The organism is Bacillus sp. NPDC094064 (assembly GCF_050279585.1).
Classification (GTDB): Bacteria; Bacillota; Bacilli; order Bacillales; family Bacillaceae_G; genus Bacillus_A.
On the sequence record NZ_JBNNUI010000002.1, the window covers coordinates 324,663 to 381,625 of the forward strand.

Here is a 56,963-nt window from a genome sequence, read left to right on the forward strand (position 1 = left end):
TGAGATAAATACATATGCGAAAAGAGGAATAACGTATGCGATATATTACAGCTGGTGAATCTCATGGTCCACAACTTACAACGATTATAGAAGGTGTTCCAGCGGGACTATCAATAGTTGCGGATGATATAAACGAAGAATTAGCTAGAAGGCAAAAGGGATATGGTCGTGGTAGACGCATGCAAATTGAAACAGATCAAGTGCAAATTGTAAGTGGTGTTAGACATGGAGAAACATTAGGTTCTCCTATTGCACTCGTTGTTGAAAATCGTGATTTTGCACATTGGACGAAAATTATGGGAGCAGAGCCTTTAACTGAGCAAGAAGAAAAAGAAATGAAAAGGAAAGTGACAAAGCCAAGGCCTGGGCATGCGGATTTAAATGGTGCGATTAAATATGGTCATAGGGATATGAGAAATGTACTTGAACGTTCGTCGGCACGTGAAACGACAGTACGTGTTGCTGCTGGTGCGGTTGCGAAAAAAGTTTTGGCGGAATTGGGTATTAAAGTGGCAGGACATGTAATTGAGATTGGCGGTGTACTGGCTAAGGAGATTACATATAGTTCAATTGAAGAATTAAAAAGTATAACAGAAGAATCACCTGTACGTTGCTTAGATGACGAAGCTGGTAAACAAATGATGAAAGCAATTGATGATGCAAAGTCAAATGGTGATTCAATCGGTGGCATTGTTGAAGTAGTTGTGGAAGGTATGCCAATTGGAGTAGGTAGCTATGTGCATTATGATCGAAAATTGGATGCGAAACTAGCAGCGGCAATTATGAGCATTAATGCCTTTAAAGGTGTGGAGATTGGAATTGGTTTTGAAGCAGCTCATAGACCGGGAAGTGAAGTTCATGATGAAATCTTGTGGGATGAAGAGCATGGATATACAAGAAGAACGAACAATGCAGGTGGATTAGAAGGGGGCATGACGACTGGTATGCCAATTGTTGTACGCGGTGTGATGAAACCGATACCTACACTATATAAACCTCTTCAAAGTGTGGATATAGATACGAAAGAACCTTTTACAGCGAGTATTGAACGTTCAGATAGCTGTGCTGTACCGGCAGCTAGTGTCGTTGCAGAAGCGGTTGTTGCTTGGGAATTAGCGACAGCTTTACTAGAACAATTTGGAGTAGATCGTATGGACCTTATTCGTGAAAATATTGAGAAACATAATGAATATGCGAGGGGATTTTAATGGGAAACATACATATTCAAACGAAATCAAAAGAATATGATGTACATGTTGGAAAAGAAGTGTTGTCACATTTGAAAACACTCATTCAAAATATGCAGCCAGCTGTATCTAATGTAATGATCATTTCAGATGCAGTTGTTGCATCTCTACATTTACAGACAGTTGTTGATGCATTGCAAGTAGAGCAACAAGTATTTTCATTTGTTGTACCGAGTGGTGAAAAAGAAAAGTCTTTTGAAAACTTCTACGGGGCTCATACTTCAGCTCTTGAAAATAAATTAGATAGAAATTCTTTAATTATTGCACTTGGAGGCGGAATGATTGGAGACCTGGCTGGGTTTGTCGCTGCGTCGTTTATGCGTGGCATTCGTTTTGTCCAAGTTCCAACAACTTTATTAGCTCATGATAGTGCAGTAGGCGGAAAAGTAGCAATTAATCATCCGTTAGGGAAAAATATGATCGGTGCATTCCATCAGCCAGAAGCGGTTGTATATCATACGCCGTTTTTACAGTCGCTTCCTGAAAAAGAGTGGCGTTCAGGTTACGCAGAAGTGATAAAGCATGCTCTTATTGGTAATGTTGAGCTGTATCATTGGTTAAAAAAAGAAGTACAAACATTAGCAGAACTTCGTGATGAGAAGTTAATTCATATATTAACGAAGGCGATTCCTGTAAAAGCCAATATTGTAGCCCAAGATGAAACAGAAAAAGGTGTACGTGCCCATTTGAACTTTGGACATACGCTAGGTCATGCTCTTGAAAAAGAGATTGGGTATGGAAATATTACTCACGGTGACGGAGTAGCTGTTGGTATGTTATTTGCTATATTCTTAAGTGAACAAGTGTACAAGATTGATCTTGCCTATGAAGAGATGAAACAGTGGTTCTTGAAGTACGGCTATCCAAAAATGCCAAGTGATTTAAATGTAGAGCGCCTTGTTCAATTGATGAAACAAGATAAGAAAGCAAATGCAGGAACAATTCATATGGTGCTTATGCAGGAATATGGGGTAGTAAATGTCGTATCTATTTCAGATGAGACTGTTCATATTGCGTTAGAGGCATTTCAAAAGGATATGGCATAAAAGGGTAGAGATATGGAATGCGTGTGTAAAAGTATTCTCGTAATCATGACAGTTATAAAAAGAGATTGCAGTAAGGAACTATAACCATATTGTAATTGAATTGAATCAAATGACTGGGGGAAGAGAAATGAGAGTGAAAGAGCAATTGTTAACTTTAAGAGCATATGTACCTGGGAAAAATATTGAAGAAGTAAAAAGGGAATATGGATTATCAAAAATTGTGAAATTAGCATCGAACGAAAATCCATTTGGTTGCTCAGCACGTGTGACAGAAGCGTTAGCTTCTTTGGCGGGCCAATATGCTCTTTATCCGGATGGACATGCCTTTGAACTTCGGACGAAAGTAGCAGAGCATGTAGGTGTAAATGCGGAACAACTGTTATTTGGTAGTGGATTAGATGAAGTCATTCAAATGATTAGCCGTGCATTACTACATGAAGGTACAAATGTTGTAATGGCGAATCCTACCTTTTCGCAATACTATCACCATGCTGTTATTGAAGGGGCAGAAGTTCGTGAAGTACCACTTAAAGATGGTATTCATGATTTAGATGCAATGTTACAGCAAGTAGATGACAAAACGAAGATTGTATGGATTTGTAATCCGAATAACCCGACAGGTACATATGTAGAGAAACAAAAGTTACTTTCATTTTTAGAATCAGTACCTAAGTCAGCGCTCGTTATTATGGATGAAGCATATTATGAATATGCGGGAGCGGAAGATTATCCGCAAACATTGCCTCTTCTTGAAAAGTATGAAAACCTTATGGTTTTACGCACGTTTTCAAAAGCATATGGCCTAGCTGCTTTTCGTATTGGATACGCGGTTGGTAATGTGAAGTTAATTGGGCAGCTAGAAGTAGCAAGGTTACCATTCAATACATCGACTGTAGCGCAATCTGTAGCAATAGCTGCATTAGAAGATCAAAAGTTTCTAGAAGAATGTGTGCAGAAGAATGCTGAAGGACTAAATCAATACTATGCATTTTGTAAGGAATATAACGTATTCTATTATCCATCTCAAACAAATTTCATATTCTTAAAACTTGGTATTCCTGGTAATGAAGCTTTCGAACGATTAATGAAAAACGGATATATTGTTCGTTCTGGTGCTGCATTTGGCATACATGACGGTATTCGTATTACAGTCGGTTTAAAAGAAGAGAATGATGAAATTATAGAATTACTGAAAGAGCTTGTAAATGAGAAGGTAAAGAAAGAGGAAACATATTCTTAAGAAATTGTGAAGGCTCCTATTATAGGTGCCTTTTTTATGTAAGGTAGTAAGAATCCTATTTTTAATAGGGGTTGAAGTGTGGTAGTCAGGTTGGCTCGTAAAGATCGATTTATATAACTTAATAATCAACGAGGAAAGTTATTTGCACGGTAATGAAAGAAAACGGTACAATAGAAAGTAGGAATGCGGTATCGGTGTCATATGAGAACCTTTTGAACAACGAGCCGCGCTATAAGAGAAAGTACAAGAAGAAGTATGCTCATTCTAAAGGTTGCGTTCTTACAGTGAGTTGCTTATGATAAGGTGAAACTTTAATCAGTGGGGATGTTTATCCCCCGCTGATTATTAGTTGAACCAATCGGGCTTTTACGGGCAGTTGATCCCAAAACTAACTTCTTTGCCTTAGCTGACTTTTGAGGTGGGGGTCTTACTGCCCGTTAATAGCAGGGTAAATGAACAGAAGAGAATATTTTTTAGAATTAAAGGAGACGTTTATGCAAAAGTTTGAACAAGCTGTTTCATATATTGAAAATGGAGAAGCGGAAAAAGGGTTACAATTATTAAAAGAACAATTACAAATTGCGAATGATGAAGAGAAGTATGATATCGCTCGCTATTACCATACACTTGGATTTATGGATGAGGCGCTAGCAATTACTGAAGACTTACGCTTACTGTATCCAGAAGAAAGTGAATTTACGGTATTTTTAGCAGAATTATATATTGATTTAGACAAAGAGGATGAAGCGATTGAAGTGCTTCATGATATTCCAGAAAATGATGATTTATATGTTCAATCGTTATTACTTGTTGCGGATTTATTCCAAATGCAAGGTTTTGATGATGTAGCAGAGCAGAAACTATTAAAGGCGAAAGAAATGATGCCTGACGAACCTGTTATTTCGTTTGGATTAGCAGAATTATATAGTAGTAAAGGGGAAGAACAAAAGGCAATTACTTATTACGAGTCGCTATTAGCAGAACATAAAGTAATGGGTGGTGTTGTGATTGCACTTCGTCTTGCAGAAACGTTAAGTGCGATTGGAAACTGGGAAGAGGCAATCTCTTACTATGAAGCAGGCTTAGAAGAGCAAAAAGATATTCATTCATTATTTGGATATGCCTTTACATTATACCAAGGCGAAGAATATCAAAGAGCAATTGGTGCTTGGCAAGAATTAAAGGAATTAGACCCTGAGTACGCATCACTATACATGTATTTAGCGAAAAGCTATGAAAAAGAAGGAATGCTTCAAGAAAGCTATGAAACACTTCATGAAGGAATTAAAGTAGATGAGCTTTCTGTTCCGTTTTACGTAGAATTAGCGAACATTGCAGCCAAATTAGGAAAAGTAGTAGAAGCAGAAGAAGTACTTCAAAAAGCGCTTGAGTTAGATCCTGGACACCTTGGGGCAACATTGAAATATGCGTATATCTTAAAAGGACAAGAAAAGTATGAAGAGTTAATTGCAGTTGTAGAGCGTGCTATTGACAGTGGAGAACCAGATACACAACTACTTTGGGACTTGGCGTTTGCGAAAAAACAATTAGAAATGTATTCGGATGCATTAAAACACTATGAAAGTGCATATACTTCTTTTAAGAATCATCCAGACTTCTTGGAAGAGTACGGTTATTTCTTATTGGAAGAAGGTATGCGAAAAGAGGCGAAAGAAGTATTTACACAGTTAATACAACTAGACCCGACACAAATTCATATTGAAGAGTTGTTATATAATTTAGAGGATTTTTCATAAGTTGGAAGGAAACTGAATGCCGCTTCTTGAATCTAAAAAGAAAAGAGAAAGACAGAGGAGGGACTTAATTGCTATGAATACCCCTGTTTCTGTAAACGAGAAGAAGGATTTTGTAAAATGGTTTTTGAATAATTACCAACTGAAACAGCGTGAATGTGTATGGATTTTGAATTATTTAATGAGTCACGACCAATTAATGCATAAAGTCCACTTCGTAGAGCATGCAAAATATTGTCCGCGTGGCTTAGTAATGTCAGCAAATTGTGTGAAAGACACACCGTTTCACTTTTTTAAACAAAATGTTATGACAACAGATGCTGAAAAATCGTTTCATGATATTCGTTTAAATCGGGATGAAGATATTTATATTCAACTCAACTTTAAATCGTCGTTCCAAAATGCAAATTATGTAGCTGTATTAGAAGAAAACCCATATTTACCAAAGCATATTGAAGTAAATGAAAAAGACCGTTTACTGGCAGAGAGATTTTTAGAAGAGAGTGTATTTTCATTTAGAAAAGAACGTCTTTTGAAACAAATTGATGAAGCGTTGGATAAGCAAGATAAGGAAGCGTTTCATAGGTTAACGGCAGAGCTAAAGACTTTATAGAATTCATTAGGATTATTAACTTTTTACAAATTTCAGAATTTTTTCAAGAAAAACTACCTATATTAGGTAGTTTTTCTTTTTTTACCTCTTTTAGTATGGTTTAATATATATAAAGTGAAAGTTCTGTCATTTTCAAGTGGAGGAGGGAAGAGACTTGAAATGGATTGTAAAAGATGTGGAACAGTTTGAGCAAGCAAGGGAGTATGTAGATACAGGGGTTATACCACTGTTATCAGTTTCGGCAGCAAAAGAAATGAAAATGGTTGTAGAACAAGGTGAATTTATTGAATTGTTGAGTATGGAGTTAGAAAGAGAATATAAAGGAAGAGTGCTTTTACTACCAGCATTTACGTATTTAGTAGAAAGTCAAAAGAAGGAAAAAGGTCGTTTGCAAGAATGGACAGATCATTTACAAAGGCAAGGTTTTAAGCACATTGCGTACGTTACAAGTGATTTTTCATGGAAAGAAGATATGCAAGAATTGCAGGGAGATTTATTTTGGTTTCCGTCATTAGCGTTAGAACAATTTAGTGATCAAGCAAAAAGAGAGCTGATTCATGCGCATATAAAAAATATAATGGTGATGTTAGAAGAAAAATGGGGAAAATAATAATAAACAGAAAGTTCTTATTATTATGAGTAGTATGATATTGACCTGTGCATGAGCGTATTATATCATGATAGTGTCCTAGTTTTTATTTTTTATATAATTTATCACGAGGGGACAATTTCTGATAGAGGGGGGAAATTTTCGTGAGCGAGAAAGAACATCGTGTGTCAAGAAGACAATTTTTAAATTACACACTTACAGGGGTAGGAGGCTTTATGGCAGCAGGTATTTTAATGCCGATGACGCGATTTGCGCTTGATCCGGTGTTAAGAAAAGAAGCGGGAACAGATATGGTTGCTGTTGCACAAGTAAAAGATATTACAACAGAACCGAAGCGTTTCGACTTTAAGGTGAAGCAGGTTGATGGTTGGTACAAGTCTGAAGAGCCAAAATCAGCTTGGGTTCATAAAGATGAAAGCGGAGACATTGTCGCATTCTCTCCAGTATGTAAACATTTAGGATGTACAGTGAACTGGAATTCGGACAAAGCACATCCGAATCAATTCTTTTGCCCATGTCACGGGGGCCGTTATACAAAAGATGGAATGAACATTAAAGGCACGCCGCCCCTTGCTCCGCTTGATGTGTACGAGTCTAAAGTGAAAGATGGAACGCTGTATTTAGGAAAAGCGAAGCCAAGAGGGGGTGGAAAGTAGATGCTAAATAAAATTTATGATTGGGTAGATGAACGATTAGATATTACACCAATATGGCGCGATATCGCTGATCATGAAGTACCTGAACATGTAAACCCGGCACATCACTTTTCTGCATTCGTCTATTGCTTTGGGGGACTTACCTTTTTCGTTACTGTAATTCAAATTTTATCTGGAATGTTTTTGACGATGTATTATGTGCCGGATATTAAAAATGCTTGGGAATCGGTTTACTATTTACAAAATGAAGTTGCTTACGGACAAATTGTTCGTGGTATGCACCACTGGGGTGCTAGTCTCGTAATTGTAATGATGTTTTTACATACACTCAGAGTTTTCTTCCAGGGTGCGTATAAAAAGCCTCGTGAGTTAAACTGGATTGTTGGTGTTCTTATTTTCTTTGTTATGTTAGGTCTTGGTTTTACCGGATATTTATTACCGTGGGATATGAAAGCGTTATTTGCTACGAAAGTAGGGATTCAAATTGCAGAGCAAACGCCGCTCATTGGTCCTTATATAAAAACATTACTCGCTGGTCATTCCGAAATTGTTGGCGCTCAAACATTAACTCGCTTCTTTGCTATTCACGTCTTCTTCTTACCAGCAGCACTTCTAGGTTTAATGGCCTTCCACTTCATCATGATTCGCAAACAAGGTATTTCCGGTCCGCTATAAGAGATTGCTAAATTAAAGGGGAAAGAACTAAAGGAGGGAGATTATGCATCGCGGCAAAGGGATGAAGTTTGTAGGAGATTCTCGGGTACCAGTAGCTCGGAAACCGAATATTCCAAAAGATTATTCTGAATACCCAGGAAAAACAGAAGCATTTTGGCCGAACTTTTTGTTGAAAGAATGGATGGTTGGTGCAGTTTTTTTAATCGGTTATTTATGTTTAACAGTGGCGCATCCATCACCGCTTGAGAGAATGGCGGATCCGACAGATGCAGGATATATACCACTTCCAGATTGGTATTTCTTATTCTTGTATCAGTTATTAAAGTATTCTTATGCTTCTGGTTCATTTACTGTAATTGGAGCATTTATTATGCCAGGTATTGCTTTTGGAGCATTACTGTTAGCTCCATTTCTTGATCGAGGTCCAGAGAGACGTCCATTGAAGCGCCCTGTAGCAACTGGATTTATGCTTTTAGCAATTGCATCGATTATCTTTTTAACTTGGGAATCTGTAGCACACCACGATTGGGAAGCTGCAAAAAAACAAGGAGCAATTGTAAAAACGGCACCAGTTGATAAAAATGATGATGGCTACAAGTTAATGCAAAAAAATACTTGTTTAACATGTCACGGTGACAATTTACAGGGCGGGGCGGCAGCGCCTGCACTGCAAAACTTAACTTTAAAACCAGAAGAAATCGCAAAAATTGCGAAAGAAGGAAAAGGTTCAATGCCTAAAGGGGTATTTAAAGGTACAGATGAAGAACTGAAAAAGCTTTCGGAATTTATTGCAAAGTATAATAAGAAGTAAAAAAAGCTGACTACAAAAATTTTGTAGTCAGCTTTTTATTTTGATGACAGTGAGTTTGCTATATAATAGAGTAGAGTTTGATGAAAAATGAAAGGTGTTGGATGTACAGCTTGGCTTACTTATATGCAGTGTTAAGACAACGCTCGGTATTATTATTTTTATTGGTTGTTAATATATTAGGTACAATTTACGGATTTATATGGTATGGAAATCAATTAAAAGAAACTTCACCTATATTTTGGCCATTTGTACCAGATAGTCCTACGGCGAGTCTCTTTTTTGTCTTTGTTTTAATTGGTTTCTTGATAAAGAAAAACTGGGGATTAATAGAGGCGCTAGCAATTGTTACTTTAATAAAATATGGTGTATGGGCTGTTGTTGTAAATGGGGTTATGATTTATGTGGAAGGTCCTATTGGTCTTATGGGGTATATGTTAATGTTATCGCATTTTGCAATGGCAGTGCAGGGAGTGTTATACGCTCCGTTTTACCGTATAAAAAAATGGCATTTTGCGGTAGCAGCTATATGGACATTACATAATGACGCAATTGATTATTTATTTTGGCAAATGCCGAGATATGGCATTATGCATTTGTTTGTAGAGAAGATTGGTTATTTTACGTTTTGGCTAAGTATTGTTGTGCTGTGCATTACATATTATTGTTGCTTACGTGAGAACAGGAAACAGTTTTCTTTATGGTAGTGAGAACATTTAGGGGGAGAAAATGAAGAAAAATAAGAGCGGTACAAAAGTATTGGATCGATTGGTTACGATAGTTGTTTCATATAGCATAGCATTTTCCGTTTTTGCACTCGCAACAATGGCGATTGTATATGGAAAATGGCTGTATTATTTTGAAATTGATTTTTTAAATATTCCAGATTTAGCGGATATGACGAAAGATGAAATTAAGAGAAATTATGATGTGCTTATTACATATTTATCTCCGTTTTATGATGGGGCATTACAATTGCCGACATTAGATATGTCTACAAATGGGCGTATACATTTTGTAGATGTTAAAAATATTTTAGTAAAGATTCAATATGTGATGTATGCGACAATTATGATAGCAGTGATAGGCGGCGTTTATTTATTAAAAAGAAAAAACGAAAAGTTTTTACTGCACGGATCGATTTTAACGATTATATTTCCGATAGCACTGATGTTACCGATTGCTATTAATTTTGAAAAGAGTTTTGTATTATTCCATAAGCTTTTATTCAGTAATGATTATTGGATGTTTGATATTGAAACGGATCCAATTATATTAATGCTACCGGAAGAGTTCTTTATGCATGCTGCCTGTGCTATTTTATTATTCATTTTAAGTGGTAGTATACTTTGTTTCAGCTTGTATAGATATTTCGTAAAAAAGAAAAGGGGTTCCAAGAAAAAATTCTCTGCTTAAAGAGAATTTTTTTGTTTTGAAAACGATAATATATTTTTCAGCCCAGTTCTGTTCTATTCTTGTCCAATTCAACATATTTTGTACTAGTAGTTATAGGGGGGACCGGGATGAAGAGAACATTAATTGGATTGATCGCATTTCTAATTATAATGTTTCCGTTACGTATATATGCTGAAGAGTGGAGTGAACTAACAGGGTTATTAGACGACTCGTTACAGTTGGTGAAGCGTAGTGAAAATGAAAAAGCAGTGCAAGTATTACAACATTTCTCGGAGCAGTTTGTAATGAAGGGGAATGAGAAGAAGCAAGAAGTAACACCGAATCACGTTAGAGTCATTTCTTTAGCATATAATACAGCGAAACAATCTCTCTTGGAAGAAGATTTAGGTAAACAAGTTAAAATTGATAATGTGTTAGCCCTGCAACTTGCTGTTGATGCGCAAGTATCGAAATATCAACCACTTTGGATGGAGAGAGAAGGGAAAGTAATGGAGGCCTTTTCTCAAATGGAAAAAGCGATGGAAAAAGAAGATGCTGGGCAGTTTCAACAAACGTTAAATACATTTTTAAAGGAATTTAATATTATTTACCCAAGCCTAATGATTGCTTTGCCGGAAAACGAGGTGCAACGTGTAAATGCTCATTTATCTTATTTGGACGAATTTCGTAACGTTATGTTAAAAACGAAAGGCGGTCAAATGCAATTAGGAATCATTAAAGGGGATTTAAAAAAGATATTTCACACAGTAAAAAAGGATGAAATTGCTCCCTCTCTCATTTGGTTTATGACAATTACTGGAGGGCTTATTTTATTCACATTAACTTATGTTGGATGGAGAAAGTATAAAGGAGAGCGAGAGAAAAGAAAAAGTAATGTCCATTCTAAAAATAGATAATGCAGATAAATAAAGATACGGATTGTAAGGTTTATTCATTGACAATAATGGCAGAAGAAAATAGAATGAGAAGTACTATAATTAAAACTTCAATGGAGGTTCATGATGTTTTATTTAATTTACTTCGCGATCATAATGATCATACCGTTGTATGCACAGTCAAGAGTACGTAGTGCCTATAGCAAGTATTCACAAGTTTATTCAACATCAGGTATGACAGGAGCGGAAGTGGCTCGCAAAATTTTAGATGAAAATGGATTATACAACGTAGCTGTGGAAGAAACACCAGGTCACTTATCAGACCATTATGATCCAACTGCCAAAACGGTTCGATTATCAACAGATAACTATTATGGTCATTCAGTTGCTGGTACAGCAGTTGCAGCACACGAAGTAGGACATGCGATTCAAGATGCACAAGATTATAACTTTATGCGTATTCGTCATTCGTTAGTTCCTGTGGCAAATTTTGGATCGAATATATCATGGGTATTTATTATGATTGGTATATTTGCGACAATGTCAAAACTATTGTTATTAGGAATTATTTTAATGGCAGCAGGTGTTGTGTTCCAACTTGTTACATTACCAGTTGAGTTTGATGCATCAAAACGTGCAATGCAACAAATCGAAGCGCTAGGTATCGTATCAACAGATGAATATGGCCAAGCTCGTAAAGTATTAAATGCGGCAGCATTAACATATGTAGCAGCTGCAGCTGTAGCGGTATTTGAATTATTACGTCTCGTATTAATGTATACTGGTATGCAGCGTAGCGACGACTAAAGACTATCAATTATGATAGTCTTTTTTTGTTTTGTAGATTAAATCTTATAACGTGTTACAAATGGAAATAATAGAATTGATGAGGAAAGGTGGTGGGTGAAATTAAATATCCAGATCATTTAGTAAAACAAGTGAAGGAGCGTAGCGCTTCTTATCAGCTAGAAGGTTTTTTAAGTGGACGAGGTCCTGAAAATCCAAAATTTATGTTGCTAGGAGAAGCACCAGGTGAAACAGAAATTCATAATGGGATTCCGTTTAGCGGGAGAGCGGGAAAACAATTGATGGGTTTTTTAGAACGGATTGACGTTACAAGGGAAGAAGTATATATTACGAGCGCTGTTCGGAGTAGGCCTTATAAATGGAGAGAGAAAAAAGAACGAAATGGTGAAATTATACAGAAAAAGTATAATAGGACGCCAAATCAAAGAGAAATAATTGCCCATGCCCCTTTGTTAGATTATGAATTAGAGAAAATAAACCCGAAGCTTATCGTCACACTTGGTAATATTGCATTACAGCGTTTAGTTGGTAAAAATAATAAAATTACGGATGTTCATGGAGAATTGTTCAAGCAACCTGTGCAACAACTGAAAGATAGTAGTGGTACAGAATTTATATGGACAGAAAAAGAATATGCTATTTTTCCAACCTTTCATCCAGCTTCAATTTTTTATAACCGGAGTTTATTGGAGTTGATTTATGAGGATTTAGAGAAGCTGAAGCAACATATATCAATAAAAAACTAGAAAAGCTAAGTAGCTTTTCTAGTCATATTAATTATGTAACGGATTTTTATTTTCATCTAGTGTAAACCCTTCACCAACTACATCATGTACATCACTTACAGCAACAAAGGCATGAGGATCTACAGAAGTAATAATATTTTTTAATTTCACGATTTCATTTTTAGCAACAACGCAATATAATACGTTCCGTTCCACTTTTGTATACGATCCAACAGCTTTTAAAAAGGTTGCTCCGCGCTCCATGTCGGATAAAATTTTTGAAGCAATTTCATCGTTTTTATCCGAAATAATAGTCGCTCCTTTCGCCGCATAAGCTCCTTCTTGCATAAAATCAATGACTTTCGCTCCGATAAAAACAGCCACTAACGTGTACATACCCTCGCGATATGATAAATAAGTAAGGATAGAGACGATAATAACGACGGCATCAAACATAAACATCGTTTTTCCCATGCTCCAGCCAACATATTTATGAGCTAACCTTGCGATAATATCTACACCGCCAGTAGTGCCGCCGTATTTAAATATTATTCCAAGTCCAATACCGATAAATGCCCCGGCGAACAAAGCAGCGAGTGTCATATCATTTTGTAAGTTTAAATGTAAGTTGAGTATTTCGTAGCGCTGGAAAATCCATAGGAATAAAGATACGCTAAATGTACCTATTAAAGTGTACAAAAATGTCGTTCGGCCGAGTAATTTCCAACCGATGAAAAATATAGGAATATTTAAAATTAAGTTTGTATAGGAAGGGTCAAGCGAAAATAGAAAATATAATAATAGCGTAATACCGGTAAATCCACCCTCTGCAAGGTGATTTTCGATATTGATATTTACAATACCGAAAGAGAAAATAGCGGAACCGATTAAGATGAAAATGATATTTCGAATTTTCAAGTTTGCTTTCATGTAGAAATCCCCCTAATTATGTAGAATGCATTGCTCCGCTGAAACGGTAAAACATAATGATAAGTAATTTCTAGTTGCTAGTGAAAATAGTAAAAGCCGTAGGAACCCGATTGGTGTGGGCTGATCTTTTGCAAAAACCGCAAAAGAAAGTTTCACTTTACCCCGTTCCAACGGCTGGTAGGAGATAAAGCTCTGAAGAAAGGCGAACCAGCCGTAAGAACCCGATTGGTGTGGGCTGATCTTTTGCAAAAACCGCAAAAGAAAGTTTCACTTTATTATAGTCTATCCAAAAAAGGGTCGCAAATAGGTGTTTGGTGGGGAATAATATTTGTCAAATCGCGATGAATTGGCTAACATGAAAGAGGAAGGATTAGAGGTGAATTGTATGGAAGCGAAAACGATGAAGGATATGCAGAAAGAAGTAGATGCATATATTGGTCAGTTTAAAGAAGGTTATTTCAGTCCGCTTGCAATGATGGCTCGTTTAACGGAAGAAATGGGAGAGCTAGCGAGGGAAGTAAACCATTATTATGGTGAGAAACCGAAGAAAACAACTGAGAAAGAACGAAGTATTGAAGAAGAGCTTGGAGATGTATTATTTGTTATGATTTGTATGGCAAATAGTTTAAATATTGATTTAGAAACAGCGCATAACATTGTAATGGAGAAATTTAATACACGTGATAAAGATCGCTGGACACGTATTGATGAGGGAGAGAAAAAATAATGAAAGAAATTAAAGTAATTATCGCTGGACCAAGAGGACGTATGGGACATGAAGCAGTCCTTCTTATGGAAAGAACAGAACATTTCAATTTAGTAGCAGCAGTGGACTATAAGCATGGCGGAGAGAAGATTTCCGATTTACCTGGTATGCCGATGTTAGACACACCAGTTTACGCAGATTTACATACTTGTTTAGATGAAGTAGAAGCAGATGTATTATTAGATTTAACAACACCGGAAGTTGGAAAGAAGCATGTGACACTTGCAGTTGAACGTGGACTTCGATCTGTTATTGGTACAACTGGATTTACTGAAGAAGAACTAAAGCAATTAACAGAAAATGCAAAAGAAAAAGAAGTAGGAACAATTATCGCTCCAAACTTTGCAATTGGTGCAGTTCTTATGATGAAATTCTCACAAATGGCAGCGAAGTACTTCCAAGATGTTGAAGTAATTGAATTACATCATGATCAAAAATTAGATGCACCATCTGGTACAGCTGTAAAAACGGTAGAATTAATTCGTCAAAATCGTGTGCCAAAAGAGCAAGGACACCCGAATGAAACGGAACAATTAGCAGGAGCACGTGGTGCAAATGTAGACGGTATTCACATTCATAGTGTGCGTTTACCAGGACTTATTGCGCACCAAGAAGTAATGTTCGGCGGGGATGGACAAATGTTAACAGTTCGTCATGATTCATTCAATCGTGCATCATTTATGTCAGGTGTAAAACTATCAATTGAGACAGTAATGAGCCTGGATCATCTTGTGTACGGTTTAGAAAATATTATCGACTAAAGGGGAGACAACGGATGAAAATTGCCTTAATCGCACATGACAAAAAGAAAAATGATATGGTTTCGTTTGCATACGCATATAAACCGATTTTTGAAAAACATGAGTTATTTGCAACAGGAACGACAGGACTTCGCATTATGGAAGCGACTGGTTTAGTTGTAACAAGATATCAATCGGGTCCTCTTGGCGGTGATCAAGAAATTGGTGCGATGATTGCAAAAAATGATATGGATATGGTGATTTTCTTCCGTGATCCATTAACAGCACAACCGCATGAACCTGATGTGAATGCGTTGCTTCGTTTGTGCGATGTATATGCGATTCCACTTGCAACGAATATGGCAAGTGCTGAAATGTTAATGCACGCATTAGAGCGAGGAGATTTAGATTATCGCAAGTTAAGAAAATGAGGGGAACAATTATGAGTGGATTACATATATTAGCGTTTGGTGCTCATGCCGATGATGTTGAAATCGGCATGGCTGGTACCATTGCAAAATATACAAAGCAAGGGTATGAAGTAGGTATTTGTGATTTAACAGAAGCTGATCTTTCTTCAAATGGAACGGTAGAATTGAGAAAAGAAGAAGCGAAGGCCGCTGCTCGTATAATGGGAGTAAAGACGAGACTGAATTTAGCGATGCCAGACCGTGGTTTGTATATGAAAGAAGAGTATATACGTGAAATTGTAAAGGTGATCCGTACATATAAACCAAAACTAGTTTTTGCACCGTATTATGAAGATCGTCATCCAGATCATGCAAATTGTGCAAAGCTTGTGGAAGAAGCTATTTTTTCAGCAGGAATCCGAAAATATATGCCAGAATTTCCACCGCATCGTGTAGAGTCATTTTATAATTATATGATTAATGGTTTTCATAAACCGAATTTTTGTATAGATATTAGTGAGTACTTATCGCAAAAAGTGGAAGTATTAGAAGCGTATGAAAGTCAGTTTTCAACAGGGAGTGATGGTGTGAAGACGCCGTTAACAGAAGGTTACGTTGAAACTGTGGTCGCTCGTGAGAAGATGTTTGGAAAAGAAGTGGGAGTCTTGTATGCCGAAGGATTTATGAGTAAGAAACCCGTTTTATTACATGCTGATTTAATAGGGGGATGTAAATGAGATTGAAAATAGGTATTACATGTTATCCTTCTGTAGGTGGTTCTGGAGTTGTTGGAACAGAATTAGGGAAGCAATTGGCGGAGCGCGGGCATGAAATTCATTTTATTACATCGGGTTTACCATTCCGGTTAAATAAAGTGTATCCAAACATTTATTTTCATGAAGTGACGGTAAATCAATACTCTGTATTTCAATATCCACCATACGATTTAGCGTTAGCGAGTAAAATGGCAGAGGTTGCACAAAGAGAAAACTTAGATATTTTACATGTGCATTACGCAATACCACATGCAATTTGTGCGTATTTAGCAAAACAAATGATTGGAGAGCGCATTAAAATTGTTACAACCTTGCATGGAACAGATATTACTGTGTTAGGTTCCGACCCTTCGTTAAATAATTTAATTCGTTTTGGTATTGAGCAGTCGGATGTTGTTACGGCTGTCTCGCATTCATTAATTAATGAAACGCATGAGCTTGTAAAACCAAATAAAGATATTCAAACGGTATATAACTTTATAGACGAACGTGTATATTTCAAGCGTGATATGTCTCAATTAAAGAAAGAATACGGTATAAGTGAGAGTGAAAAGATACTGATTCATATTTCAAATTTCCGTAAAGTGAAACGTGTACAGGACGTTGTGCAGGCATTTGCTAAAGTTGCTAAAGAAGTAGATGCGAAGTTGCTTCTTGTTGGGGACGGACCAGAATTTTGTACGATCTTACAGTTAGTGAAGAATTTACATATTGAAGATCGCGTCTTATTCCTAGGAAAACAAGATAATGTTGCAGAGTTACTTACGATGAGTGACTTAATGTTGCTTCTATCAGAGAAGGAAAGTTTTGGCCTTGTTTTATTAGAAGCGATGGCGTGTGGTGTACCTTGTATCGGAACAAGGGTTGGAGGTATTCCAGAGGTCATTCAACATGGTGAAACAGGCTATTTATATGAAGTTGGTGATATAACAGGCGTAGCAAACCAAGCTATTCAGCTGTTAAAGGATGAGGAACTTCACCGTAATATGGGAGAACGAGCAAGAGAAAGTGTTTACGAGCAGTTCCGCTCAGAAAAAATCGTCTCACAATATGAAACGATTTACTATGACATACTAAGGGATGACAAAAATGGAAAGATTTAAAAAAGCTAGTTCTATTATTGAGACATTAAAACAACAAGGACATGAGGCTTACTTTGTTGGCGGGAGCGTACGAGATCTTATCATTGATAGGCCAATTGGAGATATTGATATTGCGACATCTGCTTTACCAGAAGAAGTGATGGGAATATTTCCAAGGCATGTTCCTGTTGGTCTTGAGCATGGAACTGTCATTGTTGTAGAAAATGGTGAACCTTATGAGGTAACCACTTTTCGAACAGAAAGCGAATATGAAGATTTTCGAAGACCTAGTAGTGTTCAATTTGTTCGTTCATTAGAAGAAGATTTAAAGCGTCGTGATTTTACAATGAATGCGATTGCCATGACAGAAGAAGGCGAAATGGTTGATTTATTTGCTGGGCAGGAAGCGATTCAAAAGAGAGAGATTGTAACAGTTGGAAATGCAGCTGATCGCTTTCAAGAAGATGCCTTACGAATGATGCGCGGTATTCGATTTGTAAGTACGTTAGGATTTTCTTTAGAAACAAAAACGAAGCAAGCGATTGAAACGTATGGACATTTGCTGGAACATATAGCAATTGAGCGTATTACAGTGGAGTTTGAGAAACTGTTAACGGGTACATATTGTACAAAGGGCCTCCAAGAGTTAGTGGAGACGAAGCTATTTTCTCATTTGCCCTATTTACAAATGTCAGAAGAGAGACTGTTAAAAGCTACGCAGTACAAATGGGATTCTTTTGAAACAGATATTGAGGCATGGGCATTTTTCTTATATTGTATCGGAGAAGAGCATCCATCTGTCTTTTTACGCCAATGGAAGTTTTCGAATAAAAAAATAAAAGATATTGTCGCAGTTTTATTAACTATCCGTACTAGAAAGGAGAAGGAGTGGGATACATTCCTTCTTTATAAAACGGGAATTCATATCGCTGAAATGGCAGAGAGAGTATATGAAGCGATGATTGAAAGCTATGACCCTACATCTGTTAAACGAGTACAAACATTGTTTCAAGCATTGCCAATAAAGAGCCGTCAAGAAATGAATGTGACGGGGAATGAACTATTAAAATGGGCAAATAAAAAGCCTGGTCCGTGGGTTGCTGAAATAATTCAAAAAATTGAAGAAGCAATCGTACAAGGAAATGTAGTTAATGAGAAAGAGAGTATAAGGGAGTGGCTGCAAGGATGCAATCTACTATAAGAAAACAGTTATTGCAAGTTTTTTCAGAATCGGATGGCGAGTTTGTATCTGGCCAAACGATTAGTGATAAACTTGGTTGTTCAAGAACCGCTGTATGGAAACATATGGAAGACCTTCGAAACGAAGGGTATGAACTTGAAGCTGTACGTCGATTAGGTTATCGCATTGCGAGTAAGCCAGACAAAGTGACTGCTAATGAAATTCAGTTAGGGCTACAAACGAAGCGAATTGGTAGAACAGTGTATTTTGAAGAAACTGTTGAATCTACGCAGCATATTGCGGCAAAACTTGCTTATGAGGGTGCAGAAGAAGGAACGATTGTTGTGGCAGAAGAACAAACAGCGGGAAGAGGTCGTTTAAGTAGAAAATGGTATTCACCAAAAGGAACAGGAATTTGGATGAGTATTATTTTACGTCCATCGATCCCGGTTCATCATGCACCGCAGCTTACTTTGTTAGCGGCTGTTAGTGTTGCGCAAGCAATCGAAAAATGTACAGGTGTAAACGTAGGAATAAAATGGCCGAATGATATTTTAATCCAAGGTAAAAAAGCTGTAGGTATATTAACAGAAATGCAAGCGGATCCTGATAAAATTAATGCTGTCATTATGGGCATTGGTATTAATGCGAATCAAAAGCAAGAACATTTTGACGAAGAAATTCAGCACATTGCTACTTCATTAGCGATTGAATCAGGTAAGCCAATTGTTCGTGCAGAGCTTATGCAACAAATCTATTTCCAACTAGAAAAATTATACGAAGAGTATTTACAAAATGGCTTCTCTGTAATTAAAATTCTTTGGGAAAGTTACGCTGTAAGCATCGGGAAAGAAATTACCGCCCGAACGATGAGAGAGACGATTACGGGGGTAGCAAAAGGTATTACAGAGGATGGTGTATTACTTCTGGAGGACCATGAAGGGAAAGTACATCATATTCATTCTGCAGATATCGAAATTAAGTAAAAAGAAGTTCCTCTTTTGGAACTTCTTTTTATTTCAATATTTTTGAGTTGAATTCGTAAATTGATAATAAATTCTTATTATCGTCTGTCTATTTGGCCTTGCATGTTATTTGACGATTACTTTGCCCTCCATTCCTTTAAGGAGATGATATCGGCATATTAATTCATATGTACCAGTATTTTTAGGTTTCACAGTAATATTTTTTTCTTTTCCTGGCTCGACTACGACGTCAATGCCGAGTTTTTTTACTGTAAAGGTGTGTTCGTTTTTACCTTTATTTTTTAATAGTAATGTTGTTGATTCTTCAATTGGAATCGTGATAACATTTGGCTTAAAGTAATCATCATTTAGCTCGACTTCAATCACTTTTGCTGGCTCAACAGGTTGTGTTACGACGTTAACTGAGGCAAATGCATGGAAGGAGCTAAAAGTTATTATCCCTATAATCATCACAAGCAAACCGATGAATCGAAATAACCATTTGTTCATAGACATTCGCAATTCTCCTTTTGTAAGTATGTTTCCTCAATTAACCTGCATCATTATTGAAAGAGTTATACTATGCATGTAAACAAACTATTTATCTTTTTATAATTTGAGTTATTTATGGGAATTTCACATACCGTAATAGGAATAAAAATTATTTTTTCAAAAAAATGTAGTAATTTCTTTTTGTAATTTGCTATAATTAGTTCGAATATGGGCAGTATCGGAGCGAACTGCACCATAATTCGAAGCAATACGAAAAAATAATAACTTGGATTCTGCCTTGATCCAATAACGGACTGGGACAGAGGGATGAATAATGCCGACTAACACACAACCCTTCTGCCCTTTTATGGCCAGAGGGGTTTTTTATATGATTTCGGCCATCTCCTCTCTCCTGTATAAAGGAGGAGTAGTTTTTGAAAACAAAAACAGACTTTTTGAAGATGAAAGAGCAAGGTGAGCCGATTACAATGCTAACGGCGTATGATTATCCTTCTGCTCAATTAGCAGAAGAAGCTGAAGTTGATATGATTTTAGTTGGAGATTCTCTTGGGATGGTTGTACTTGGATACGATTCAACAGTACCTGTAACAGTAGAGGATATGATTCATCATACGAAAGCTGTACGCCGCGGAGCAAAAGAAACTTTTATTGTAACTGATATGCCGTTTATGTCTTATCACGTATCATTACAAGAAACGATGGTGAATGCACGCCGCATCGTTCAAGAGAGTGGGGCACATGCACTGAAAGTAGAAGGTGCTGGAGAAGTTATATCAACGATTCATTATTTGACGAATGCAGGAATTCCTGTCGTAGCACATTTAGGTTTAACCCCTCAATCTGTAGGTGTATTGGGTGGATATAAAGTGCAGGGAAAAGATGCTGAAAGTGCAAAGAAATTAATAGAAGATGCAAAGAAATGTGAGGAAGCTGGTGCGATAGCGCTTGTATTAGAATGTGTGCCAATGCAGCTGGCAGAACTAATTTCGAAGCAACTAACAATTCCTACAATTGGCATTGGAGCAGGACAGAAAGTAGATGGGCAAGTTCTTGTATATCATGATCTTATATCATATGGCGTAAAGCGTGTTCCGAAGTTTGTGAAACAATATACGTCTGTTCAAGAGGAGATTGTGCGAGGGATTTCGCAATACGTTGCTGAAGTAAAGACAGGGCAATTTCCGGAAGAAAAACATTCGTTCACAATGAAAGAGGAAGAATGCTTAGCGTTATACGGGGGAAAACAATAATGAAAATTGTAACTACAGTGCAAGAGATGCAGCAAATTACAAACGAACCTCGTGCAAGTGGAAAAAGTATTGGTTTTGTCCCAACGATGGGTTATTTACATGAAGGGCATGCGACTTTATTACGTAAGGCAAGAGAAGAAAATGAAATTGTAGTTTTAAGCGTGTTTGTAAATCCGCTACAGTTTGGACCGAATGAAGATTTAGATCGATACCCTCGTGATATTGATAGAGATGAAAATGTAGCAAAAGAAAACGGTGTTGATTATTTATTTTATCCGAGTGTAGAAGAAATGTACCCGGCAGAACAAACAACTACAGTAGAAGTTGTGAAACGTACTGACGTATTATGCGGCAAACAAAGACCTGGTCATTTTGCAGGAGTTGCGACTGTACTCATGAAACTATTTAATATTGTAATGCCAAGTCGTGCTTATTTCGGTATGAAGGATGCACAGCAAGTCGCTGTAATTGAAGGATTTGTAACTGATTTTAATATTCCAGTTACGATTGTACCAGTCGATATCGTAAGAGAAGAAGACGGATTAGCGAAAAGTTCACGTAACGTGTATTTATCACAAGAAGAACGTGCAGAGGCTCCTCATTTATACCGCAGTCTATGTATAGCGAGAGAACGCATTGAGGAAGGCGTACGTAATCCAGAAATCATTACGAATCTTGTAAAAGAGCATATCGAGACGTATACGAAAGGCACTGTAGATTATGCGGATTTATATGCATATCCTTCATTGGCAATAGTAGATAAACTTGAAGGACGAATCATTTTAGCGATTGCAGTTAAGTTTGAAAATGTACGATTAATTGACAATATAACATTAACGGTTAAATAAGGGGGAGCATCTATGTTTCGCACAATGATGAGAGCAAAGTTACACCGTGCCACTGTAACGGAGGCAAATTTGAATTATGTAGGTAGTATTACAATTGATGAAGATTTAATGGATGCAGTAAATATTGTAGAAAACGAAAAAGTACAAATTGTAAATAATAATAATGGTGCTCGCTTAGAGACATACGTTATTAAAGGGGAACGCGGTAGTGGTGTTGTTTGTTTAAACGGTGCTGCAGCAAGACTTGTACAACCAGGGGACAAAGTAATTATTATTTGTTATGGACTAGTTACGGAAGAAGAGGTTCATAAACAAGAACCAAAAATTGCGGTGTTAGACGATCAGAACCAAATTATTGAAATGTTAGGCGCTGAAAAAGCGGGTACGATATTATAAGTAGGAAAGGCTATCTCTATTAAAGAGGTAGCTTTTTTGTGCATCTTTTCATTAAGATAAGATAAAACGTGGTATAGTAACATTATATAATTTTTGTGTTTGATAGGTAAGAAATTGAGGTGTTACATATATGAGTAAGCGTTATGTCGTTGTTGATTTAGAGACGACGGGGAACTCCTGGAAAGATGGGAAGGATAAAATTACCCAAATTGCAGCTGTTGTAGTAGAAGATGGAGAGATATTAGAGATTTTTTCATCTTTTATTAATCCGAAGAGAGAGATTCCGCCATTTATTACAGAGTTAACAGGGATTGATGAGAGTATGGTTAAGCAAGCCCCGTTATTTCAAGATATAGCCCCGATGGTTGTTGAGCTATTACAAGGTGCAGCTTTCGTTGCACATAACGTTCACTTTGATTGGAATTTTTTAACGGAAGAATTAAGGCAGGCTGGATATACAGAAATACATTGTCCAAAAGTTGATACAGTTGAGTTGGCGCAAATTCTTTTGCCAACGGCTGATAGTTATAAATTACGTGATTTAGCTAAACAACATGAACTCGAGCACGATCAACCGCATCGTGCGGATAGTGATGCTCTTGCAACAGCGGAATTATTTTTACAATTTTTAACTGAAATTGAAAAGTTACCACTTGTCACGTTGCAATCGCTTTATGAATTAAGTGATGTTTTCCAAAGTGATATAGCTGATGTGCTTTCTGAAAATATTTTAAAGAAAGTAATGCACGGCAAAGAAGATATAGCAGAGTATGAAGTACATCGAAATATTGCGCTACGGAAGCGGAACTATTCTTTAAGCCTTGGAGATACGTGTTCATCGAAGTTTGATGCTTTCTTGAATAAAACGATGGATAAATTGGAATTACATATGCCAAAGTTTGAAAGAAGAGAAAGTCAGCAAATGATGATGAAAGAGATATATACTGCATTAAGAGATTCTCGTTTTTCTCTTATTGAAGCAGGTACAGGGACAGGAAAGACGCTTGCTTATTTATTGCCTAGCCTTTATTTTGCAAAGAAAAAAGAAGAACCTGTCATTATAAGTACACAAACGGTACAACTCCAACAACAAATATTGGAAAAAGAAATTCCGTTGTTACAAAAAATAATGCCATTTGTATTTGAGGTAGCTCTTCTAAAAGGAAGAAAGCATTACCTTTGTTTACATAAATTTGAGTATGCTTTGCAAGAGGAAGAAAAAAATTATGATATGGCACTTACGAAGGCGAAGATTTTAGTTTGGCTACTGCAAACTGAGACGGGTGATCGTGACGAATTAAATATTCCTGAGGGTGGAAAGTTACTCTGGAATCGTATTTGTAGCGATGCATATAGCCCAGGCGGTATGCAAAGTAATTGGTTTAGTCGTTGTTTTTACCAGCGAGCAAAGAATAAAGCTTTATTTGCAGATATCGTTATTACAAATCATGCGCTATTATTCCAAGATTTTTCAAGTGAAGAACCATTATTTGCTTCATGCGAACATATTATTTTCGATGAAGCTCATCATATTGAAGAGGCAGCGAGTAGAACATTAGGTGAACAGTTCTCCTGTATGTATTTTCAATTGATTTTATCTCGTCTCGGTACACTAGAAACGGATGATGTGCTGTCTAAAGTATATAAAATGATGAAAAAATCAGAACAAGCATCTCGTTCGACTTTCCGTATGATAAGTCATAGTTTGAAGGAACTAAAATTTGATGCGGATGAACTATTCCAAATGTTACGCACTTTTATATTTAAACAAACGAAGCAAGAGCAAGGACCGAACAATATGCCGCTCATTTATCGATATAACACAGAAGTAGAGAAAGGCAAGTTGTGGGATAGTATTGTTGAATTAACAAATCGTTTTGTATATGAATTAAGAAGATTAGTGAATAATCTTGAGAAACAAGTGAATATATTGCAAAGTAAGTTAGAATGGGAGATGCATGTTGTTACAGGTGAATTTATGCATTTAATTGAGTTACTAAGAAAGATGGCAGAATCGTTACAGTTACTCGTATTAGAAAAAAATTCATATGTAACTTGGATGGAGACGGAAACAAAAGGGACGATTCATTCCACTGTTTTATATGCACAGCCTGTTCATATTGGTGAAAGATTTGCTGATGAATTTTTAACAGAAAAAAAGAGTGTTATTTTTACATCTGCAACATTAACAGTTAACGACACATTTGATTATATAAAAGAGGAGCTTGGCTTACATGATTTTGCTCCAAACACATTAAAAGTTCCATCGCCATTTCGTTATGATGAACAAATGAAGTTAATGGTTTCAACGGATGTGCCTTTTATTAAGCAAGTAAGTAATGAGGAATATATTGAATCTGTATCGGAACATATTGCAAAGATAGCGAAAGCTACAAAAGGTAGAATGCTCGTTTTATTTACTTCGTATGAAATGCTGAAAGAAGCATATACGAATTTGAAAAATAATGATGAATTAGAAGGTTATTTATTATTAACACAAAGTGTGAATAATAGAAGTCGAAGCCGCTTAATTCGAAAGTTTCAAGAGTTCGACAAATCGATTTTGTTAGGTACGAGTAGTTTTTGGGAAGGGATAGATATTCCAGGAGATGCCTTAAGTTGTCTAGTCATTGTCCGTCTTCCGTTTACACCTCCTCATCAGCCAATGATGGAAGCGAAAGGTGAGTGGTTAAAAAATCAAGGTGAGGACGTATTCGCTAAATTAGCGCTCCCGCAAGCAATATTACGTTTTAAACAAGGGTTCGGACGTTTAATTCGAACGAATACAGACACGGGAACCGTAGTAGTGTTAGATCGTCGTTTGACGAGTTCTTCCTATGGAAAACGATTTTTACAATCCATTCCGAATGTACCTCTTTATGAGGGACCGTTAGAAGAATTACTAGTGCACTTAGAAGAGCCATCAAGTTAATAAATTTTGGAAGAAAAATACGCCTGAAGTATTTAGAAACTTCAGGCGTAAAAAATGTGGGTAGGAGGAATTTTATTTTTCTTACTTCTTGTATACAAAATGTATCGGTTTTCGACTTGAAACCTTTTTTTGCTGTACATGTCCTGCTATAATAGATGGGTGATGAAGCAGGGGTTGTAAAGAATGTACTCTTATTGTAACCGCATTGCGTTCTTCTATAATTAGAAATTTTTGTGTAACGGAGGAGTTTTTTCATGGAGAAGAAAATCGAAGTACTATCAACGACGCGTATTAAATATTCGTCTGATTTGTATAAAATTGTTGATAGTTTAAATCGTACGTTAAAAGAGCAGGACCTCATGTTCGGATTAGCACTGGACGAAAAAGACAAAGAAACAGCTGTATTTACCATTTACAGAACGTAGTGATACAATGAAAAAGTGGATCTTTGCAATCATTATCGTTATCGTTGCTAGCGGAATATATGGGGCGTATGTTTATAATAAAACGATGGAAAAGAAAATTCCAAAAGAATCAAAATCTGTAGAAATTGCTAAAGAAAAAGCAAAGCTTACAAAGGTAAAATCGGTTGATTATTATAACGGAAAATCTTCATATACAGTCGTACAAGGTACGGATGAAAAAGGAGAACCAATTATTGTTTGGGTACCTGATAAAAAAGGAAATGTTCTTGTGAAGAAAAAGAGTGAAGGCATTTCTGAGAAAGAAGCTTTACAAAAACTGGCAGAGCAAGCGACTGGAAAAGGCGATGAGCCGAAGCCAAAGCCAAAACAAATTGTAAAAGTAAAATTAGGTGCTGAAAACGATATTCCGTTGTGGGAAATTACATATATTGATCAGGAAGATCGTTATACGTATTATTATCTAGAATTTCAAAATGGGGAATATGCTGCACATTACAGCATTGAAAAATAGATGTAGGGGGAACCACAAATGAAATTAGCAAAGCGAGTAGCTGCTTTAACACCGTCTTCAACTTTAGAAATTACAGCAAAGGCACAAGCATTAAAAGCTGAAGGTCATGATGTAATTGCATTAGGGGCAGGGGAACCTGACTTTAATACACCAGAGCATATTATGGAATCGGCGCATAAAGCGATGTTAGAAGGACATACGAAATATACACCAACAGGTGGTTTGCAAGCGTTAAAGCAAGAAATCGTGAAAAAATTTACTCGCGATCAAGGCATTAAGTATGACCCATCTGAAATTATTGTATGTAATGGTGCAAAACATGCTTTATATACATTATTCCAAGTGTTACTTGATGAAGGAGATGAAGTTATCATCCCAACTCCTTACTGGGTAAGCTATCCAGAACAAGTAAAGCTTGCTGGCGGTAATCCGGTTTATGTAGAAGGTCTAGAAGACAATGAGTACAAAATTACAGCAAAGCAGTTACGTGAGGCAATTACAGAAAAAACGAAAGCAGTTATTATTAATTCACCGAGCAATCCAACAGGAATGATTTATAGCAAAGAAGAATTACAACAGCTTGGAGAAGTATGTTTAGAACATAATATTTTAATCGTTTCAGATGAAATTTATGAGAAGTTAATTTATGGTGGTGCAGAATATACTTCAATTGCCCAGCTTTCTAATGCATTAAAAGAACAAACCCTAATTATTAATGGTGTATCTAAATCTCATTCTATGACAGGATGGCGTATTGGATATGCAGCAGGAAATAAGCAGCTTATTAAAGCGATGACGAACTTAGCGAGTCATAGTACGTCAAACCCTACTTCAATTGCTCAATACGGCGCAATTGCGGCATATGCAGGCTCACAACAACCTGTAGAAACAATGCGTCAAGCGTTTGAAGAACGATTAAACATTATTTATGATAAATTAATTCAAATCCCTGGCTTTACTTGTATTAAGCCACAAGGTGCATTTTACTTATTCCCTAACGTGAAAGAAGCTGTAGCTTTATCAGGATATGATACAGTTGATGAGTGGGCAAAAGCTTTATTAGAAGAGGAAAAAGTAGCTCTTGTACCAGGTACAGGATTTGGGGCTCCAAATAATGTCCGTTTATCATATGCGACATCTCTTGAACAAGTAGAGAAAGCATTAGAACGCATTCATACGTTCATGAAAAGTAAAGTGCAAGCTTAATTGTATATTTTATTCATGTAATACAAAAAACCTCCCTACATAAGGGAGGTTTTTTTGACGAATTGTGGCAAAAAGAAATAGTGAAAGGTGTGTTATACTAGAGAGCGAGGTGTTTGGTGATGAAAAAGAAAATGATGTTACAGTGGTTTGAGCAGGGAAGTATTGCAATTCCAAAATTACTTATGATGCATTATAAAAAATTAGGTTTAAATGAGACGGAATTTATGGTTGTACTTCATGTACACACATTTTTAGAATCGGGTAATTCGTTTCCGACTCCTTCAGAGATTTCAGAACGGATGACGATAACGGAAATGAAGTGTATGGAAGTAATTCAGGCATTGATTCAAAAAGGTTTTTTATCACTAGAAGGTGGACAAAGATCAGAAGCGATGATGTGCGAAAGTTATTCGTTACAACCGTTATGGGAAAAAATATTGCATTTCTTAATGGATGAATCAATAGAGGAAGAACAAAAAGAAAAAAAACAGCTGCAAGTAAATTTATATACAGTATTTGAAAAAGAATTTGGAAGACCACTTTCGCCATTTGAATGTGAAACGTTAGGAATGTGGGAAGACCAAGATCAACATCATCCGAATTTAATTCAAGCGGCCTTGAGGGAAGCGGTGATGAGTGGTAAGTTGAATTTCCGCTATATTGACCGTATTTTATTTGAGTGGAAAAAGAATGGCATTAAAACAGTAGATCAAGCTCAAAATCAAGGACGGAAATTTAGAGCGAATCAGCAGCGAACGCAACAAACAACGAAACAAGAGACGAAATTTACTGGGAAAGTGCCTTTTTATAATTGGTTGGAGCAGTAATGTAGGAGGAAGTATATGTTAAATAAAACGCAAATTCGTTATTGTTTAGACACAATGGCGGATATGTATCCAGAAGCGCATTGTGAATTAATTCATGATAATCCGTTTGAACTTGTAATCGCGGTAGCATTATCTGCACAATGTACAGATGCACTTGTAAATAAGGTGACGAAAAATTTATTTCAAAAATATAAAACGCCTGAAGATTATTTAAGTGTTTCTCTAGAAGAATTACAACAAGATATACGCTCTATTGGATTGTATAGAAATAAAGCAAAAAACATTCAAAAGTTATGCCAAATGTTATTAGATGATTATAATGGAGAAGTACCGAGAGACCGGGATGAACTTACGAATTTACCAGGTGTAGGAAGGAAGACAGCAAATGTTGTCGTATCAGTAGCATTTGGAATGCCAGCAATTGCTGTTGATACGCATGTGGAACGAGTGAGTAAACGATTAGCAATTTGCAGATGGAAAGACACTGTATTAGAAGTGGAGAAAACGTTAATGAAGAAAGTTCCGATGGATGAATGGAGCGTTACACATCACCGTATGATTTTCTTTGGGCGTTATCACTGTAAAGCGCAGCGACCACAATGTGAAGAGTGCCGGCTGCTAGAAGTATGTCGTGAAGGAAAGAAGCGAATGAAGGGGAAATAAAGGATGGAGCGAGTTATAGAAATACCGAAAGAATTTCGATACTTACCATTTTTTAAAGAAGGCGTAAATTCGATTGCGTATAATATAGAACAATCATTTGAAGAAATAATACAAAATGCTTACTTTATATTTGATATGGAAAGACGATATGAGCCATGGAATGAAATTGAAAAAAGTGTTCCTGCGATGTTGCATGTATGGAAAAGCAAGCATGAAGAAATTGCTATACTATTTCGAAACAGAAAAAAACAAGAAGCTGAAGGTCCAATGATTCTTTTTGCAGCGCACTTGCTATCGATTGTTTATTGGCTAAATGACAAGCCTGTTCATAGTTTGAATGAAATGCAAGTAAATACGAATAAATTGGAAGTACAACCTGTTAATTTTATGGAGCGATATTCATTTATTATAAAGAAACCGAGTAATTATCATTCTTATATTCAATTAGCACAGTTGTATATCGAAATAGAAAAGCTATATGTAAAGAAAATGATAACAAAAAAGAAGTCCGTTTCTCGTTAAGAGAAAGGACTTCTTTTTGTTTATTAAGACTCTGTTGTAACAACATTTCCGTCTGCGTGAGGTGTATCTTCTCCGGTATTCTGTTGTTGTTCTTCTTCAGCTTTTTTCTTAGCTTCTTCTTCAGCCTTTTTCTTAGCTTCTTCTTCAGCTTTTTTCTTAGCCTCTTCTTCAGCAGCTTTCTTTTGAGCTTCTTCTTGCTGTTTACGTTGTTGCTCTTGTTGCTGCTGTTGCTGTTCTTGCTGTTTTCGCTGTTCTTCTTCAGCTTTCTTTTGAGCTTCTTCTTGTTTTAGTTTGTCTTCATTAGCTTTTTTCTGTTCTTCTTCAGTTTTTTTCTTAGCTTCATCTTCAGCCTTTTTCTTAGCTTCGTCCTCAGCTTTCTTAGCATCTGGAACTCCTCCAGGAGCAGTGAAGGATGCGCCAACTGCAGGGCTTGTTCCTGTGCCTTTTTTCGCTACTACAGAGAAGCTGTAAGTAACACCTGGTTTAATTCCACCAAGAGTAGCTGTTGTACCATTTATTGATAGGCTACCGCTTGAACCGTCAGTAGCTTTATAGCTTGCTGCATATGCATCAACTTCTGCCGGGCCAGACCATTTTAGTGTAACAGTGCTAGCGCCGTCGAAAGTAACATTGAGGCCGCTAGGTGCATCTACTTTAATTTGTTTAATCGCATCTTTTTTCGCACCTTTTACATATAACTCTCCGTTTATTTCTTGTACAGAAGAAGGACGTTCGAAACGAGAGTTATCTGTAGCAAATTTGCTCATCATTACTTGGAACATTTGCTGTGCAATTCTGGTAGAGCGATCACCAATATAATTTTCTGGACCATCTTTTTCGTAACCAGTCCATACAGCCATCGTATATTGAGGTGAATAGCCAGCGAACCAGCTATCTCTGTTCGCATCAGCTGGGATACCATATTTTTTTATAACTGATTCATCAAAGTTTTGTGTTCCTGTTTTACCTGCTACATCAACACCTGGAACGTATGCTGTTGGACCTGTACCGCCAGAACCAGGTTTTACTACGTCACGTAGAACGTCAGTAATCATGTAAGCTGTATAGTCGTGCATTGCACGTTGTTCTTTCGGTTTAAAGTTTTTCTTTTTCCCATCTGGGAAGATAACTTCTTTTACGAAGTGAGGCTTGTTATACACACCGTCATTACCAAATGCGGCATACGCCCCTGCTAATTCTAATGGGGAACTATCGTTACTACCAATTGCTGTTGATTCATACGCTGTGCCGTCTTTAAATGTCATACCTAAGCTTTCAGCAAAAGCTTGTGACTTAGGAATACCAACCGCTTGGGCTGTTTTTAAAGCAGGGATGTTTAATGATTTTTTCAAAGCTTCACGTAGTGAAACGTCACCTTTGTAACTATTTGTTGCATTTCGTATTTTTTTACCATTGGAATACGTATACTCTGAGTCATTTAATTGATGGTATGTAGACCATTGTAAATTCTCAATTGCTGGGCCGTAGTCGAAAATTGGTTTCATTGTTGAACCGACTTGGCGTTTTAAATCAGTGGCCATATTATGACCTTTGAAAGTAGACTTACTTTCTTTACGCCCAGCACCAATTGCTCGAACTTCTCCAGATTGTGTATCCATAAATACGAATGATCCTTGGAATTGATCGTTCGGATATTTAATAAGATTGCCATCCATAATTTTATCAGCGTAATCTTGAGCATCTTGATCAAGTGTTGTATGAATCGTTAAACCATCTGAACCGATATTTACATCCGGATATTCTTTTTCAACTTCCTTTACAACAGCATCTAAAAATGCTTGATACTTCATTTCAGTTACTTCTGAAGATGGTTGAAGACCCTCAGTTACAGGGATTTTCATTGCGTTATTCATTTCATCTTTTGTTATATAACCATGTCGATTCATTAATGATAATACGACGTTACGACGTTGTGTAGCTCGTTCAACGTTGTCTGGTTTTGTTGGATCATAAATATTTGGACCTTGGGGCAAACCAGCAAGCATTGCAGCTTCATGTAACTGTAAGTCTTTTAAATCTTTGTTATAATATTTTTTGGCTGCTGTTGCAATACCGTACGAACGGTTACCTAAGTTAATCTTGTTTAAGTACATTTCTAAAATCTCATGTTTAGAGTATTGTTGCTCTAATTTGTAAGATAAGTACCATTCTTGTACTTTTCTCTTGGCAGTTTTGTCCATTGTTAGAAAATAATTTTTAACTACTTGTTGCGTAATCGTACTACCACCTTGGGAACCGAAACCACCAGTGATATTTTCCATAACTGCTTTAGTAGTTCGTCTAAAATCAATTCCATTGTGATCATAGAAGCGTGAATCCTCAGTCGCAAGGAATGCATTTTCAACTACTTTCGGAATTTGGTCGTAAGTAACATGGGTTCGTTTTTCAGCACCGTATTCATAGAAGAAATTTCCGTTTTTATCAAGAAACTTTGTAGATAAAGGATTAACAAGTTTTGATTTGTCTAATTTTGGAGCGTCCTTTACCATTACAAAGAAAGCGGAAACGCTAGCTATGAGACCAACGATACCAAGAAGTAGACAACCTATAAGGAATTTCTTGAAAAAGGAGCCTTTTTTCTTTGGTTTTTCTTCTTTATTTGTTTCTTTCTTTTGATTTTTCACATGATTTCGTTCTGTACGAGAACGATAATTATCTGACATTATACTTTCTCCTACCTTTCATTCTCTCCCCAAAAGTCGAAAAAAGAGCCTTAGTGATGACTCTATCACGAAAAATAAACCGTGTCTAGTACACGGATATAATCAATCCGAGGGTGATAACCGCATGACAATAAAGAGCCATGCTCTTCTATTTCTGCTTTCGTAATTGATTTACGTCCACCAGTATTTTGACGATTCCAAAATGCAATAATATGTTTCGCATCGAGTAAATAAAGTTCATCAAAAAGTGTAAATTTAATAATAACAAATGCAATTCCATTATGAGCAATCACTTGCTTCATATGTTCAATTTGATGAAGGTGGAAGTTTTGAAGTGGGAAACTAGTTTTATTTTTTGTTTCTTTCGCTTCAAAATCGATGTATTTCCCTTTGTATACACCGTTGTAATCTGTTGTAGAAGGTTGTTTAAAATACGCTTCTTTTACCACTGCAGCACTTCGAGCGGGGTAATCTACTTTTACAATTTGAAGAGGTGTCGGTTTTTTATGTACACATGCAATATTATGGGTTAAGTAATATTCATTTGTTTCATTCAGTTCCTCTTCAAGGGACATACCTCTATTACTATAAGTATGTTTTTTAATTGGTGTTTTATGAGGTTGTGAAGCTTGATTGTACCGTTTTCCATTTGGGTAACGAATGGTCATAGTGTGTCCACTCCCAACTTGCTAAGAATTACTTACAAAGGTGATTATATCAAAAAATGAAAAAAGATGTGACCTTTTTGAAGAAAGGTAGGGTGACTTATGTATGTTTACATGGAATGATTATGAAAAAATTAAACAATATCGTAAAAATATGGTCTGTACAGAAGAAGAAAAAACAATGGTTTACAGCATTAAGAGGGCAATAGAAATAGCTAATATGGATAACATTTCTCGAACGCAGTTTTATCAAGAATATTATGTAAGAAATAGTGAAATTAGGTGGGCTTTTTTAGCGAGTATGGTCTCGAGAAATGCGGGATGGAATATGACTGATTTAAAAGGGAGGTATTATGCGACTGTTTTACCTCAAATAGTAAAAAAACATTTTTTTCAGATTTATGAAAAAGCTAATTGGATTATTTTTTTAGATGCATTTCCTCAGCTATTGTTATACGAAGAAAGTAAGAGGAGGCAGGCGCCGCTATTTTACTTGTTACAATATTTCAACGTATCAATTTTTATGGAAAAAGAATGGATATATTTTTTGGAGAAAAAAGATATAAATAGGCTTATGACAGCGCTTATTATAAATGAACAAAATAAAATTCAAAAACCAGTTATTGAGAATACATATTTTAAAAAACAGGTATTCCATACAGCACTTTTTAAATTGCAAGAAATGCTTCATGTTAGTGCCGTTATTTTTCCAACTGTTGAAGGGAATATGTATGGTTTTTCAGTTTATCAATTTGAAACGTTACAGAAGCGTATAGAACTAGGGAAGAAATTAGCAGAGTTACTATTTCATCCGAAGTATAAAAGGTTATTCCATAGGTTTGCATTGCAAACGATACACACAGGATCAAGAACAGATTATGAATATTATGTAAGAGATGCTAGAAAATCTTGTACGCCAACCCTTAGAGAGGTTTATCCTGCTGTTGCACATAAGGAAATAAGTATGAGAGATTGGTTTTGTAGAGATACGGAAATAAATGAGCTATTTTCACTGAAAGAGTATAAGGGGGAAGTTGATATAACAGAATGGTATAAAAGAAAGAGGGAGCAAATCTATGCTGTTTCTATCGTAAATCGTTTTGTTAAAAGGATAGATGAGTTCATGATATAATAAAAAAGAAGTCCCGTCTTCAAAACTGAAGGCGGGACTTCTTAATGTGAAGTAATTTTACCATGTGTGCTAAGGACTTAATCTCAAAACTTAAAGAAAGTAAGAGATTAAAGATAGTTTGGAAATTAGCTACTCTATTCGTTAAAGCTTCACTTTATGTAGCAGGAAAGTTTGGACCGTCTAGCTTTGGATTGCCAGTTTCGGGTTTATTTTGTTTCTTGTTTTGTTTCTTCTTTTTTTCGTTTCTGTTCTTTGCCATCTTAATACACCTCCCTTTTGTATTGTTACCATTTCCATAAATGACATACAGAATGATTTCTTTGACGAATAACAACTAGTTTTGTCATGTGAGCAGGAGTGATAAATCATTCGGCGAAATTACATGACAAAGGAAAAGCAAAGAAGGAGGCGTTTTATATATGGCGATGGTTCAGAAGGAAGATGTAATGAAAAAAATGGATCAAATGTTAAGTTCTCTCGATTTGCTGGAAATGAATATAGGGATTAGAATGAATCATGCATTAAAGGATAAAGGTGAAAATATATGCAATAAGATAGAAATAACAGAAATGCATATTGAGCATATGGAAAATAAATTAGTGCATCACGAAGAAAAAGGGAATTGGGTGAAAACATTTCAAAACGTCGTAGTGAGTGCATAATAAGGTGGGAATGAAATGAAGTATGGGGCGTTAATTGAGTCTTCGGAAAAACTCATGCAGTATAATAATGAAGCGAATGTGAAAAAAAGAGAAATGATCGAATATGATTTTTATAAGGATATGAAACCATTTGTAAATACGGTAGATGAGGAACTGGCGGTGTGGAAAGAATTAGCGTATACGTGGATTAAAGAAGAAAAACCGAAGTATATACATGTACAGCAAATTGATCAAGTATACGACAATTTACAAACGAATGTGTTGCAATGTTTTGTAAATAAAGGTAAAGGTAAGCGATTCTTTGAAACACATCAAGCTATTTCATATACTTTACAAAATATAGTTGAACAATGTAAATAACAAGAGGGGGAAACCCTCTTGTTTTTTTATCTCGCAAAATCTGGATTGGTGAAGGCTAATAATCAGTGGGGTGAATGCCCCCCTACTAATTAAAGTTTCACTATTAAGCTTCTGTCATTGTTGTAGGTTTTGTTGCACCGTTTATTTCTAATTCTTTTATTACTGTTCGGTAATCAGAAATGCATATTTTCCCTTCGAGATACCAATGTCTCGCAAAGTCTAATAATTCATTTGCATTTTCTGTGGAATACCCCTTTTTTTGAGAAAACGCTTGTTTTAAATCCCCTAATACCATGTTGATTCCTCCCCCATGAGAATCTTCTTCTTCATTATCATAGCATGGAAGGGTTTTCTTTTTTAATTTTTTAAAAATTTAAACTTCCGACAAAAATAGACAGATAATCCGTCACACAAATTATTTTACAGGTACATATTATATATGTAGAAACTTATGTGAAGGAGGAGAGAATGCATGTTTCAACAACCTAACGTATATCAGCAATCTAATCCATATGCACAGCAAAATATGTACCAATATAATACAGATACATATTTACGATATAATATGTATCCTTTCGAGCCTCATTATGGAAATCAAAATTATTACCAGCCATTTGAAGTGTCGTTTATGAATCAACAGCAGCAGCCCTATATGGATCAACAGCAGCAACCTTATATGAATCAACAGCAGCCCTATATGGATCAACAACAGCAACCTTATATGAATTCACAATATTATATGCCGCCATCATCTCCATATGGGAATCAACAAGCGATGTTTTATCCACCAAAACAACCGTACCCGACGCAGAATAAACAAAAACAACAACAGCAACCGAGTCAATTTTCTAGTTTTGTTTCCCAATTTAAAAACTCAGATGGTAACTATGATGTAAATAAAATGATGAATACAGCTGGACAAATGATGAATGCGATGAATCAAGTGACCGGTATTGTGAAGCAAGTTGGAGGCTTTTTTGGTAAATAATAATGGAGTGTTGTCCACTATGTATACGGTGAATGAAACATAGCTCTAGACAAATTTCCATGAAATAAATGGGTATATATAACAAGCGGCTTAACCTCTTTTCTCATACTGTAAAGTGTAATCAGATTTTTTTAACGAGAGAGGAGAGAAAAAACTATGCATCATTGTCATCCTTGTTTTGGAGGGCATAAGCCTGTAGGACCTATTTGTACAACTGCTCCTGTCATTCATCCGACGAAACAATGTGTTACACATTCTTTTTCAACAACGGTGGTGCCACACATTTACCCAACACATACAACACATGTACATCATCAACAAATTAAAAATCAAAGCTTCTTCCCACAAACAAATTCAAATGTAAATGTCGTAGACCCAATCGATCCAGGATTTGGCGGAGGGTGTGGACCATGTGGTCATGGACACCATGGACACCATGGACACCATGGACATTTTGGACATCAAGTATCTCCATTTGGTCCAGGACCAAATGTATCACCATTCTTACCAAATAATGTATCACCGGTAGGACCAAATGTATCGCCAGTAGGTCCAAATGTGGGACCAAATGTTGGTGGAATGTTTAAAAAGTAAATGATATGTTAGAACTAGCTAAATGCTAGTTCTTTTTTTGTAATTGGAGTGTTGATATGAAAGTTATTGCTGTAACGGGATATAAACCTTTTGAACTTGGTATATTTAAAAATGATCATCCAGGGGTGGCATGTATCAAAAAGGCATTGCACCGAAAATTAACTACTTTTGTAGAAGAAGGTTTGGAGTGGGTGATTATAAGTGGGCAGTTAGGAGTCGAATTATGGGCTGCTGAAGTTGTTTTTGAAATTCAAGTAGAATATCCAGATGTTAAATTAGCTGTATTTACTCCGTTTTTAGAACAAGAAGAAAATTGGAAAGAAGATAATTGTGAATATTACGAATTTATTCTCTCGCAAGCAGATCATGTTGATAGTATCACAAAACGGAAGTACGAAAGTCCGGAGCAATTTAAATTAAAAAATCAATTTTTTATTGAAAAAAGTGATGCTCTTTTAGCTGTATATGATGAAGAAAAACCAGGAAGTCCTAAATATATTGTAGAAGCAGCAAAGAAAAAAGGAGAAATAGAAAATTATCACAGTTATTTCATTCTTTTTTCTGATTTACAAGATATAATAGAAGAGGAACAGTGGAATAATGCAGAGTAATATGTAATATAGTACTTGTTTATATGATTGACAAAAGGCATTGTTTCTGAAAAAATTTAGTTAATGAAAGTTTTGGCAAAAATTTGAGGTGAAGAAAATGATTTCGGATAAAATTAAATTAACGGCGAAAGATATTTTAGAAAAAGAATTTAAGACAGGCATGAGAGGTTACCAACAAGAAGAAGTAGACAAGTTTCTTGATATGATCATTAAAGATTATGAAGCTTTCCACAAGGAATTCGAACAATTAAAGCAACAAAATGCTCGTTTAAAACGTGAATTAGAGGAACAAAAACTAGCAGCAACACAAGTTCCGCAACAACCTGTACAAACACCAGTTGCACAACCGGTATATAACAACACGAATACGGACATTTTAAAACGTTTATCTAATTTAGAAAAAGCTGTATTTGGAAGTAAATTATACGAATAATGTATGGTGGTAAAAAGGTTAAAGTATTTTACATAGAAAAAAATATTGCAAAATCTTTTTGTTTCCACTATACTAATGGATGTCATAACGTTTGGGTAATCGCTGCAACGCCAACGTTGTAGAGGAAAGTCCATGCTCGCACGGCCTGAGATGGCTGTAGTGTTCGTGCCTAGCCAATTCATAAGCTAGGGTATTCTGGCTGCAAGGCTGGTTTAACGGCAGGGAAAAAACCTAAGTCCTTTCGGATATGGTTTGACTACCTTTAAAGTGCCACAGTGACGAAGTCCTTGAAGAAATGATAGGAGTGGAACGAGGTAAACCCCACGAGCGAGAAACCCAAATAATGGTAGGGGAATCTTTTCCAAGGAAATGAACGATGGGAAAGGACAGGTTGTATAACCTGTAGATAGATGATTGCCACCGGAGTACGAGGCGTGGGCCGTTTGCAGTACAAAGGAACAGAACATGGCTTACAGAACGTTATGAACCAACTATGAAATAACTCAGCTCTCCTTTGTTAGAGGAGGGCTTTTTATTTGTATGAAGTTATAAATTGTGAGTTAAAATGATAAATGAGAAAATTCTTCGTAATATGTAAGAATTAATAAGACAACATGCTATTAATTATTGTTTGAATATACATAAGAGGTGAATGCAAATGGGAAAAGTTACTTTAATTGCAACAGCGGCCATGGGTATTGAAGCATTAGTTGCCCGAGAAGTTCGTGATCTTGGTTATGAATGCCAAGTAGAAAACAGCAAAGTAACGTTTGAAGCAGATGAAAAGGCGATTTGTCGCACGAATTTATGGTTACGTACAGCGGACCGTGTGAAAATTAAAGTTGGTGAATTCAAAGCAACGACGTTTGATGAGCTGTTTGAAAAAACGAAAGCATTAAACTGGGGAGATTATATTCCAGAGAACGGTGAGTTTCCTGTTATCGGTAAATCTTTAAAATCTGAGTTATTCAGTGTTTCTGATTGCCAACGTATCGTTAAAAAAGCTGTCGTTGAAAAATTAAAAACAACATATAAACGTACAACTTGGTTTGAAGAAGATGGTCCTTTATTCCGTATTGAGATTGCAATGCTTAAGGATATCGCAACATTAACCATTGATGCAAGTGGTGTTGGACTTCATAAACGTGGATACCGTATGGATCAAGGGGAAGCTCCTTTAAAAGAAACATTGGCTGCGTCTTTAATTAAGTTAACAAATTGGAAGCCAGATCGTCCATTTGTCGATCCATTCTGTGGATCAGGTACAATTCCGATTGAAGCAGCATTAATTGGACAAAATATTGCACCAGGATTTAACCGTGGCTTCGCATCAGATGAGTGGGGCTGGGTAGGTAAACAAAACTGGCGTGAAGCTCGTCAAGAAGCTGAAGATTTAGCGAACTATGATCAACCATTACAAATTATCGGATCAGATATTGATCATCGTATGATTCGAGTTGCTCAAGATAACGCAGAAGAAGTAGGTTTAGGTGATTTAATCACATTTAAACAAATGCAAGTAAAAGATTTCACAACAAAAGAGGATTATGGCTACGTTGTAACGAATCCTCCATACGGAGAACGTTTAAGTGAAAAAGCACTTGTTGAGCAATTGTATAAAGAAATGGGACAAGTATTCCGTCCATTAGATACATGGTCAGCATATGTATTAACAAGTTACGAAGCATTCGAGAAGTGCTACGGAAAAGATGCGTCGAAAAAACGTAAGTTGTTTAACGGCTTTATCCGTACAGACTACTACCAATACTTCGGAAAACGTCCACCGCGTAATTCATAGTATAAAACTCCTCCAGCGCGCATATACTGGCTATTATGTAATGCGTAAAGGAGGAAGTGATATGGATAGTTTTCAATTATCAATGATTCAAAAAGCTATTCACCATACGTATGATGAGCTCGGAAAAGAAGTGGATAGTCAAGGTGCGATTGCTGATGAAATAGAAAAAGCGCAGGAAGAGTATTTGTCCGCACTTTCACATGAAACAGCAATTGATAAACGCTATTTAAAGTCATTAATATAGAAAAAAATTTTCCTTTTGCGAAAGGGAAATTTTTTTTCGCATATTTCTATGTATTGTAACAGGGGAAAGTAGCTGCACATATATGATTAGCAGTTACTATATCTTTTTATAGAAAAACTTTTTGGTTGGAGGCTAAGGATGTTTACTGAGAAGAGATTACCATTTGAAGTAGGGAAACAAGATAATTTTTATGATAAGTTGAATGAGTGGATTGGAGATGTGTTTTACGACATCCTTCCTGAAAAAGGCTTTGAAGAGCGTGATGAACAAATTTTTATGGCGTTTCAATTAGAGCGTGCTTTCCAAGAGAAGAAAGTAATGTTCGCAGAGGCAGGCGTAGGAACGGGGAAAACAATTGTATATCTTTTATATGCAATTTGTTACGCACGTTATACAGGAAAGCCAGCGATTATCGCTTGTGCAGATGAAACGCTAATTGAACAGCTTGTGAAAGAAGAAGGGGACATTGCTAAATTATCTGAAGCATTAGGACTATCTGTTGATGTAAGACTTGCGAAATCGATGGATAATTATTTATGTTTACGCAAGCTAGAAGACGTTATGAGTGGACGAGCTCCAGAAGTAATTGAAGATGTATATTATGAATTACCACAATTCGTATTTGATCATGGCACGATGCAAAACTTTACTCACTACGGTGACAGAAAAGAATTTCCGCTGTTAAATGATGAAGAATGGTCGAAAGTAAATTGGGATTACTTCCAAGATTGCTTCACATGTGATTCTCGTCATCGTTGTGGTCAAACCCTTTCACGTGAACATTATCGTAAAGCGGCAGATTTAATCATTTGTTCTCAAGATTTCTACATGGATCATATTTGGACGTATGATGCTCGTAAGCGGGAAGGACAAATTCCGTTATTACCTGAAAGTAGCTGTGTTGTATTCGATGAAGGTCATCTTGTAGAGTATGCGGCACAAAAAGCTTTAACGTATCGTTTGAAGCAAACGATGATGGAGCAACTTTTAACAAGATTGTTACAAAACGATATTCGTGAAGAGTTTGCACATTTAGTAGAAGAAACGATTTGGCAAACTGAACGATTCTTTGACGTGTTACAAGAGAATAAAAAGGAAATTGCTGGTTCTGATCGTCTAGAAATTACTGTGACAGAAAAAGTAACAGCTGAAGCAAAGCGACTTTATGCAAAAATCGGTGAAGTTGGTGATGCATTAGTATTTGAAAGTGAAATGCATACAGTGAACACATATGATTTAAATATTGTTGATGAGCATTTAGATGTGCTAGAACATTCACTTCGTCTTTTCATGCATGAGAAAAATGTAATTACATGGGGTGAAGAAGGTGATGGTGCCTTCACATTAGTAATTATGCCGCGTGCAGTTGAAGAAGTGTTACAAGAGAAAGTATTTTCGAAGAAAATCCCGTATATTTTCTCCTCTGCTACATTATCTAACAATGATTCATTCGCATTTACAGCAAATAGTTTAGGGGTAAAAGATTATTTATCATTCTCAGTTGCCTCACCATTTGATTATGAAGAACAAATGGCAGTAAACTTACTATCACATACGAAAGAAAATGAATGGGAAAGAAAGTGTCAATATACACTTGAAAATATACAGAAAACAAATGGACGTACGCTCGTATTATTCCGTACAACGCAAGAGCTTGCTGCGTTCAAAGAATATGTAAGTAAAGAACAAATGTCAGTTCCGTTCTTATATGAGGGAGATCAGGAAATTAGTCAGCTCGTTTCTCGTTTCCAAAATGAAGAAGAGACTGTACTTTGCGCTGTCCATTTATGGGAAGGTTTAGATATTCCTGGTTCATCGCTATCACACGTTATTATTTGGTCATTACCATTCCCTCCAAACGATCCTGTGTTTGAAGCGAAGCGCAAGCACGTAAACGATCCATTCTGGGATGTAGATGTACCATATATGATTTTACGTCTTCGTCAAGGAATTGGACGTTTAATTCGTACGAGTGACGATAAAGGTGCTATATCAATCTTCTTATCTGATACAGAAGATGAGAAAGTGATTGCAGCAGTGAAAAATGTACTTCCAGTAGAAGGTAAAGAATTATAAGGAAAAAGCTTGGCACTTGCCAAGCTTTTTTTCTATTATAAAAGGAATTTACGTCGCCATGTCGAATTAAGTTTGAGGTAGAAAAAGGAGGTTTTTTATACTATGACAGTTGTTACATATGAAGTAGAAAAACAATTTTTAACATATGTGAAGAAGATAGAGAATTACGGAGAAGCATTAAGCTTAATGTTTTGGGACTTAAGAACAGGTGCGCCTAAAAAAGGTGTGGACCAGCGTTCAGAAGTAATCGGCATGCTTTCATCAGAAGTGTTTGTAATGTCGACTTCAGATGAGATGGGAAACTATTTAACAGAGCTTGAAGCTTTAATACGTGAAGATAAACTTTCTGAAACGACGAAGAAAATGGTTGAAGAATGTCGTAAAGAATATGATAGAAATAAGAAAATTCCACAAGCTGAATACGAAGCATATGTGAAATTAGAAGCGAAAGCAGAAAGTGTGTGGGAAGAAGCACGCGAAAAATCTGATTTCGAAATGTTCCGCCCGTATTTAGAGAAAATTGTTGAATTCAAAAAGAAATTTATTACATATTGGGGCTACGAAACATATAAATACAATACTTTATTAGACATGTATGAGCCAGGTATTACAGTGGAAGTGTTAGATCACGTATTTGGTCAACTTCGTGAGCGTATCGTGCCGCTTGTAAAAGAAATCTCCGAGTCTAAAAAGGGATTAAAAACAAGTGCTTTATCGGAACATTTTTCAAAAGAAAAACAAAAGAACTTTACATTAGAACTATTAAAGCAGTTGAATTATGACTTTGAAGCAGGTCGTCTTGATGAGACGGTACATCCTTTTGAAATTACATTAAATAGAGGGGATGTTCGTATTACGACGCGCTATGACGAAAAAGATTTCCGTATGGCTGTGTTTGGAACAATTCATGAATGTGGTCATGCTGTATACGAACAAAATATTGCAGAGAAATTTGAAGGTACACCGCTATGTAGTGGTACATCTATGGGGATTCATGAGTCACAATCATTATTCTTTGAGAACTTTATCGGGCGTAATAAATCATTCTGGAAGAAAAATTACGATTTGTTAAAAGAGTATAGTGATGGCCAATTTGACGGTATATCAGTAAATGAGTTTTACGATGCGATTAACGAATCAAAGCCATCATTTATTCGTATAGAAGCAGATGAGCTTACATATCCGCTTCATGTTATGGTTCGTTATGAACTTGAGAAAGAATTATTTGATGGCACATTACAAGTGAAGGATTTACCAGCGGCTTGGAATGATAAGATGGAAGCATATTTAGGAATTCGTCCGGAAAATGACGCACAAGGTGTATTGCAAGATGTTCACTGGGCTGGCGGTTCATTTGGATACTTCCCATCTTATGCGCTTGGTTATATGTATGCAGCGCAATTTAAGCAAAGAATGTTAAAAGACATTCCGAACTTTGATGCATTACTAGAAGAAGGAAACGTAACACCGATTCGTGAATGGCTAACAGAAAACATTCATCAATATGGTAAAACGAAAAAGCCACTTGAAATTTTAGAAGACGTGACAGGTGAAGGGTTAAATGCAAACTACTTAGCCGATTATTTAGAATCGAAGTATAAAGAAATTTATGGGTTGTAAAAAAGAGCTGCTTAATTGCAGCTCTTTTTTAAAGGGGATGGAAAAATGGGTTATACATATACAATAATGACGCAAAAAGAAGCGGAGGAAATTGCATACAACTGGCATTATGAAGGGGAATATTCTTTTTACGATATGGAGGCAGATCAAGAAGATTTAGCTGAGTTTTTACATGATGAGAGTAGAGGAGATCATACATTTTCTGTGAAGGAAAATGGTATTCTCATTGGGTTCTTTAGCTGCTGTAAAATAAATAATCGAACGGTTGATATAGGGCTTGGGATGAGACCTAATATAACAGGTAATGGATTAGGTTTACAGTTCGTAAAAGCTGGAATAGATTTTAGTAAAGAAAACTACGACTGTGACTATATAACATTATCAGTAGCGGCGTTTAATAAAAGGGCAATTAAAGTATATAAACAAGTAGGATTCGAAGCAGTTGGAACGTTTATACAGAAAACAAATGGCGGTAGTTTTGAGTTTTTGAAAATGAATTATATATGTAAAAATGAATAAAAAACAGAAGAGGATTCTTCTGTTTTTTTATTTTGATGTAGAAATAAATGATACTTGTTGGAATTAGAAGTTTTGAAATTTTGGAAGAGGATGTGTATGATTGAATTTTAGTAACAAATAGTAGGGTTAGTAAGGAGAGGTAGCATGATTACAATGAAAACGAAAGATGAAATAGATTTGATGCACGAGTCTGGAAAGTTACTAGCTTCATGTCATCGAGAAATTGCGAAAATGATAAGACCAGGTGTAACTACAAAAGAAATTGATACGTTTGTTGAAGTATATTTAGAAAAGCATGGTGCAACGTCTGAGCAGAAAGGGTATAACGGGTATCCATATGCAACATGTGCATCTGTAAACGATGAAATGTGTCATGGGTTTCCGGCCGATGTTCCTTTAACTGAGGGAGATATTGTAACAATTGATATGGTAGTAAATTTAAATGGTGGTCTCTCAGATTCTGCATGGACGTACGTAGTGGGAGATAGTTCTGATGAAGCAAAAAAGTTATTGTTAGTAGCTGAAAGTGCTTTGTATAAAGGGATTGATCAGGCTACAATCGGTAACCATGTAGGGGATATTGGTTATGCAATTGAAAGTTATGTAGCAGCTGAAGGATTTTCGGTTGCAAGAGACTTTACGGGGCATGGGATTGGGAAAGAGATTCATGAAGAACCAGCAATTTTTCATTTTGGGAAGCCAGGGCAAGGGTCTAAGCTGCAAGAAGGAATGGTAATTACAATTGAGCCGATTGTAAATATAGGTATGAGATATTCTAAAGTAGATTTAAATGGATGGACTGCAAGAACGATGGACGGGAAATTGTCTGCTCAATACGAGCATACAGTTGCGATTACAAAAGATGGACCAATCATTTTAACGACGCTTTGAGATGAAATGTAAGAGTTTACAAAACTCGAACGAAAATGATGTTTTTGCATAATTTGTACGTGTTTTATTAAGAAATGCTTTTCAAAGTATAAAAATTGCGTTATAATCCTTCTATAAAATAAATAGTTAGCTACACTCATATAATCGCGGGGATATGGCCTGCAAGTTTCTACCGAAGTACCTTAAATACTTTGACTATGAGTGAGGACGAATATATTTGCTTGTTTAGCATTCTTTTTTGCGAAACTCCAAAAGCGCGTCTCTCACTTGTAACGAGTGGTGGCGGCTTTTGGAGTTTTTTTATTGCATAAGAGGGGGAACAAACATGAAAGTATTACAAGAAAAGATTTTAAACGAAGGAAAGGTTTTATCTGGTGATGTATTAAAGGTAGATGCATTTTTAAATCACCAAATTGATCCAGTACTTATGCAAGAAATCGGAAAAGAATTTGCTAAACGTTTTAAAGAAGAGAACATTACAAAAATCGTGACGATTGAATCTTCAGGCATTGCACCAGCGGTTATGGCTGCATTGGAACTTGGTGTAAAAGTAATCTTTGCAAGAAAACGTAAATCGTTAACGTTACAAGATAATATGTATGTTGCAAAAGTATATTCATTTACAAAACAAGAAACAAATGAAATTTCACTATCTCGAAATCATATTGATGAAAATGATCGCGTGTTAATCATTGATGACTTTTTAGCAAATGGTCAAGCTGCTTTAGGTTTAATGAGTTTAGTAGAGCAAGCAGGAGCAAGTATTGCAGGGATTGGGATTGTGATTGAAAAAGCATTTCAAGATGGAGGAAAGAAGCTTCGTGAACAGGGTGTTCGAGTTGAGTCACTAGCAGAAATTGCATCACTTGATAACGGCACAGTTACATTTGTACAGCAAGAAACTGCGGAGGTGAAATAACGATGAAGCAGCATCCATTTAAGATCGCATCGCTTGGTATACAGCATATGCTTGCAATGTATGCGGGTGCAATTATCGTTCCACTTATTGTTGGCGGCGGACTTGGTTTAAATCAAAAAGAATTAACATATTTAGTCTCAATTGATTTATTAATGTGCGGCGTTGCGACAATTTTACAAGCATTATCAAATCGCTTTTTCGGTATAGGACTTCCCGTTGTACTTGGTTGTACATTTACAGCGGTTGGACCGATGATTGCAATTGGGAAACAATACGGTGTGTCTTCCATTTATGGAGCAATTATTGCCGCTGGATTGTTCGTTGTTATTTTTGCGAAATTATTTGGAAAGCTTGTAAAACTGTTTCCACCTGTTGTAACAGGATCTGTCGTTACCGTAATTGGAGTTACACTTGTTCCAGCAGCAATTAATGATATGGCTGGAGGAGTAGGAAGTAAGGATTTTGGTAGTCTTGAAAATTTAGCATTAGCATTTGGTGTGTTACTATTTATTATCATTATGTATCGTTTCTTTGACGGATTTATCCGTTCAATCTCTATTTTACTAGGCCTTTTATTTGGTACAATCGTTGCAGCTTTCATGGGGAAAGTAAGTTTGCAAGCGGTTGGAGAGGCTGATTGGTTCCACGGTATTCAGCCATTTTACTTCGGTACACCGACATTTGAATTAACGCCAATTATTACGATGATTCTCGTTGCTTGCGTAGGGATTGTAGAAGCGACAGGCGTATACTTTGCATTATCTGATATTTGCAATAAAAAAATCGGTGAAAAAGAATTAACAAAAGGTTATCGTGCAGAAGGATTAGCGATGGTGTTAGGTGGTATTTTCAACGCCTTTCCATATACAACATACTCTCAAAACGTAGGGCTTGTTCAATTAACTGGAGTAAGAAATCGCGTTATTATTTATACTTGCGGTGGTATGTTAATCGTTCTTGGATTCATACCAAAAATCGCAGCTATTACAACAATCATTCCGAAACCAGTACTTGGCGGTGCGATGCTAGCTATGTTCGGCATGGTTATGGCGTATGGTATTAAAATGTTAAGTAGCGTTGATTTTGGGAAACAAGAAAATCTATTGATCGTTGCATGTTCTGTCGGAATCGGCCTTGGTGTGACAGTTGTTCCAACGTTATTCTCACAGCTTCCTGAAAATATTCGTATTTTAACTGATAACGGAATTGTACTTGGAAGTGCATCAGCAGTATTGTTAAATATCGTGTTTAATATGGTGCCGCAGCGAAAAGTGAAAGTAAAAGAAGAACCTGTTCCGATGCAAAGTGCAGTAAGAGAAGCGTAAAAAAGTTTGCAGGTTAAACGGATTTTTTAATACATCTTTATCCAACATATTACCATCTAAAATATGTTAAAACGTCGTCTATATTTTCTTTCCTTTTGGAATGAATTTAGAGGTGGCGTTTTTTTATGAAAAAAAAGAATTAGTGTTCGAAAAGTATCTGATGTCTTTTATGAAATGTTTTTATTTTATTAGAAGGAGATACTGTTCTTCACAAACCCTTAAATCACCCATAAACTGAAACTAGGGTGATAAAAATGCTAAAACATAATCAACAGGACATAACTTCTTATCCTCAAAAATATTTTCGTCCATCTTGCTTGAAAGCTTTAAATTTAAGATTTAGCAATTGGGAATTTTTCGCTCCTTATTATAATAAAACCCAAAAAGAAATCCAAGTGCCTACAGAATTGACTAGAACCCCCGAAGATACCCTTCTTAACTATTTTAGTATTTTGCGTGAAGCTGAAAATATGGGAGAGAGGAGTTGCGGTTCCATTGGTCAGGCGCGTATACCGTTTCCTATTGCATATAATTTTTTGTCTAAAGAGTATCAAAATAAATTAAGCTATGAAGAATACTTTAATTCGTTTGCTGGGATAGGGCATACGAGTTTGCTAAAGCTTTGTCGAGTGCCAGATGGAAGACGGGGAATAAGATTTTTTTATGAAATTGAAACGATTGAGGGATTCGAAGGCAAGAATGCTGAGTATTTCAGCTATTCTTACGGATTTATCCAACTTGAATACGAAAAAGAAGGTTTTCGGATTTCTGATTTGAGTAAAATTGAAGAAGATTTTTTATGCGCGCCATATCATGGTTGGGACCATGACGGAGAAGCGGTTGTAAAAGTGAAATATGGAAATTGGTGTAAATTGATTCAGCATATGTACCCAACTATGAAAAATGGATACGTTAAAAATATTTACTTTCATGGTAATGATGGAGCGGATTATTGTATTATTTTTGTTACATTAACGAATGGAACCGACGTAGAAATTGCTCAATTTCGTAAAGTAGGAAATGAAGAGTGGAAACAGGTTAACATGAAGCCCGAAAAAGAGTGTTTAGATGAAAAAGTAGATGATAATTTATAAAGGATGCATTTCTACTATTTGAAAATGTACAGGAAAGGGATGAATCAGGTTTGAGTTATTCCTTTTTTTATATTGGGCGGATGTTGGCATAGGGGCGAGTTCAAGATATAGCTGCACAACGATTAATAAATCTGTGATTTTATGAAGAATAAACAATGTCTTTTAGTGTTTGTTACAATATATTATATAGATATAGAAATAAATAAATAAATAAGGAAAGAAAACATAGACGACAATTAAATATGTTGGATGTTCAATATTTATGAAATAAGGTATTTGATTTGGAAGATATAGTATATTTAAAGATGATTCTCCTTACATTAAGCGAAATTATTTATTGAAAAGAAAAAGGAAAAATTAAAGCATAAGTAATTAAAAACGCTTGGTTCAAAACCAAGCGTTTTTTTGTGTCGATTGCATTGCTAATTCGTTTAATAATTCTAATATTATTTAGTTTATGAAATGAACTGTTGCTTCAGTTTTTCTCCACATTATCTGAACTACTCATCGTTAGGAGACCTTGCTTTTCTTTTTAAGTGGCAGCATTTTCCCGTATGTACCAAGGCGCCATATATACTCAAGTGGCCCGTATTGATAACGTGACAGCCACCAGCGGCTAATAAAGATTTGTAACGTGTAGAAACCGACGCAGAATAGTGGTCCTACCCATAATGGAGCAGGATAATAATTTTTGAGTAATAGACCAAATACAAGTAATGTAACAATTGTATGCGAGATGTAATTTGTTAACGCCATTCGGCCAACGTATTGGAACGGGCGTAATATCTTTTGCCATCTTTCTTTTTGTAATAAACGCATGAGCGTGAAAATGTAGAATATGAATAAGGTCTTTCCACTAAACATTGTAAAGACCTGCATATAAATTGGTTCATAAGATGGTTTGGATAAGAAATAACGGACCATGAAGAACCACATTGGTAATGTTAAAATGAACATAATAATTTGCCATTTTTTAAGCTTTGGATCTAACTCTTTTGCGCGGCGGAAAATATCCTTTTTGCCGGCGTATAAACCAAGTAAAAATAGCCCAACTGTTTCTGGGAGCATGAATGCGTTTAGTTCAATTCCATCAGCATAAAATGCATGGAAACGATTTTGTATTTGTGACACCCAGTCTTCTAGTGGCATGATAGGTAAGGAAAATCCTAACTCTGCCTTTGGGACGAATGCAATCATAATACCAGCGAGTAGCATGAAAAATTGAAAAATACTTAATAAAACAATAGCCCATATTAAAATGGTACGAGGTTCTCTCTTATAAAATAAAAATAAGAAAAATCCAGCGATTGCATAAGTATGTAAAATGTCTCCGTCCCATAAAAGAACGTAATGCAAGAAACCAAATAATAATAAAATAAGCAAGCGACGAACAAATAAAGTTTTTGGACGATCTGTTTTCGCCTCAGCACGATTCATAAAAATATAAAAACCTAATCCGAATAAAAACGAAAAAATGGTATAAAATTTCGTTTGAATAAACATATCGTAAAATAGGCGAATGTAGCTGTCTATCCCTTCATAAATTCCTGAAATATCACGTGAGTCAACCCCGGCGATAACAGGCCAGTTAACAAGAAAAATACCTAGTACAGCTATTCCTCTAATAATGTCGATGGAGTGTATCCTCTCGCCTTGTGTGAGATTTTGTGTCATTATTTTCCTCCTTGTTAAGTAATTCCCTTTTAGTATACAAAATGTAAGAGGAAGGGGATAGGGGAGATTTCCAATTTTTAAAACTGTTAAGATATGTAGAATGAGATATAATAAGAGTGCACAACAAGTTTTAAACTTCTTCAAAATAGGCAGTAAAGCTCCTTTTCCCGAAGGAGCTTTCTTTTTAGAAATTTGTTGATAATGATTCTCTTTAATGATAAAATATATTTAAAATTGATAATCATTATCAAAAAAGGTTGGTGCGTGAGTATGGTATATGCATTAGTAGCAGGTACGGTAGCTGTATATGCAGTTATTGCGAAGTATGTTTTAAATGGAGTAGGAACAGTAAAATCAATGATATGACATAAAATCCCTTTCATCTGTAAAAAGAATGAAAGGGATTTTTTATTTTTTAATGAGAATATGCTGAAAATTTAGTATGATAGTAAAGTGAAACTGTAATGAGTGGAGAGGTTCATCTTTTACTGATTATTAGTTTGCAAATAGCGGGATAAAGTATATACATCTTGGATAAAGGGGAACAAGGGGATGACAAACATAGTACAGACAAACGGTATGAAAAAACTTGTTTGTTTTTATGAAGAGTGGCAAAAACACGGTGATGCAGAGAATAGCTTAAAGTTGTTTGAAGTAATTCAAAAATATAAACAAGAACAGCTTATGATAGCGTTTTGCGGTCACTTCTCTGCGGGGAAATCAACGATGATGAATCATCTATATAAAGCGCAGTTATTGCCAACAAGTCCAATTCCGACTAGCGCTAACGTCGTTAAAATTGAAAAAGGAATGGATCGTGTTGTTGTAACGGTTAAATCTGGAGAACAGTACGAGTATGATGGTGCATATTCAGCTGAAGAATTAAAACAAATTTGTAAAGACGGTGATGAGGTAATTGGTGTTCATATTTATCGAAATGATGCGCCAATTCCTGAGGGGGTTATGTTAGTTGATACACCAGGGATTGACTCAACAGATGATGCCCATCAACTAGCGACGGAATCAACGCTACATCTGGCAGACGTAATTTTTTATATGATGGATTATAATCACGTCCAGTCGGAAGTGAATTTGCAATTTGTTAAAGAATTGAAACAACGTAATAAAACGGTTTACCTCGTTGTAAACCAAATAGACAAACATAAAGAAAATGAATTATCATTTGAGAATTATAAAGATAGTGTAAAACAATCGTTCTTTAACTGGGATATTGAAGTGGATGGTGTGTATTATACGTCATTACGAATGATGAACCATCCGCATAATGAAATTAGAAACTTAGAATCGTTAATTACTTCTATTATGGAAGAAAAAGAACAATATGTAAGAAATGGGATGGAAAGAGAGACGGAATATTTATTGGGAGAACATTTCTCGTATATTCTTTCTGAAAATGAAAAGCATCTTTTGAAATATGAGGAAGAGTTAGCATCACCGCTTTCGATTGCAGAGGTAGTTGAAAAAAAGGAAGAGCTAACAGAAATTAAACATCGTGAGGCTAGTAAAGAATCTCATGTGAGAAACGAATTTATAAAAGGTTTGCAAGCTATATTAGATAATGCGTATTTAATGCCATTTGAAATGAGAGAATTGGCAAATGCGTATTTAGAAACGAAATTAACGAAATTTAAGGTCGGTTTGTTATTTGCGAAAGGGAAAACGGAGCAAGAAAAACAGAGGCGTTTAGAAGCGTTTTATTCTGCTTTACAAAAAACTGTTGAAACGCAACTTGATTTTCATGTAAAAGAATTTATTGTAGCTTTCTTAAAAGAAGAAGGATTGTTCACAGAGGAAATTGGAAAAGACATATATGCTTTAGAGATTGCTTTTGGACCAGAAATGTTGGCTGAAGTAATTAAACAAGGCGCAGGCTTCACTGGTGATTACTTACTTCTTTATACAGCGGATGTAGCAAATGAACTGAAGAAGCGTTATTTTATAAAAGCACAGCAAATTTTTGATAAGAGTGCGGTAGTTTTAAAGCAAAAGGTGAAGGAAGCGGTTGCTCGTATTGAAGAAGAAATTGAAACATATACGATGCTGCAAACGGCGAAAGAAACGCAATTACAATACAGTAATAAATTTGAGGAATATGAGGGTTATTTACAAAATATTTGGCATGATCATATTGCTACACCGGAAGGGTTGCAAATAGATGAGATATTGCAAAATAAACAACAAATTGTTAGTGAGAAATTTACACTACAGGAACAAGAAGTCGTAAGTGCTAACGTAATGGCTCGTGAAGAAGAGCTGAAAGGAACTGCAGTATTAAATATTCAACGTATACTAGAAAAAGTAAAAAAAGCTGAAACAATATTAGAGCCATTGCCTGCACTGAAACATGTACAGCAAGAGGTAATAGAAAAAAGACGTCGTGTGGAAACAAAACAATTTACAGTAGCATTATTCGGAGCTTTTAGTGCTGGGAAATCATCATTTGCCAATGCATTGCTAGGTGATAAGGTGCTTCCTGTATCACCGAATCCGACAACGGCAACGATTAATCAAATTTTGCCGGTTACAGAGGAAAAACCACACGGAACAGTAATTGTTCAGTTTAAATCAAAACAGGCGCTATTAGAAGATATGAAAGCTGTTTATAAGCTGTTTCATTATGAAATTACTACTTTAGATGAGGCGTTATCGCAAATCGATAAAATTATAAAATATCCTTCACCAAGCGGGAAGCAAAAAACAACATTTAGTTTTTTACGAGCGGTACAAAAAGGGTATGAGGCAATTTCTGCTCATTTAGGGGAACAAGTACAAGTTACATTAGAAGAGTTCTCTGCTTATGTAGCGAATGAAGAAAAATCATGTTTTGTTGAGTATATGGAGCTTTATTATGATTGTGCTTTAACAAGGCAGGGGGTAGCGCTTGTAGACACGCCAGGGGCTGATTCGATTAACGCCCGCCATACGGACGTTGCGTTCCAATACATTAAAAACGCAGATGCTATTTTATTTGTAACATATTATAACCATGTGTTTTCACGTGCTGACCGTGAATTTTTAATTCAGCTTGGTCGTGTAAAGGATACTTTTGCACTTGATAAAATGTTCTTCTTAATTAATGCTGCTGATTTAGCACAGTCTGAGGAAGAACTTGAAATGGTAAAAGGTTACATCGCAGATCAGCTACTGCAATACGGTATTAGAAATCCGCGTTTATTTGCAATTTCAAGTTTATGTGCGCTTGAAGAGAAACAAGGAAAGAATATAGAAAAAGAGAAGTACGGCATTTTACAAAACTCTGGTATTGCTAAGTTTGAAGAATCGTTCACGTCCTTTATGATGAGAGATTTAATGCTTGTGTCTGTGCATGCTCTATATGGCGCATTACAAGGAGCGGATCACCTTCTTGTCAATATGATAAACGGTGCAAAGCAGGGGAATGATGAAAAAGAAAAGCAAACAAAAAAATATGAAGCAGAGCGTGATCAGCTACTTCATATCATTTCATCATATAGTGTGCTTGCTGAAGAACAAGCGATGCAAAATGAAGTGAAAGAATTACTTTATTACGTGCAACAACGCTTATTCCTACGCTATAACGATGTATTTACTGAATTTATTAATCCAGCATCACTTCGAACGGATGGAAACGTGAAAGCGCAGTTGCAACAGTGCGTTATGGAATTAGTAGCATTTATTCAGCATGATTTATTACAAGAAATGCGTGCGACATCATTACGCCTTGAAAAGTGGATAGATGAAGCGATGAAGCGTGCAAAGGATGAAATTGTAGTGAACTGCAAAGTAGAAAATGAATCAATTTCTATGAGTGGAACAGTGGAGTATGAATATAAAGATATTACACATAAAGAACCGTTCCCTTCAGTTGAAATAAAAGATTTCAAAAAAGCACTAGCACATTTCAAAAATGAGAAAAGCTTTTTTGAAAAAAATGATAAAGCTCTTATGCAAGAGGACGCAAAATTGGTATTAGAACCGTTCGTATCAAATTATGTAGCTGATGAAAAAGATTTATTTGTTCATCATTATAAGCAAGAGTGGGATGTAAAGTGGAACTTATTCCAAACAGTGATGCAGCAAGATGTAATGAACTATTATGAAAGTATATTATTTGCATTGGCTGAAACGATTGATGTATCACTATATGAACAAAGTAAAGAACAATTGCAAACTCAGTTAGTAGAAATTGAAAAAGAAATTTATGTTAAATAGTTGTTATGAGAAAAATATTCGTTCAATTTTCTTTTGTAGTACAGTATCTAAAGATTTTACAAACCCTGCAAATTCATCAGTAGAAATCATATGAGTAAGAACGAGTCGTCTGCCGTCTGGTGTTTCACCGCATAAGACGAATGAAGAAAATTCATATGTTTTGTTTTCTACTACTAATTTTGGATAGGAATACGTGTCGCTTTTCTTCTTCTTTCCATCAATAGAGATGACGTTGCACTTTTTCTCATTGTTGTCCATGGTGAATCCCTCCTTTCTATTACTTATGGTAGACAAGGAGGGTTTAGAACAATAGAGAAGGGGGAATTTTTATGTCTGTTGTAATAGAGCATATTTCAAAAGAAGCGATACCGAAATCTTTAATGTTGCTTGCTGATCCAAGTGACCGGCAAATTGATGCATATGTAGAAAGAGGATTAACATATGTAGCTAAGCAAGAGGGAAGAGTTGTCGGTGTATATGTTCTTTTGGAAACAAGGCCGAAGACGATGGAAATTATGAACATTGCGGTTGTAGAGTATATGCAAGGTAAAGGTATTGGAAAGAAGTTATTGAAGCATGCTGTAGAAACTGCTAAAGGATATGGTATGTCTAAACTTGAAGTTGGTACAGGTAATTCTAGTGTTTCACAGCTTGCCTTATATCAAAAATATGGATTTCGTATTTTTTCTATTGATTTTGATTACTTTTCGAAGCATTATGAAGAAGAGCTTATTGAAAATGGGATTGTATGCCGTGATATGATTCGGCTTGCAATGGAATTGAATGAGAAAGTATAACTTATTTAGGGGGAAGAGAAGATGGAAGTACATAAAGCAATTACAGCACATTCTCGTAAACAAAATGAAAGTGTAAAAGCATGTTTACAATTAGATGCGCAGCGTGAAGCAGCTATTGAAGCAGCTGTATCTCTTGCGTCAAATGGGAAAGAATTTTCGGTTGATGTCATTAATGTTGTAACAAAGCAAATTAATGATCTTGCAAAAAATGGTGTTACCTTGCAGCGTAAATATGTTACAGAAGAAATGGTTATGGAGTATGTAAGTCGTTTGCAAGAGAAAGAAGGTCGTTAAAGATGATAGTTACAGTCGAATGGTTACGTGAGCATATAGAAGATGAGAACGTCCGTATAATCGATTGTCGTTTTGATTTAGCGAATCCTAATTGGGGTAAAGAAAAGTATGAGGAAGAACATATCCCTCATGCGTTATATTTTGATTTGAATTTAGATTTATCAAGTTCTGTAACAGAACATGGTGGCCGTCATCCATTACCGAATATTGAAGAGTTTGCAGACAAGCTTTCACAAGCTGGTATTGATGAACATACGACAGTAATTGCGTATGACAGTCAAGCTGGCGCAAATGCTTCTCGTTTATGGTGGTTACTCCGTTATGTAGGACATGAGAAAGTATATATATTAGACGGCGGATTTCCTGCTTGGAAAGAGAATAGATTACATACAACAGCGGAAACTCCTGCTGTTATACGAAAAACATTCAAAGCAAACATACAAGATCATATGCTTGTATCGATGGAAACAGTCAGAGAGAATATCCATGCAGGTGCAAATGTTACATTAATCGATTCTAGAGAACCGAAACGTTATGCTGGTGTAGAGGAACTTGTTGATCCGAAAGCAGGACATATTCCGACAGCAGTAAACTATTTTTGGAAGGATGGAGTGCTAGAATCAGGACAATTTAAAAATGAAGCTGAGCAACAAGAACGATTCCAAAACCTTTCGAAAGATAAGGAAACAATTGTGTATTGTGGTTCTGGTGTTACAGCGTGCCCCAATATCCTTGCATTGAAATTAGCTGGATTCAAAAATGTTAAATTGTATGCAGGTAGCTGGAGTGATTGGATTTCTTATCCAGAAAATCAAATTGCAAAAGAAGAAGATTAATCACTTGCATGCGAAAAAAATTTGTATTAAAATAAGGTCACAAGCAAGAGATTGCTCGAAAAAGATTGTATTTTACACATTGGAAACAATGTGATAATATAACGACAAGTAAATAATACATCCTGCGGTGTACGTAACTTATTTATGTCTAAAACCGATGTTAGTTATACGGAAGCTCAATATTTAGCGACCATCATCAAGCCTTCCTTGTGGAGGAAGATGTACGGTAACTGTGAGGGCATCCACCTGCGAGTAGCGGGTTTTTGGACATTTACGAGGAGCGGCACGTGCGGGGGTCTTATTTCAACTAAACTTATATACAATTCCTACGGTGTACGTAGCTTATGCATGTCTTAAACCAATAAGTTTAGTACGGAAGTTCAATATTTAAATGTAACTAACAGGCCATCTTTTTAAGAGGGAAGTTACAAACATTTGTGAGAGCATCCACCTGTGAGAGCAGGTTTATGGACATCTAGAGAGAACGGCATATGTGGGATTATATAAAAACCTTACGTTTTATACGTAAGGTTTTTTGTTGCATACAAATATCCATGTTATCTGGATTCACCTGTGAAGTTTCCATAATAAATATAGCACTTTCTGTCTTCATCAATCTCTCTTGAATCTAAGGAGAACTCCATATGCATGCCGTCGCGCTGAATATATATAATATCTGAATGAAGTGGTGGTAAAATTTCTTCATAGTTCCATATATCTTTACTATCAACTATGTTTGAACTCGTTTCACTTAGTTCTCTAATTTCAAAACCGATGTGGGAGTATGTAGGGTCTGAAGGGTCATTTGCAAACTCTTCTTTTTGAATATATATAACTACTGTTCCGTCTGGATCTACTGAAGTTGCAGTAACAACATATGTATTTTTCTCTTTTATAAAATATTCACAAGTCATGCGTGCGATGATTTCAGAATTAGAAATATTTGTATAGTTCCATAAAGCAGGATACTTTTTCGTTTCATCATTAAGTCGATATTCTAAGCGCATTTTATCCCTCTTCTTCCTTTTTCTTCTACTTTATCATGCTATCTTATATAATAGAAATAGAATTTAAAAAGGGGAGTGCGAAGGTGACAAAAACGAAATGGCTAGTAGGTGGTG

At 36.1% G+C, this 56,963-nt stretch carries 60 protein-coding genes, 3 other RNA genes and 1 riboswitch (1 of these 64 only partly in view); of the genes, 55 read left to right on the forward strand and 8 right to left on the reverse strand.

Annotated features, from left to right (window positions below):
* Positions 1 to 35 precede the first annotated feature (35 nt).
* The 14 genes from aroC to ACQKNI_RS06375 all read left to right on the forward strand — a co-directional run bounded on the left by aroC (position 36) and on the right by ACQKNI_RS06375 (position 12,493).
* Positions 36 to 1,208 carry a chorismate synthase gene (gene aroC, locus ACQKNI_RS06310; protein WP_088231582.1) on the forward strand — a complete coding sequence of 391 codons (1,173 nt, stop codon included), beginning with the start codon at positions 36 to 38 and terminating at the stop codon, positions 1,206 to 1,208.
* Positions 1,208 to 2,293 carry a 3-dehydroquinate synthase gene (gene aroB / locus ACQKNI_RS06315; RefSeq protein ID WP_088231581.1) on the forward strand — a complete coding sequence of 362 codons (1,086 nt, stop codon included), beginning with the start codon at positions 1,208 to 1,210 and terminating at the stop codon, positions 2,291 to 2,293. The genes aroC and aroB overlap by 1 nt, the downstream gene beginning before the upstream one ends.
* Positions 2,294 to 2,420: 127 nt before the next feature.
* Entirely contained in the window at positions 2,421 to 3,533 is a 1,113-nt protein-coding gene (gene hisC, locus ACQKNI_RS06320) for a histidinol-phosphate transaminase (RefSeq protein WP_088231580.1), read from the forward strand.
* A gap of 494 nt (positions 3,534 to 4,027) precedes the next feature.
* Positions 4,028 to 5,290 carry a tetratricopeptide repeat protein gene (locus ACQKNI_RS06325; protein WP_088231579.1) on the forward strand — a complete coding sequence of 421 codons (1,263 nt, stop codon included), beginning with the start codon at positions 4,028 to 4,030 and terminating at the stop codon, positions 5,288 to 5,290.
* A gap of 73 nt (positions 5,291 to 5,363) precedes the next feature.
* Positions 5,364 to 5,900: a ReoY family proteolytic degradation factor gene (locus ACQKNI_RS06330; protein ID WP_088231578.1), complete on the forward strand. Its 537-nt coding sequence runs from the start codon at positions 5,364 to 5,366 to the stop codon at positions 5,898 to 5,900.
* A 136-nt stretch (positions 5,901 to 6,036) separates the two neighbouring features.
* Positions 6,037 to 6,510: a YpiF family protein gene (locus tag ACQKNI_RS06335; protein WP_098357330.1), complete on the forward strand. Its 474-nt coding sequence runs from the start codon at positions 6,037 to 6,039 to the stop codon at positions 6,508 to 6,510.
* Between the two features lie 143 nt (positions 6,511 to 6,653).
* The gene (gene qcrA, locus ACQKNI_RS06340) at positions 6,654 to 7,166 is read left to right on the forward strand and encodes a menaquinol-cytochrome c reductase iron-sulfur subunit (RefSeq protein ID WP_088231576.1); all 513 of its coding nucleotides are present in this window, start codon (positions 6,654 to 6,656) and stop codon (positions 7,164 to 7,166) included.
* Positions 7,167 to 7,841 carry a menaquinol-cytochrome c reductase cytochrome b subunit gene (gene qcrB / locus ACQKNI_RS06345; RefSeq protein ID WP_000932700.1) on the forward strand — a complete coding sequence of 225 codons (675 nt, stop codon included), beginning with the start codon at positions 7,167 to 7,169 and terminating at the stop codon, positions 7,839 to 7,841.
* Positions 7,842 to 7,884: 43 nt separating this feature from the next.
* Positions 7,885 to 8,652 carry a menaquinol-cytochrome c reductase cytochrome b/c subunit gene (gene qcrC / locus ACQKNI_RS06350; RefSeq protein ID WP_000554602.1) on the forward strand — a complete coding sequence of 256 codons (768 nt, stop codon included), beginning with the start codon at positions 7,885 to 7,887 and terminating at the stop codon, positions 8,650 to 8,652.
* A 101-nt stretch (positions 8,653 to 8,753) separates the two neighbouring features.
* Positions 8,754 to 9,356: a DUF1405 domain-containing protein gene (locus ACQKNI_RS06355; RefSeq protein ID WP_240522833.1), complete on the forward strand. Its 603-nt coding sequence runs from the start codon at positions 8,754 to 8,756 to the stop codon at positions 9,354 to 9,356.
* Between the two features lie 22 nt (positions 9,357 to 9,378).
* The gene (locus ACQKNI_RS06360) at positions 9,379 to 10,065 is read left to right on the forward strand and encodes a TIGR01906 family membrane protein (protein ID WP_088231575.1); all 687 of its coding nucleotides are present in this window, start codon (positions 9,379 to 9,381) and stop codon (positions 10,063 to 10,065) included.
* 107 nt (positions 10,066 to 10,172) lie between these two features.
* Positions 10,173 to 10,961, forward strand: a complete 789-nt coding sequence (gene ypjB / locus ACQKNI_RS06365) for a sporulation protein YpjB (protein WP_088231574.1) — start codon at positions 10,173 to 10,175, stop codon at positions 10,959 to 10,961.
* A 102-nt stretch (positions 10,962 to 11,063) separates the two neighbouring features.
* Positions 11,064 to 11,747: a zinc metallopeptidase gene (locus ACQKNI_RS06370; RefSeq protein WP_011109966.1), complete on the forward strand. Its 684-nt coding sequence runs from the start codon at positions 11,064 to 11,066 to the stop codon at positions 11,745 to 11,747.
* Positions 11,748 to 11,839: 92 nt separating this feature from the next.
* The gene (locus tag ACQKNI_RS06375) at positions 11,840 to 12,493 is read left to right on the forward strand and encodes a uracil-DNA glycosylase (protein WP_140417412.1); all 654 of its coding nucleotides are present in this window, start codon (positions 11,840 to 11,842) and stop codon (positions 12,491 to 12,493) included.
* A 27-nt stretch (positions 12,494 to 12,520) separates the two neighbouring features.
* On the opposite strand, the gene ACQKNI_RS06380 is transcribed toward ACQKNI_RS06375, so the two are convergent.
* A complete protein-coding gene (locus ACQKNI_RS06380) occupies positions 12,521 to 13,402 on the reverse strand; it encodes a YitT family protein (protein WP_088231573.1) in 882 nt (293 codons plus the stop codon).
* A 385-nt stretch (positions 13,403 to 13,787) separates the two neighbouring features.
* Between ACQKNI_RS06380 and ACQKNI_RS06385 the strand changes: the two genes are divergently transcribed.
* The 7 genes from ACQKNI_RS06385 to ACQKNI_RS06415 are packed head-to-tail and all read left to right on the forward strand — an operon-like array spanning position 13,788 to position 19,342.
* Entirely contained in the window at positions 13,788 to 14,129 is a 342-nt protein-coding gene (locus tag ACQKNI_RS06385) for a nucleotide pyrophosphohydrolase (RefSeq protein ID WP_088231686.1), read from the forward strand.
* On the forward strand, positions 14,129 to 14,929 hold the full coding sequence (gene dapB, locus ACQKNI_RS06390; protein ID WP_088231571.1) for a dihydrodipicolinate reductase: 801 nt from the start codon (positions 14,129 to 14,131) through the stop codon (positions 14,927 to 14,929). The genes ACQKNI_RS06385 and dapB overlap by 1 nt, the downstream gene beginning before the upstream one ends.
* A gap of 14 nt (positions 14,930 to 14,943) precedes the next feature.
* On the forward strand, positions 14,944 to 15,339 hold the full coding sequence (gene mgsA / locus ACQKNI_RS06395) for a methylglyoxal synthase (protein WP_000684760.1): 396 nt from the start codon (positions 14,944 to 14,946) through the stop codon (positions 15,337 to 15,339).
* Positions 15,340 to 15,350: 11 nt separating this feature from the next.
* Positions 15,351 to 16,055 carry a bacillithiol biosynthesis deacetylase BshB1 gene (bshB1, locus tag ACQKNI_RS06400; RefSeq protein ID WP_088231570.1) on the forward strand — a complete coding sequence of 235 codons (705 nt, stop codon included), beginning with the start codon at positions 15,351 to 15,353 and terminating at the stop codon, positions 16,053 to 16,055.
* The gene (gene bshA, locus ACQKNI_RS06405) at positions 16,052 to 17,197 is read left to right on the forward strand and encodes an N-acetyl-alpha-D-glucosaminyl L-malate synthase BshA (protein WP_088231569.1); all 1,146 of its coding nucleotides are present in this window, start codon (positions 16,052 to 16,054) and stop codon (positions 17,195 to 17,197) included. Before bshB1 ends, bshA begins: the two co-directional genes overlap by 4 nt.
* The gene (locus tag ACQKNI_RS06410; protein ID WP_088231568.1) at positions 17,184 to 18,377 is read left to right on the forward strand and encodes a CCA tRNA nucleotidyltransferase; all 1,194 of its coding nucleotides are present in this window, start codon (positions 17,184 to 17,186) and stop codon (positions 18,375 to 18,377) included. Before bshA ends, ACQKNI_RS06410 begins: the two co-directional genes overlap by 14 nt.
* Positions 18,362 to 19,342 (forward strand): biotin--[acetyl-CoA-carboxylase] ligase, encoded by a 981-nt coding sequence (locus ACQKNI_RS06415; RefSeq protein ID WP_088231567.1) that lies wholly within the window; start codon positions 18,362 to 18,364, stop codon positions 19,340 to 19,342. Before ACQKNI_RS06410 ends, ACQKNI_RS06415 begins: the two co-directional genes overlap by 16 nt.
* Before the next feature lie 105 nt (positions 19,343 to 19,447).
* On the opposite strand, the gene ACQKNI_RS06420 is transcribed toward ACQKNI_RS06415, so the two are convergent.
* A complete protein-coding gene (locus ACQKNI_RS06420; RefSeq protein ID WP_088231566.1) occupies positions 19,448 to 19,837 on the reverse strand; it encodes a cupredoxin domain-containing protein in 390 nt (129 codons plus the stop codon).
* A 410-nt stretch (positions 19,838 to 20,247) separates the two neighbouring features.
* Here ACQKNI_RS06420 and panB point away from each other — a divergent pair, with 410 nt between their 5' ends.
* From panB to ACQKNI_RS06470, 10 genes are all read left to right on the forward strand, one after another.
* Positions 20,248 to 21,084: a 3-methyl-2-oxobutanoate hydroxymethyltransferase gene (panB, locus tag ACQKNI_RS06425; RefSeq protein WP_088231565.1), complete on the forward strand. Its 837-nt coding sequence runs from the start codon at positions 20,248 to 20,250 to the stop codon at positions 21,082 to 21,084.
* On the forward strand, positions 21,084 to 21,932 hold the full coding sequence (gene panC, locus ACQKNI_RS06430) for a pantoate--beta-alanine ligase (RefSeq protein WP_427282274.1): 849 nt from the start codon (positions 21,084 to 21,086) through the stop codon (positions 21,930 to 21,932). Before panB ends, panC begins: the two co-directional genes overlap by 1 nt.
* 12 nt (positions 21,933 to 21,944) lie before the next feature.
* A complete protein-coding gene (panD, locus tag ACQKNI_RS06435; protein ID WP_000490187.1) occupies positions 21,945 to 22,328 on the forward strand; it encodes an aspartate 1-decarboxylase in 384 nt (127 codons plus the stop codon).
* Between the two features lie 130 nt (positions 22,329 to 22,458).
* Positions 22,459 to 25,260, forward strand: a complete 2,802-nt coding sequence (dinG, locus tag ACQKNI_RS06440) for an ATP-dependent DNA helicase DinG (protein ID WP_098945965.1) — start codon at positions 22,459 to 22,461, stop codon at positions 25,258 to 25,260.
* A 254-nt stretch (positions 25,261 to 25,514) separates the two neighbouring features.
* A complete protein-coding gene (locus ACQKNI_RS06445) occupies positions 25,515 to 25,685 on the forward strand; it encodes a YpmA family protein (RefSeq protein WP_000412179.1) in 171 nt (56 codons plus the stop codon).
* 7 nt (positions 25,686 to 25,692) lie between these two features.
* On the forward strand, positions 25,693 to 26,196 hold the full coding sequence (locus ACQKNI_RS06450; RefSeq protein WP_088231562.1) for a DUF5590 domain-containing protein: 504 nt from the start codon (positions 25,693 to 25,695) through the stop codon (positions 26,194 to 26,196).
* An 18-nt stretch (positions 26,197 to 26,214) separates the two neighbouring features.
* Entirely contained in the window at positions 26,215 to 27,402 is a 1,188-nt protein-coding gene (aspB, locus tag ACQKNI_RS06455; protein ID WP_088231561.1) for an aspartate transaminase AspB, read from the forward strand.
* A 119-nt stretch (positions 27,403 to 27,521) separates the two neighbouring features.
* Positions 27,522 to 28,229: a DNA replication protein DnaD gene (gene dnaD / locus ACQKNI_RS06460; RefSeq protein WP_088231560.1), complete on the forward strand. Its 708-nt coding sequence runs from the start codon at positions 27,522 to 27,524 to the stop codon at positions 28,227 to 28,229.
* A gap of 15 nt (positions 28,230 to 28,244) precedes the next feature.
* Positions 28,245 to 28,892: an endonuclease III gene (gene nth / locus ACQKNI_RS06465; protein ID WP_088231559.1), complete on the forward strand. Its 648-nt coding sequence runs from the start codon at positions 28,245 to 28,247 to the stop codon at positions 28,890 to 28,892.
* A 3-nt stretch (positions 28,893 to 28,895) separates the two neighbouring features.
* The gene (locus ACQKNI_RS06470; protein WP_088231558.1) at positions 28,896 to 29,414 is read left to right on the forward strand and encodes a YpoC family protein; all 519 of its coding nucleotides are present in this window, start codon (positions 28,896 to 28,898) and stop codon (positions 29,412 to 29,414) included.
* Between the two features lie 23 nt (positions 29,415 to 29,437).
* Here the strand turns inward: ACQKNI_RS06470 and ACQKNI_RS06475 are convergent, their stop codons facing one another.
* Positions 29,438 to 32,098, reverse strand: a complete 2,661-nt coding sequence (locus ACQKNI_RS06475) for a PBP1A family penicillin-binding protein (RefSeq protein ID WP_088231557.1) — start codon at positions 32,096 to 32,098, stop codon at positions 29,438 to 29,440.
* Positions 32,099 to 32,163: 65 nt separating this feature from the next.
* Positions 32,164 to 32,766 (reverse strand): Holliday junction resolvase RecU, encoded by a 603-nt coding sequence (gene recU, locus ACQKNI_RS06480; RefSeq protein WP_088231556.1) that lies wholly within the window; start codon positions 32,764 to 32,766, stop codon positions 32,164 to 32,166.
* A gap of 103 nt (positions 32,767 to 32,869) precedes the next feature.
* Here recU and ACQKNI_RS06485 point away from each other — a divergent pair, with 103 nt between their 5' ends.
* The 3 genes from ACQKNI_RS06485 (at position 32,870) to ACQKNI_RS06495 (ending at position 34,917) form a co-directional block, all read left to right on the forward strand.
* On the forward strand, positions 32,870 to 33,895 hold the full coding sequence (locus ACQKNI_RS06485) for a DUF2515 domain-containing protein (RefSeq protein WP_427282275.1): 1,026 nt from the start codon (positions 32,870 to 32,872) through the stop codon (positions 33,893 to 33,895).
* 419 nt (positions 33,896 to 34,314) lie between these two features.
* Positions 34,315 to 34,557 carry a hypothetical protein gene (locus ACQKNI_RS06490; RefSeq protein WP_001252037.1) on the forward strand — a complete coding sequence of 81 codons (243 nt, stop codon included), beginning with the start codon at positions 34,315 to 34,317 and terminating at the stop codon, positions 34,555 to 34,557.
* A gap of 15 nt (positions 34,558 to 34,572) precedes the next feature.
* Positions 34,573 to 34,917 (forward strand): YppE family protein, encoded by a 345-nt coding sequence (locus ACQKNI_RS06495; RefSeq protein ID WP_088231553.1) that lies wholly within the window; start codon positions 34,573 to 34,575, stop codon positions 34,915 to 34,917.
* Between the two features lie 103 nt (positions 34,918 to 35,020).
* On the opposite strand, the gene ACQKNI_RS06500 is transcribed toward ACQKNI_RS06495, so the two are convergent.
* Positions 35,021 to 35,212: a YppF family protein gene (locus ACQKNI_RS06500; protein ID WP_088231552.1), complete on the reverse strand. Its 192-nt coding sequence runs from the start codon at positions 35,210 to 35,212 to the stop codon at positions 35,021 to 35,023.
* Positions 35,213 to 35,389: 177 nt separating this feature from the next.
* Here ACQKNI_RS06500 and ACQKNI_RS06505 point away from each other — a divergent pair, with 177 nt between their 5' ends.
* From ACQKNI_RS06505 to ACQKNI_RS06570, 14 genes are all read left to right on the forward strand, one after another.
* Positions 35,390 to 35,905: a YppG family protein gene (locus tag ACQKNI_RS06505; protein ID WP_088231551.1), complete on the forward strand. Its 516-nt coding sequence runs from the start codon at positions 35,390 to 35,392 to the stop codon at positions 35,903 to 35,905.
* 156 nt (positions 35,906 to 36,061) lie between these two features.
* The gene (locus ACQKNI_RS06510) at positions 36,062 to 36,499 is read left to right on the forward strand and encodes a CotD family spore coat protein (protein ID WP_098357160.1); all 438 of its coding nucleotides are present in this window, start codon (positions 36,062 to 36,064) and stop codon (positions 36,497 to 36,499) included.
* A gap of 56 nt (positions 36,500 to 36,555) precedes the next feature.
* The gene (locus ACQKNI_RS06515) at positions 36,556 to 37,110 is read left to right on the forward strand and encodes a DUF1273 domain-containing protein (protein ID WP_088231549.1); all 555 of its coding nucleotides are present in this window, start codon (positions 36,556 to 36,558) and stop codon (positions 37,108 to 37,110) included.
* A gap of 97 nt (positions 37,111 to 37,207) precedes the next feature.
* Positions 37,208 to 37,543, forward strand: a complete 336-nt coding sequence (gene gpsB / locus ACQKNI_RS06520) for a cell division regulator GpsB (protein ID WP_000622429.1) — start codon at positions 37,208 to 37,210, stop codon at positions 37,541 to 37,543.
* Between the two features lie 87 nt (positions 37,544 to 37,630).
* Positions 37,631 to 38,021: RNase P RNA component class B (rnpB, locus tag ACQKNI_RS06525), an RNA gene on the forward strand.
* 180 nt (positions 38,022 to 38,201) lie between these two features.
* Positions 38,202 to 39,341 carry a THUMP domain-containing class I SAM-dependent RNA methyltransferase gene (locus ACQKNI_RS06530; protein ID WP_071723219.1) on the forward strand — a complete coding sequence of 380 codons (1,140 nt, stop codon included), beginning with the start codon at positions 38,202 to 38,204 and terminating at the stop codon, positions 39,339 to 39,341.
* A gap of 61 nt (positions 39,342 to 39,402) precedes the next feature.
* Positions 39,403 to 39,585: a DUF3921 family protein gene (locus ACQKNI_RS06535; RefSeq protein ID WP_088231548.1), complete on the forward strand. Its 183-nt coding sequence runs from the start codon at positions 39,403 to 39,405 to the stop codon at positions 39,583 to 39,585.
* Between the two features lie 138 nt (positions 39,586 to 39,723).
* The gene (locus ACQKNI_RS06540) at positions 39,724 to 41,661 is read left to right on the forward strand and encodes an ATP-dependent DNA helicase (protein ID WP_000493697.1); all 1,938 of its coding nucleotides are present in this window, start codon (positions 39,724 to 39,726) and stop codon (positions 41,659 to 41,661) included.
* 102 nt (positions 41,662 to 41,763) lie between these two features.
* Positions 41,764 to 43,281 carry a carboxypeptidase gene (gene ypwA / locus ACQKNI_RS06545; protein ID WP_280147158.1) on the forward strand — a complete coding sequence of 506 codons (1,518 nt, stop codon included), beginning with the start codon at positions 41,764 to 41,766 and terminating at the stop codon, positions 43,279 to 43,281.
* Between the two features lie 45 nt (positions 43,282 to 43,326).
* On the forward strand, positions 43,327 to 43,800 hold the full coding sequence (locus tag ACQKNI_RS06550) for a GNAT family N-acetyltransferase (RefSeq protein WP_088231546.1): 474 nt from the start codon (positions 43,327 to 43,329) through the stop codon (positions 43,798 to 43,800).
* A 144-nt stretch (positions 43,801 to 43,944) separates the two neighbouring features.
* Entirely contained in the window at positions 43,945 to 44,691 is a 747-nt protein-coding gene (locus ACQKNI_RS06555) for a type I methionyl aminopeptidase (protein WP_088231545.1), read from the forward strand.
* A 116-nt stretch (positions 44,692 to 44,807) separates the two neighbouring features.
* A riboswitch (purine riboswitch) is annotated at positions 44,808 to 44,909 on the forward strand.
* 107 nt (positions 44,910 to 45,016) lie between these two features.
* Positions 45,017 to 45,610 (forward strand): xanthine phosphoribosyltransferase, encoded by a 594-nt coding sequence (locus tag ACQKNI_RS06560; RefSeq protein WP_088231544.1) that lies wholly within the window; start codon positions 45,017 to 45,019, stop codon positions 45,608 to 45,610.
* A 2-nt stretch (positions 45,611 to 45,612) separates the two neighbouring features.
* On the forward strand, positions 45,613 to 46,935 hold the full coding sequence (gene pbuX, locus ACQKNI_RS06565; protein WP_098252638.1) for a xanthine permease PbuX: 1,323 nt from the start codon (positions 45,613 to 45,615) through the stop codon (positions 46,933 to 46,935).
* Between the two features lie 254 nt (positions 46,936 to 47,189).
* On the forward strand, positions 47,190 to 48,029 hold the full coding sequence (locus ACQKNI_RS06570; protein WP_088231542.1) for a hypothetical protein: 840 nt from the start codon (positions 47,190 to 47,192) through the stop codon (positions 48,027 to 48,029).
* Between the two features lie 510 nt (positions 48,030 to 48,539).
* Here the strand turns inward: ACQKNI_RS06570 and ACQKNI_RS06575 are convergent.
* Positions 48,540 to 49,703 carry a DUF418 domain-containing protein gene (locus ACQKNI_RS06575; protein ID WP_280147157.1) on the reverse strand — a complete coding sequence of 388 codons (1,164 nt, stop codon included), beginning with the start codon at positions 49,701 to 49,703 and terminating at the stop codon, positions 48,540 to 48,542.
* 552 nt (positions 49,704 to 50,255) lie between these two features.
* On the opposite strand from ACQKNI_RS06575, the gene ACQKNI_RS06580 reads away from it, so the two are divergent.
* Positions 50,256 to 53,915: a dynamin family protein gene (locus ACQKNI_RS06580; RefSeq protein ID WP_088231539.1), complete on the forward strand. Its 3,660-nt coding sequence runs from the start codon at positions 50,256 to 50,258 to the stop codon at positions 53,913 to 53,915.
* A gap of 3 nt (positions 53,916 to 53,918) precedes the next feature.
* Here the strand turns inward: ACQKNI_RS06580 and ACQKNI_RS06585 are convergent, their stop codons facing one another.
* On the reverse strand, positions 53,919 to 54,173 hold the full coding sequence (locus ACQKNI_RS06585; protein WP_000369740.1) for a DUF3931 domain-containing protein: 255 nt from the start codon (positions 54,171 to 54,173) through the stop codon (positions 53,919 to 53,921).
* A gap of 71 nt (positions 54,174 to 54,244) precedes the next feature.
* On the opposite strand from ACQKNI_RS06585, the gene ACQKNI_RS06590 reads away from it, so the two are divergent.
* The 5 genes from ACQKNI_RS06590 (at position 54,245) to ssrS (ACQKNI_RS06610) (ending at position 56,346) form a co-directional block, all read left to right on the forward strand.
* Positions 54,245 to 54,712: a GNAT family N-acetyltransferase gene (locus ACQKNI_RS06590; protein ID WP_088231538.1), complete on the forward strand. Its 468-nt coding sequence runs from the start codon at positions 54,245 to 54,247 to the stop codon at positions 54,710 to 54,712.
* Positions 54,713 to 54,733: 21 nt separating this feature from the next.
* Positions 54,734 to 55,006: a YpbS family protein gene (locus ACQKNI_RS06595; RefSeq protein ID WP_000451820.1), complete on the forward strand. Its 273-nt coding sequence runs from the start codon at positions 54,734 to 54,736 to the stop codon at positions 55,004 to 55,006.
* Positions 55,007 to 55,008: 2 nt separating this feature from the next.
* Positions 55,009 to 55,842, forward strand: a complete 834-nt coding sequence (locus tag ACQKNI_RS06600; protein ID WP_088231537.1) for a sulfurtransferase — start codon at positions 55,009 to 55,011, stop codon at positions 55,840 to 55,842.
* A gap of 116 nt (positions 55,843 to 55,958) precedes the next feature.
* A non-coding RNA gene (gene ssrS, locus ACQKNI_RS06605) (6S RNA) lies at positions 55,959 to 56,141 on the forward strand.
* Positions 56,142 to 56,162: 21 nt separating this feature from the next.
* Positions 56,163 to 56,346, forward strand: a non-coding RNA gene (gene ssrS / locus ACQKNI_RS06610) — 6S RNA.
* A 53-nt stretch (positions 56,347 to 56,399) separates the two neighbouring features.
* Here ssrS (ACQKNI_RS06610) and ACQKNI_RS06615 read toward each other — a convergent pair.
* Complete coding sequence (locus ACQKNI_RS06615; protein ID WP_098252641.1) at positions 56,400 to 56,849, reverse strand: hypothetical protein; 450 nt, start codon at positions 56,847 to 56,849, stop codon at positions 56,400 to 56,402.
* Between the two features lie 83 nt (positions 56,850 to 56,932).
* Here ACQKNI_RS06615 and ACQKNI_RS06620 point away from each other — a divergent pair, with 83 nt between their 5' ends.
* Positions 56,933 to 56,963, forward strand: partial view of a hypothetical protein gene (locus ACQKNI_RS06620; RefSeq protein ID WP_088231535.1) — the 5' end (the start) only. 281 nt of this gene lie beyond the right edge of the window; the window shows 31 of its 312 coding nt (coding positions 1-31); it begins with the start codon at positions 56,933 to 56,935; its stop codon lies off the right edge, out of view.

Excerpts from the sequence above, each read along its gene's own strand:
- aspB (WP_088231561.1), top strand. The coding sequence starts at position 26,215 with ATGAAATTAGCAAAGCGAGTAGCTGCTTTAACACCGTCTTCAACTTTA.
- ACQKNI_RS06470 (WP_088231558.1), top strand. The coding sequence starts at position 28,896 with ATGGAGCGAGTTATAGAAATACCGAAAGAATTTCGATACTTACCATTT.
- ACQKNI_RS06355 (WP_240522833.1), top strand. The coding sequence starts at position 8,754 with ATGTACAGCTTGGCTTACTTATATGCAGTGTTAAGACAACGCTCGGTA.
- panC (WP_427282274.1), top strand. The coding sequence starts at position 21,084 with ATGAAAATTGTAACTACAGTGCAAGAGATGCAGCAAATTACAAACGAA.
- gpsB (WP_000622429.1), top strand. The coding sequence starts at position 37,208 with ATGATTTCGGATAAAATTAAATTAACGGCGAAAGATATTTTAGAAAAA.
- ACQKNI_RS06595 (WP_000451820.1), top strand. The coding sequence starts at position 54,734 with ATGGAAGTACATAAAGCAATTACAGCACATTCTCGTAAACAAAATGAA.
- ACQKNI_RS06380 (WP_088231573.1), bottom strand. The coding sequence starts at position 13,402 with ATGAAAGCAAACTTGAAAATTCGAAATATCATTTTCATCTTAATCGGT.
- ACQKNI_RS06570 (WP_088231542.1), top strand. The coding sequence starts at position 47,190 with ATGCTAAAACATAATCAACAGGACATAACTTCTTATCCTCAAAAATAT.
- ACQKNI_RS06360 (WP_088231575.1), top strand. The coding sequence starts at position 9,379 with ATGAAGAAAAATAAGAGCGGTACAAAAGTATTGGATCGATTGGTTACG.
- ACQKNI_RS06535 (WP_088231548.1), top strand. The coding sequence starts at position 39,403 with ATGGATAGTTTTCAATTATCAATGATTCAAAAAGCTATTCACCATACG.
- hisC (WP_088231580.1), top strand. The coding sequence starts at position 2,421 with ATGAGAGTGAAAGAGCAATTGTTAACTTTAAGAGCATATGTACCTGGG.
- ACQKNI_RS06330 (WP_088231578.1), top strand. The coding sequence starts at position 5,364 with ATGAATACCCCTGTTTCTGTAAACGAGAAGAAGGATTTTGTAAAATGG.
- ACQKNI_RS06550 (WP_088231546.1), top strand. The coding sequence starts at position 43,327 with ATGGGTTATACATATACAATAATGACGCAAAAAGAAGCGGAGGAAATT.
- qcrC (WP_000554602.1), top strand. The coding sequence starts at position 7,885 with ATGCATCGCGGCAAAGGGATGAAGTTTGTAGGAGATTCTCGGGTACCA.
- ACQKNI_RS06575 (WP_280147157.1), bottom strand. The coding sequence starts at position 49,703 with ATGACACAAAATCTCACACAAGGCGAGAGGATACACTCCATCGACATT.
- ACQKNI_RS06475 (WP_088231557.1), bottom strand. The coding sequence starts at position 32,098 with ATGTCAGATAATTATCGTTCTCGTACAGAACGAAATCATGTGAAAAAT.
- ACQKNI_RS06500 (WP_088231552.1), bottom strand. The coding sequence starts at position 35,212 with ATGGTATTAGGGGATTTAAAACAAGCGTTTTCTCAAAAAAAGGGGTAT.
- bshB1 (WP_088231570.1), top strand. The coding sequence starts at position 15,351 with ATGAGTGGATTACATATATTAGCGTTTGGTGCTCATGCCGATGATGTT.
- aroC (WP_088231582.1), top strand. The coding sequence starts at position 36 with ATGCGATATATTACAGCTGGTGAATCTCATGGTCCACAACTTACAACG.
- panD (WP_000490187.1), top strand. The coding sequence starts at position 21,945 with ATGTTTCGCACAATGATGAGAGCAAAGTTACACCGTGCCACTGTAACG.
- ypjB (WP_088231574.1), top strand. The coding sequence starts at position 10,173 with ATGAAGAGAACATTAATTGGATTGATCGCATTTCTAATTATAATGTTT.
- dapB (WP_088231571.1), top strand. The coding sequence starts at position 14,129 with ATGAAAGAAATTAAAGTAATTATCGCTGGACCAAGAGGACGTATGGGA.
- ACQKNI_RS06560 (WP_088231544.1), top strand. The coding sequence starts at position 45,017 with ATGAAAGTATTACAAGAAAAGATTTTAAACGAAGGAAAGGTTTTATCT.
- mgsA (WP_000684760.1), top strand. The coding sequence starts at position 14,944 with ATGAAAATTGCCTTAATCGCACATGACAAAAAGAAAAATGATATGGTT.
- ACQKNI_RS06510 (WP_098357160.1), top strand. The coding sequence starts at position 36,062 with ATGCATCATTGTCATCCTTGTTTTGGAGGGCATAAGCCTGTAGGACCT.
- ACQKNI_RS06385 (WP_088231686.1), top strand. The coding sequence starts at position 13,788 with ATGGAAGCGAAAACGATGAAGGATATGCAGAAAGAAGTAGATGCATAT.
- dinG (WP_098945965.1), top strand. The coding sequence starts at position 22,459 with ATGAGTAAGCGTTATGTCGTTGTTGATTTAGAGACGACGGGGAACTCC.
- ACQKNI_RS06590 (WP_088231538.1), top strand. The coding sequence starts at position 54,245 with ATGTCTGTTGTAATAGAGCATATTTCAAAAGAAGCGATACCGAAATCT.
- ACQKNI_RS06370 (WP_011109966.1), top strand. The coding sequence starts at position 11,064 with ATGATGTTTTATTTAATTTACTTCGCGATCATAATGATCATACCGTTG.
- ACQKNI_RS06450 (WP_088231562.1), top strand. The coding sequence starts at position 25,693 with ATGAAAAAGTGGATCTTTGCAATCATTATCGTTATCGTTGCTAGCGGA.
- ACQKNI_RS06600 (WP_088231537.1), top strand. The coding sequence starts at position 55,009 with ATGATAGTTACAGTCGAATGGTTACGTGAGCATATAGAAGATGAGAAC.
- ACQKNI_RS06505 (WP_088231551.1), top strand. The coding sequence starts at position 35,390 with ATGTTTCAACAACCTAACGTATATCAGCAATCTAATCCATATGCACAG.
- ACQKNI_RS06420 (WP_088231566.1), bottom strand. The coding sequence starts at position 19,837 with ATGTCTATGAACAAATGGTTATTTCGATTCATCGGTTTGCTTGTGATG.
- ACQKNI_RS06445 (WP_000412179.1), top strand. The coding sequence starts at position 25,515 with ATGGAGAAGAAAATCGAAGTACTATCAACGACGCGTATTAAATATTCG.
- ACQKNI_RS06515 (WP_088231549.1), top strand. The coding sequence starts at position 36,556 with ATGAAAGTTATTGCTGTAACGGGATATAAACCTTTTGAACTTGGTATA.
- ACQKNI_RS06490 (WP_001252037.1), top strand. The coding sequence starts at position 34,315 with ATGGCGATGGTTCAGAAGGAAGATGTAATGAAAAAAATGGATCAAATG.
- pbuX (WP_098252638.1), top strand. The coding sequence starts at position 45,613 with ATGAAGCAGCATCCATTTAAGATCGCATCGCTTGGTATACAGCATATG.
- recU (WP_088231556.1), bottom strand. The coding sequence starts at position 32,766 with ATGACCATTCGTTACCCAAATGGAAAACGGTACAATCAAGCTTCACAA.
- ACQKNI_RS06485 (WP_427282275.1), top strand. The coding sequence starts at position 32,870 with ATGTTTACATGGAATGATTATGAAAAAATTAAACAATATCGTAAAAAT.
- ACQKNI_RS06615 (WP_098252641.1), bottom strand. The coding sequence starts at position 56,849 with ATGCGCTTAGAATATCGACTTAATGATGAAACGAAAAAGTATCCTGCT.
- nth (WP_088231559.1), top strand. The coding sequence starts at position 28,245 with ATGTTAAATAAAACGCAAATTCGTTATTGTTTAGACACAATGGCGGAT.
- ACQKNI_RS06585 (WP_000369740.1), bottom strand. The coding sequence starts at position 54,173 with ATGGACAACAATGAGAAAAAGTGCAACGTCATCTCTATTGATGGAAAG.
- ACQKNI_RS06495 (WP_088231553.1), top strand. The coding sequence starts at position 34,573 with ATGAAGTATGGGGCGTTAATTGAGTCTTCGGAAAAACTCATGCAGTAT.
- ypwA (WP_280147158.1), top strand. The coding sequence starts at position 41,764 with ATGACAGTTGTTACATATGAAGTAGAAAAACAATTTTTAACATATGTG.
- ACQKNI_RS06325 (WP_088231579.1), top strand. The coding sequence starts at position 4,028 with ATGCAAAAGTTTGAACAAGCTGTTTCATATATTGAAAATGGAGAAGCG.
- ACQKNI_RS06415 (WP_088231567.1), top strand. The coding sequence starts at position 18,362 with ATGCAATCTACTATAAGAAAACAGTTATTGCAAGTTTTTTCAGAATCG.
- bshA (WP_088231569.1), top strand. The coding sequence starts at position 16,052 with ATGAGATTGAAAATAGGTATTACATGTTATCCTTCTGTAGGTGGTTCT.
- ACQKNI_RS06555 (WP_088231545.1), top strand. The coding sequence starts at position 43,945 with ATGATTACAATGAAAACGAAAGATGAAATAGATTTGATGCACGAGTCT.
- aroB (WP_088231581.1), top strand. The coding sequence starts at position 1,208 with ATGGGAAACATACATATTCAAACGAAATCAAAAGAATATGATGTACAT.
- qcrB (WP_000932700.1), top strand. The coding sequence starts at position 7,167 with ATGCTAAATAAAATTTATGATTGGGTAGATGAACGATTAGATATTACA.
- ACQKNI_RS06540 (WP_000493697.1), top strand. The coding sequence starts at position 39,724 with ATGTTTACTGAGAAGAGATTACCATTTGAAGTAGGGAAACAAGATAAT.
- dnaD (WP_088231560.1), top strand. The coding sequence starts at position 27,522 with ATGAAAAAGAAAATGATGTTACAGTGGTTTGAGCAGGGAAGTATTGCA.
- ACQKNI_RS06580 (WP_088231539.1), top strand. The coding sequence starts at position 50,256 with ATGACAAACATAGTACAGACAAACGGTATGAAAAAACTTGTTTGTTTT.
- ACQKNI_RS06530 (WP_071723219.1), top strand. The coding sequence starts at position 38,202 with ATGGGAAAAGTTACTTTAATTGCAACAGCGGCCATGGGTATTGAAGCA.
- ACQKNI_RS06410 (WP_088231568.1), top strand. The coding sequence starts at position 17,184 with ATGGAAAGATTTAAAAAAGCTAGTTCTATTATTGAGACATTAAAACAA.